At 53.0% G+C, this 57671-nt stretch carries 59 protein-coding genes (2 of these 59 cut by a window edge); 33 read left to right on the top strand and 26 right to left on the bottom strand.

From position 1 onward, the window contains the following. Together HUF18_RS07185 and HUF18_RS07180 are read right to left on the bottom strand one after the other, a co-directional pair. Positions 1-270: the beginning of a hypothetical protein gene (locus HUF18_RS07185; protein WP_225691672.1), read on the bottom strand. It extends 834 nt beyond the left edge of the window; 270 of the gene's 1104 nt are visible here — the first part of the coding sequence; the start codon lies at positions 268-270; its stop codon lies beyond the left edge, outside the window. Beyond that, entirely contained in the window at positions 267-1442 is a 1176-nt protein-coding gene (locus HUF18_RS07180) for a 1-acyl-sn-glycerol-3-phosphate acyltransferase (protein ID WP_145469356.1), read from the bottom strand. Before HUF18_RS07180 ends, HUF18_RS07185 begins: the two co-directional genes overlap by 4 nt. Positions 1443-1596: 154 nt before the next feature. On the opposite strand from HUF18_RS07180, the gene HUF18_RS07175 reads away from it, so the two are divergent. Next, positions 1597-2001, top strand: a complete 405-nt coding sequence (locus HUF18_RS07175) for a hypothetical protein (RefSeq protein ID WP_145469355.1) — start codon at positions 1597-1599, stop codon at positions 1999-2001. On the opposite strand, the gene HUF18_RS07170 is transcribed toward HUF18_RS07175, so the two are convergent. Then, positions 1983-4034 (bottom strand): response regulator, encoded by a 2052-nt coding sequence (locus HUF18_RS07170; protein WP_225691671.1) that lies wholly within the window; start codon positions 4032-4034, stop codon positions 1983-1985. The two genes, HUF18_RS07175 and HUF18_RS07170, sit on opposite strands and share 19 nt — an antisense overlap. Positions 4035-4081: 47 nt before the next feature. Continuing rightward, complete coding sequence (locus HUF18_RS07165; RefSeq protein WP_145469353.1) at positions 4082-4624, bottom strand: helix-turn-helix domain-containing protein; 543 nt, start codon at positions 4622-4624, stop codon at positions 4082-4084. Positions 4625-4817: 193 nt separating this feature from the next. On the opposite strand from HUF18_RS07165, the gene HUF18_RS07160 reads away from it, so the two are divergent. The 4 genes from HUF18_RS07160 to HUF18_RS07145 all read left to right on the top strand — a co-directional run bounded on the left by HUF18_RS07160 (position 4818) and on the right by HUF18_RS07145 (position 10776). Next, complete coding sequence (locus HUF18_RS07160; protein ID WP_225691670.1) at positions 4818-6662, top strand: EAL domain-containing response regulator; 1845 nt, start codon at positions 4818-4820, stop codon at positions 6660-6662. A 92-nt stretch (positions 6663-6754) separates the two neighbouring features. Further along, complete coding sequence (locus tag HUF18_RS07155; RefSeq protein ID WP_145469351.1) at positions 6755-7015, top strand: hypothetical protein; 261 nt, start codon at positions 6755-6757, stop codon at positions 7013-7015. 9 nt (positions 7016-7024) lie between these two features. Then, a complete protein-coding gene (locus tag HUF18_RS07150; protein ID WP_225691669.1) occupies positions 7025-9871 on the top strand; it encodes an insulinase family protein in 2847 nt (948 codons plus the stop codon). A 134-nt stretch (positions 9872-10005) separates the two neighbouring features. Further along, a complete protein-coding gene (locus HUF18_RS07145; protein WP_225691668.1) occupies positions 10006-10776 on the top strand; it encodes an SDR family oxidoreductase in 771 nt (256 codons plus the stop codon). A gap of 63 nt (positions 10777-10839) precedes the next feature. Here the strand turns inward: HUF18_RS07145 and HUF18_RS07140 are convergent, their stop codons facing one another. Then, a complete protein-coding gene (locus tag HUF18_RS07140; RefSeq protein ID WP_225691667.1) occupies positions 10840-11454 on the bottom strand; it encodes a flavin reductase family protein in 615 nt (204 codons plus the stop codon). A gap of 158 nt (positions 11455-11612) precedes the next feature. On the opposite strand from HUF18_RS07140, the gene HUF18_RS07135 reads away from it, so the two are divergent. Together HUF18_RS07135 and HUF18_RS07130 are read left to right on the top strand one after the other, a co-directional pair. Next, entirely contained in the window at positions 11613-12566 is a 954-nt protein-coding gene (locus tag HUF18_RS07135; RefSeq protein WP_145469348.1) for a bile acid:sodium symporter family protein, read from the top strand. Further along, positions 12563-13090, top strand: coding sequence for a DUF1439 domain-containing protein (locus HUF18_RS07130; RefSeq protein ID WP_225691666.1), 528 nt, complete (start codon positions 12563-12565; stop codon positions 13088-13090). Before HUF18_RS07135 ends, HUF18_RS07130 begins: the two co-directional genes overlap by 4 nt. Positions 13091-13163: 73 nt before the next feature. Here the strand turns inward: HUF18_RS07130 and HUF18_RS07125 are convergent, their stop codons facing one another. The 4 genes from HUF18_RS07125 to HUF18_RS07110 form a co-directional block, all read right to left on the bottom strand. Continuing rightward, positions 13164-13697 carry a cytochrome b gene (locus HUF18_RS07125; protein ID WP_225691665.1) on the bottom strand — a complete coding sequence of 178 codons (534 nt, stop codon included), beginning with the start codon at positions 13695-13697 and terminating at the stop codon, positions 13164-13166. 103 nt (positions 13698-13800) lie between these two features. Next, complete coding sequence (locus tag HUF18_RS07120; protein ID WP_145469345.1) at positions 13801-14031, bottom strand: DUF2175 domain-containing protein; 231 nt, start codon at positions 14029-14031, stop codon at positions 13801-13803. Between the two features lie 220 nt (positions 14032-14251). Further along, on the bottom strand, positions 14252-19162 hold the full coding sequence (locus HUF18_RS07115; RefSeq protein ID WP_225691664.1) for a ricin-type beta-trefoil lectin domain protein: 4911 nt from the start codon (positions 19160-19162) through the stop codon (positions 14252-14254). Positions 19163-19369: 207 nt separating this feature from the next. Next, positions 19370-22180, bottom strand: coding sequence for a ricin-type beta-trefoil lectin domain protein (locus HUF18_RS07110; protein ID WP_225691663.1), 2811 nt, complete (start codon positions 22178-22180; stop codon positions 19370-19372). Positions 22181-22379: 199 nt separating this feature from the next. Between HUF18_RS07110 and HUF18_RS07105 the strand changes: the two genes are divergently transcribed. Next, a complete protein-coding gene (locus HUF18_RS07105) occupies positions 22380-24254 on the top strand; it encodes a methyl-accepting chemotaxis protein (RefSeq protein WP_225691662.1) in 1875 nt (624 codons plus the stop codon). 77 nt (positions 24255-24331) lie between these two features. On the opposite strand, the gene HUF18_RS07100 is transcribed toward HUF18_RS07105, so the two are convergent. The 4 genes from HUF18_RS07100 to HUF18_RS07085 all read right to left on the bottom strand — a co-directional run bounded on the left by HUF18_RS07100 (position 24332) and on the right by HUF18_RS07085 (position 28166). Then, positions 24332-25453, bottom strand: coding sequence for an ATP-NAD kinase family protein (locus tag HUF18_RS07100; RefSeq protein ID WP_342453563.1), 1122 nt, complete (start codon positions 25451-25453; stop codon positions 24332-24334). Positions 25454-25509: 56 nt separating this feature from the next. Further along, complete coding sequence (locus HUF18_RS07095; RefSeq protein WP_225691661.1) at positions 25510-26583, bottom strand: phospholipase A; 1074 nt, start codon at positions 26581-26583, stop codon at positions 25510-25512. A 144-nt stretch (positions 26584-26727) separates the two neighbouring features. After that, positions 26728-27177, bottom strand: coding sequence for a hypothetical protein (locus HUF18_RS07090; protein WP_225691660.1), 450 nt, complete (start codon positions 27175-27177; stop codon positions 26728-26730). Positions 27178-27269: 92 nt separating this feature from the next. Continuing rightward, the gene (locus HUF18_RS07085; RefSeq protein ID WP_225691659.1) at positions 27270-28166 is read right to left on the bottom strand and encodes a DMT family transporter; all 897 of its coding nucleotides are present in this window, start codon (positions 28164-28166) and stop codon (positions 27270-27272) included. Positions 28167-28307: 141 nt separating this feature from the next. Between HUF18_RS07085 and HUF18_RS07080 the strand changes: the two genes are divergently transcribed. Next, entirely contained in the window at positions 28308-28808 is a 501-nt protein-coding gene (locus tag HUF18_RS07080; protein WP_225691658.1) for a MarR family winged helix-turn-helix transcriptional regulator, read from the top strand. A gap of 511 nt (positions 28809-29319) precedes the next feature. Here HUF18_RS07080 and HUF18_RS07075 read toward each other — a convergent pair. Next, positions 29320-30093, bottom strand: a complete 774-nt coding sequence (locus HUF18_RS07075) for a ferredoxin--NADP reductase (protein ID WP_145469338.1) — start codon at positions 30091-30093, stop codon at positions 29320-29322. 143 nt (positions 30094-30236) lie between these two features. Here HUF18_RS07075 and HUF18_RS07070 point away from each other — a divergent pair, with 143 nt between their 5' ends. From HUF18_RS07070 to HUF18_RS07060, 3 genes are read left to right on the top strand one after another with little or no spacing between them, the layout of a single operon-like run. Continuing rightward, entirely contained in the window at positions 30237-31139 is a 903-nt protein-coding gene (locus tag HUF18_RS07070; RefSeq protein ID WP_225691657.1) for a LysR family transcriptional regulator, read from the top strand. Positions 31140-31169: 30 nt separating this feature from the next. Beyond that, positions 31170-31679 carry a YgjP-like metallopeptidase domain-containing protein gene (locus HUF18_RS07065; RefSeq protein ID WP_145469336.1) on the top strand — a complete coding sequence of 170 codons (510 nt, stop codon included), beginning with the start codon at positions 31170-31172 and terminating at the stop codon, positions 31677-31679. A 52-nt stretch (positions 31680-31731) separates the two neighbouring features. Continuing rightward, positions 31732-32175, top strand: a complete 444-nt coding sequence (locus HUF18_RS07060) for a nucleoside deaminase (RefSeq protein WP_225691656.1) — start codon at positions 31732-31734, stop codon at positions 32173-32175. A gap of 13 nt (positions 32176-32188) precedes the next feature. Here HUF18_RS07060 and HUF18_RS07055 read toward each other — a convergent pair whose 3' ends face one another. The 3 genes from HUF18_RS07055 to HUF18_RS07045 all read right to left on the bottom strand — a co-directional run bounded on the left by HUF18_RS07055 (position 32189) and on the right by HUF18_RS07045 (position 35071). Beyond that, the gene (locus HUF18_RS07055) at positions 32189-32977 is read right to left on the bottom strand and encodes a sulfite exporter TauE/SafE family protein (RefSeq protein WP_186435933.1); all 789 of its coding nucleotides are present in this window, start codon (positions 32975-32977) and stop codon (positions 32189-32191) included. Next, a complete protein-coding gene (locus tag HUF18_RS07050; RefSeq protein ID WP_225691655.1) occupies positions 32978-34456 on the bottom strand; it encodes an amidase in 1479 nt (492 codons plus the stop codon). 66 nt (positions 34457-34522) lie between these two features. After that, a complete protein-coding gene (locus HUF18_RS07045; RefSeq protein WP_225691654.1) occupies positions 34523-35071 on the bottom strand; it encodes an SLATT domain-containing protein in 549 nt (182 codons plus the stop codon). Positions 35072-35279: 208 nt separating this feature from the next. Between HUF18_RS07045 and HUF18_RS07040 the strand changes: the two genes are divergently transcribed. Then, complete coding sequence (locus HUF18_RS07040; protein ID WP_225691653.1) at positions 35280-36155, top strand: substrate-binding periplasmic protein; 876 nt, start codon at positions 35280-35282, stop codon at positions 36153-36155. On the opposite strand, the gene HUF18_RS19845 is transcribed toward HUF18_RS07040, so the two are convergent. Further along, positions 36080-36358, bottom strand: a complete 279-nt coding sequence (locus tag HUF18_RS19845; protein ID WP_225691652.1) for a cysteine-rich CWC family protein — start codon at positions 36356-36358, stop codon at positions 36080-36082. The two genes, HUF18_RS07040 and HUF18_RS19845, sit on opposite strands and share 76 nt — an antisense overlap. 64 nt (positions 36359-36422) lie before the next feature. On the opposite strand from HUF18_RS19845, the gene HUF18_RS07030 reads away from it, so the two are divergent. After that, complete coding sequence (locus HUF18_RS07030; RefSeq protein ID WP_225691651.1) at positions 36423-37481, top strand: FUSC family protein; 1059 nt, start codon at positions 36423-36425, stop codon at positions 37479-37481. Here HUF18_RS07030 and HUF18_RS07025 read toward each other — a convergent pair. From HUF18_RS07025 to HUF18_RS07015, 3 genes are all read right to left on the bottom strand, one after another. Further along, positions 37472-37672, bottom strand: a complete 201-nt coding sequence (locus HUF18_RS07025; protein ID WP_225691650.1) for a hypothetical protein — start codon at positions 37670-37672, stop codon at positions 37472-37474. The two genes, HUF18_RS07030 and HUF18_RS07025, sit on opposite strands and share 10 nt — an antisense overlap. Positions 37673-37892: 220 nt before the next feature. Next, positions 37893-39113 carry an argininosuccinate synthase gene (locus HUF18_RS07020; RefSeq protein WP_225691649.1) on the bottom strand — a complete coding sequence of 407 codons (1221 nt, stop codon included), beginning with the start codon at positions 39111-39113 and terminating at the stop codon, positions 37893-37895. Positions 39114-39299: 186 nt separating this feature from the next. Beyond that, the gene (locus tag HUF18_RS07015; RefSeq protein WP_225691648.1) at positions 39300-40232 is read right to left on the bottom strand and encodes a flagellar protein MotY; all 933 of its coding nucleotides are present in this window, start codon (positions 40230-40232) and stop codon (positions 39300-39302) included. A 128-nt stretch (positions 40233-40360) separates the two neighbouring features. Between HUF18_RS07015 and pyrC the strand changes: the two genes are divergently transcribed. From pyrC to HUF18_RS06935, 16 genes are all read left to right on the top strand, one after another. Continuing rightward, on the top strand, positions 40361-41398 hold the full coding sequence (gene pyrC, locus HUF18_RS07010) for a dihydroorotase (RefSeq protein WP_225691647.1): 1038 nt from the start codon (positions 40361-40363) through the stop codon (positions 41396-41398). 32 nt (positions 41399-41430) lie between these two features. Further along, a complete protein-coding gene (rnt, locus tag HUF18_RS07005) occupies positions 41431-42063 on the top strand; it encodes a ribonuclease T (RefSeq protein ID WP_222428575.1) in 633 nt (210 codons plus the stop codon). A 17-nt stretch (positions 42064-42080) separates the two neighbouring features. Further along, on the top strand, positions 42081-42452 hold the full coding sequence (locus tag HUF18_RS07000; RefSeq protein ID WP_225691646.1) for a UPF0231 family protein: 372 nt from the start codon (positions 42081-42083) through the stop codon (positions 42450-42452). 365 nt (positions 42453-42817) lie between these two features. Beyond that, positions 42818-45010, top strand: a complete 2193-nt coding sequence (gene katG / locus HUF18_RS06995) for a catalase/peroxidase HPI (RefSeq protein ID WP_225691645.1) — start codon at positions 42818-42820, stop codon at positions 45008-45010. A 1102-nt stretch (positions 45011-46112) separates the two neighbouring features. Beyond that, positions 46113-46403, top strand: coding sequence for a DUF1330 domain-containing protein (locus HUF18_RS06990; RefSeq protein ID WP_225691640.1), 291 nt, complete (start codon positions 46113-46115; stop codon positions 46401-46403). 91 nt (positions 46404-46494) lie between these two features. After that, positions 46495-46806, top strand: a complete 312-nt coding sequence (locus tag HUF18_RS06985; protein WP_225691644.1) for a DUF2695 domain-containing protein — start codon at positions 46495-46497, stop codon at positions 46804-46806. A 91-nt stretch (positions 46807-46897) separates the two neighbouring features. Beyond that, on the top strand, positions 46898-47425 hold the full coding sequence (locus HUF18_RS06980; protein WP_225691643.1) for a hypothetical protein: 528 nt from the start codon (positions 46898-46900) through the stop codon (positions 47423-47425). 20 nt (positions 47426-47445) lie between these two features. Beyond that, complete coding sequence (locus HUF18_RS06975; protein WP_225691642.1) at positions 47446-47853, top strand: hypothetical protein; 408 nt, start codon at positions 47446-47448, stop codon at positions 47851-47853. A gap of 130 nt (positions 47854-47983) precedes the next feature. Next, positions 47984-48382 carry a hypothetical protein gene (locus HUF18_RS06970; RefSeq protein WP_225691641.1) on the top strand — a complete coding sequence of 133 codons (399 nt, stop codon included), beginning with the start codon at positions 47984-47986 and terminating at the stop codon, positions 48380-48382. A 152-nt stretch (positions 48383-48534) separates the two neighbouring features. Beyond that, positions 48535-48825 carry a DUF1330 domain-containing protein gene (locus tag HUF18_RS06965; RefSeq protein ID WP_225691640.1) on the top strand — a complete coding sequence of 97 codons (291 nt, stop codon included), beginning with the start codon at positions 48535-48537 and terminating at the stop codon, positions 48823-48825. 483 nt (positions 48826-49308) lie between these two features. Continuing rightward, entirely contained in the window at positions 49309-49746 is a 438-nt protein-coding gene (locus HUF18_RS06960) for a hypothetical protein (RefSeq protein ID WP_225691639.1), read from the top strand. Between the two features lie 69 nt (positions 49747-49815). Then, positions 49816-50241, top strand: a complete 426-nt coding sequence (locus tag HUF18_RS06955) for a DUF695 domain-containing protein (protein ID WP_225691638.1) — start codon at positions 49816-49818, stop codon at positions 50239-50241. A 51-nt stretch (positions 50242-50292) separates the two neighbouring features. Next, positions 50293-50760 carry a hypothetical protein gene (locus HUF18_RS06950; RefSeq protein WP_225691637.1) on the top strand — a complete coding sequence of 156 codons (468 nt, stop codon included), beginning with the start codon at positions 50293-50295 and terminating at the stop codon, positions 50758-50760. Positions 50761-50847: 87 nt separating this feature from the next. After that, positions 50848-51165, top strand: coding sequence for a hypothetical protein (locus HUF18_RS06945; RefSeq protein WP_225691636.1), 318 nt, complete (start codon positions 50848-50850; stop codon positions 51163-51165). A 53-nt stretch (positions 51166-51218) separates the two neighbouring features. Beyond that, complete coding sequence (locus HUF18_RS06940) at positions 51219-51767, top strand: GNAT family N-acetyltransferase (RefSeq protein WP_225691635.1); 549 nt, start codon at positions 51219-51221, stop codon at positions 51765-51767. A 4-nt stretch (positions 51768-51771) separates the two neighbouring features. Next, the gene (locus tag HUF18_RS06935; protein ID WP_225691634.1) at positions 51772-52080 is read left to right on the top strand and encodes a hypothetical protein; all 309 of its coding nucleotides are present in this window, start codon (positions 51772-51774) and stop codon (positions 52078-52080) included. Between the two features lie 25 nt (positions 52081-52105). Here HUF18_RS06935 and HUF18_RS06930 read toward each other — a convergent pair whose 3' ends face one another. Then, positions 52106-52603: a hypothetical protein gene (locus HUF18_RS06930; protein ID WP_225691633.1), complete on the bottom strand. Its 498-nt coding sequence runs from the start codon at positions 52601-52603 to the stop codon at positions 52106-52108. Positions 52604-52727: 124 nt separating this feature from the next. Between HUF18_RS06930 and HUF18_RS06925 the strand changes: the two genes are divergently transcribed. Further along, positions 52728-53687, top strand: coding sequence for a D-hexose-6-phosphate mutarotase (locus HUF18_RS06925; RefSeq protein ID WP_225691632.1), 960 nt, complete (start codon positions 52728-52730; stop codon positions 53685-53687). Positions 53688-53734: 47 nt separating this feature from the next. Then, on the top strand, positions 53735-54202 hold the full coding sequence (locus HUF18_RS06920) for a hypothetical protein (RefSeq protein ID WP_225691631.1): 468 nt from the start codon (positions 53735-53737) through the stop codon (positions 54200-54202). A 7-nt stretch (positions 54203-54209) separates the two neighbouring features. Here the strand turns inward: HUF18_RS06920 and HUF18_RS06915 are convergent, their stop codons facing one another. The 3 genes from HUF18_RS06915 to HUF18_RS06905 form a co-directional block, all read right to left on the bottom strand. Continuing rightward, positions 54210-54632, bottom strand: a complete 423-nt coding sequence (locus HUF18_RS06915; protein ID WP_145469313.1) for a bacteriohemerythrin — start codon at positions 54630-54632, stop codon at positions 54210-54212. A 98-nt stretch (positions 54633-54730) separates the two neighbouring features. Then, the gene (locus HUF18_RS06910) at positions 54731-55666 is read right to left on the bottom strand and encodes a LysR family transcriptional regulator (RefSeq protein WP_145469312.1); all 936 of its coding nucleotides are present in this window, start codon (positions 55664-55666) and stop codon (positions 54731-54733) included. Positions 55667-55775: 109 nt separating this feature from the next. Further along, positions 55776-56351: a phosphoribosyltransferase gene (locus HUF18_RS06905; protein ID WP_225691630.1), complete on the bottom strand. Its 576-nt coding sequence runs from the start codon at positions 56349-56351 to the stop codon at positions 55776-55778. A gap of 105 nt (positions 56352-56456) precedes the next feature. On the opposite strand from HUF18_RS06905, the gene HUF18_RS06900 reads away from it, so the two are divergent. After that, positions 56457-57023, top strand: coding sequence for a phosphoribosyltransferase (locus tag HUF18_RS06900; protein ID WP_145469310.1), 567 nt, complete (start codon positions 56457-56459; stop codon positions 57021-57023). Positions 57024-57106: 83 nt separating this feature from the next. Here HUF18_RS06900 and HUF18_RS06895 read toward each other — a convergent pair whose 3' ends face one another. Next, positions 57107-57671: the 3' portion of a substrate-binding periplasmic protein gene (locus HUF18_RS06895; RefSeq protein ID WP_225691629.1), read on the bottom strand. Its footprint extends 182 nt past the window's final position; 565 of the gene's 747 nt are visible here — the last part of the coding sequence; its start codon lies beyond the right edge, outside the window — the gene reads right to left on this strand; its stop codon occupies positions 57107-57109.

The following is a 57671-nucleotide window of genomic DNA, read 5'->3' as shown; positions in this document are numbered from 1 at the left end:
ACCGCTGCTGTTAAAACTGGTGTTCACAGTAACGCTGTAGCGGTTGCCCCAGACAAAGCTGCTGAAGCCAGTAAACGGAAGATCGGCGGTTTTCCAGCTGTCGGTAGTTTTTTCACGCACCCGGAAGCACAGCTTGCTGTCATCCTTATCACACTGCACTTTGTAATAATCCACCAGCAGTGTTTCTTCCTTATCTGTCCACTCCCGCCCTAATTCCGGACAACCGGTCAGAGTCAGACAGGCCAGAGCCGGGATCCATAATGTTTTCATTCAATGCTTCCTGATTGCGGTTCACTTGTGCTTACCGCTGCCATTTTCTGTAATAACGGTGCGGCATAGGTCTGCAGAAGGCGTTTACGGACCGGACGGTCCAAGCCCTGCAAGCGCAGCAGCAGCTGTTCATGTGTTGCAGTGACCACATCACCACAGACAAGTTCGGTTGCCAGCGAAAATTCCTGCTGCAACAAATTCAGAGCCGATTGCTGCACCGGAAGGATCTCACACATTTGTTGCAACTGCAGGTCAATAGCAGCAGCCATCGTATCGGCCGAAACCAGTTCTTCAGTGTTCAGCGGCCGGCCAAAATCGACATAAATACGCCCCTTGGCCCCGGTCAGCCCCAGCAGGATGCTGCGCGTATCTTCATCATCGCTTTTTTCATAACGGCCGGTTTCTGCACGGGTAACCAGCTCCTGTGCTTTCTGTACATCACAGGGGTCCCATTCATACTGAATAGACACCGGCACCGGACACATGGCTGTCATCGTCGCGGTAAAATCCTCACCGCGCTCACGGCCATTAAGCGCCAGCATTTTAAGTACCGCAGTATCGGTTCTGTCGATGCCATCTTTGGCGCGCCCTTCGCGCTGAGCAATCCAGACGGAATGACCGCTCTCAAGCGAGCTGCGGATATAGGCAGATAGCTTTTGTAATTCACGCAGTTTTTCACGTTTATTGGCAATGCTGCGCTTAACCACAAAACTTTTGTTAAGACGCATAATATCGGCAACATCCGGGTGCCCCAGCAGATTATCGCCAATCGCAATCCGGCTGGTCGGCCAGCCGGCGTGATGCAGACTGTAATTAATCAGAGTCGGATCCATGGCAATGTCTTTGTGGTTGGAAATCCACAGATAGCTTTTGTCCGCCGATAAATGTTCCAGCCCCCGGACCACAATTTCATCGGTTGATTTTTCCAACAGCCCCGCAATCCACGGAGCCAGCCAACGCTGAAAGGCTTCAACGGTCTGAATATGTGCAGTACGACGGCGCAGATACCAGCCAGCCAGAGGCAACAATGCCTGTCTGAGCCAGGAAGGCAACGCGGGAAAACGATATTTAACCAATGCGTGCTGCAGAGTTCTGGCGTGAGTCAGACGCTGAATAACACGCCTGACTTCATCGTCATGATAAGGGCGGATATCGGAATATAGATCCTGCATGTAGTCTCACTGTTATCGGGGCAAAAATAAAACCAATCCACCCGCTGATCGTGGCTGGCACACCAGATCGCCAACCCATTGGCTTGTTAAGAATTCGGGCGGATTAGTATATCCTATCGTCCCCTGCTTAAGATAACGACCAAGGTTAAAGCAAATGATTGATGAATGGGTGCCATCGACCGAAGGTTCGGCCAAGATCAGCGCGTCAGAGTTACAACAATGTCTGGCTGTAACAGCGCTCATGGCCGGCGACAGCTCCCAGGCTGAGCAACAGCTGGGTGAAGATACCGTTAAAACGCTGCGTTCCCATATACAACTCACCGAGGAGCAGTGGCAGCCGGCTCTGGAAACCTTCAGTGCAGATGAGCTGTTTCAGCTGGCAACCTTTTTTACGCTGGCAGAAATGAAGTTCAGTGGCTGGCAGTGCGGCGCTAAGAACCCGGCAATCTGGATTTTCCGCACCCTGAAAAGGAATGGTCAGCTGCCGGAAAAAGACGCAATCCGTCATCTGAAGAGCCTGACCGATAACCGCTACATACCTTATGGCAGCGCACTCTGATCCGGATAGAGAAAACCACATAACGCCTGACGCAACTCCTCCAGGCGGATGGGTTTTGATAAATAACCATTCATCCCGGCTTGTTTACAGGCCGCTTTCTGTTCAGCCATAACATCCGCCGATAATGCAATAACAGGAATCTGCCGGCGTTGCGTCAGGCTGCGTATCTGTCTCGTTGCCTCCAGCCCATCCATAACCGGCATATGGCAATCCATCAGCACCAGATCGAACTCTTTTTGGCGGTACAGTTCAACCGCCTCCTGCCCATTAGCCGCAAGCGTAACCTCACAACCCAGCCGGACCAGCATCTGGGTAGCGACTTTCTGATTCACAATATTATCTTCGGCCAGCAGTATACGGATGCCCTGCAACTGCCCCGGGTCGGGTGAATGTTCCTGTAACTGACGGCCGAAGCGGGTAATCAATTGATGGTTATTGTTTTCATCAAACAAGCGCAACAAGAGCTGCTGTAAGTGCTCCTGGCTGATCGGCCAGTCCCAGAATGCATTGATCCCCTGTGCCAGCAAATCCGCTTCCGGCACCGGCACGTTGTCTGCAGCCGTTACCGCAAGGCGGGTGCCCCCCTCGCTCAGACTGGCGGTAACTCCGTCCCGATAAAGGCTAAACAAACGATAAGGCAGAACCAGAATATCGGGCCTGGCATCTTTCAGTGCATCAAGCAGATCTTCGGCAACAGAAAACTCTCTGACCGTTATACCCAGCCGGCGTACGACCGATACCAGTAGTGCGCGATTAATCCGGGCCTCATCACAGACCCAGAGCGTGCCGCTATGAACATTAGTATCCGGCTGATGCTGGCCTGATGGCAGATCACTGGCCGCAATCGTCAGATTGAGATCAAGCCAGAAGTTTGACCCCAGCCCGGGCGAGCTGATTACCCCGACCTTGCCATGCATCAGCGTCGCCAGACGACGGCAAATGCTTAAACCAAGCCCGGTACCACCGACCAGCGTTGACAGACGCCCATGCGCGACACTGTATTCATCAAACAACTGCAGAGCCCGGTCTGCGGCGATGCCAATACCGGAGTCCTCTACCGAGAAACGCAGCAACACCTGGCTGAACTGGCGCCGGACCACAACCAGCCGCAGCAGAACATGGCCCCGCTCGGTAAACTTCAGTGCATTAGTGAGGTAATTCATCAGAATCTGGCGGATTCTGATGGCATCACCAATGACATAGTGCGGCACCGAATCCTCTACAAAGAACTGCAAACTCAGGTTTTTTTCCCGCGCTCTGGCGCTCATCATGGCAATCAGGCTGTCGATCATTTCACGGATATTGAAACTTTCCTCTTCAATCGTGAGCTTATCGGCGTCAATTTTGGAAATGTCGAGAATATCGTTAACGATAGTCAGCAGGTGTTCTGAAGATGATTGAATAATACGCACAAAGCCCATTTGCTCAGATGACAAAGGTGTTTGCTCAAGTAAGGAAACCATCCCCAGCAACCCGGTCATCGGCGTACGGATTTCATGACTCATACTGGCCAGAAAGCGGCTTTTGGCCACATTCGCTTCTTCTGCCTGTTCTTTTTCTGCAGTCAGAATATCCCGCGCCAGCTTCTGCTCGGTAACATCGGTACTGATCACCAGCAAACTCTGCAAATCGCGGTATAAACTCAGCGGAATCAGCTGATTATGGAGATAGTTAATGCGGCCCTGCGGATCGCGCAGAGTAATATCAAAGGATTGAGGGGAGTGGCTCCTGATCGCAGCTTCCAGACTCTGAGTAAACCGGATAGCCTGATCCTGCGGCAGAAAATCGACCGATGATTTGCCGGCAACATCTTCCAGAGTAAAGCCATCAAACAAATGGTTAACATCCAGAATACGGCCTTCACGGTCAATTTCGGTGATAACGTCAGGCAGGTGTTGCCAGAGAATGCGGAAGCGCTGAGCCGAGGCAAGGTTTTCTTTTAACTCCCGCCGCAGACGCCAGCACCAGCTGGCCAGCCAGAGAACCAGTAAAACCAGCAGAAGCGTTAATCCCAGTAACGCAGAAAAAGTCATAGCTCCCTCTCCGGACAGGTCTCAGTCCTTTGTGACCCAGAGCTTCACTATGCAGCAGCGTCACCCGTCAGAAATGCCAACAGAGCTTGCTGATCCCTGGGCCACTGGTAGCTCAGCCAGCCATCCTTTGCCGGTTTCTCCGGTTCGTGGCGACTGATCAGCAGATACAGGGTTTCACGGGATTCACTGTCGCGCATAAGGCGGGCAACCGAATCCTGAGCAGCTGCAGAATTTACAGCAATGGCTCCCGGCTGATGTTCGGCAATCAGGAAACCAAACTGAATCGGGTCGGTGGTCACCAACGGCTCCCAGCCTGCACGCCGGACAAAAGAAGCCACATCGGCGGAAAAATCCTCTGCATCAGCCAATAACACCAGCGTTCTTACTCCCAGCGATAAATCACCGGGCACCGGCATATTATTGTCCTGCAGAAACGTAATAAAACTGCTCACCGGAATACGGTTATCTCCGCGCCCCGGCAGCTTGTAGGCATCCAGGTGACCGCGTTCGATCCAGCGAATAACGGTACGGAAATTCACGCCGCAGTATTTCGCCACTTCTCCGGTTGTTAAGGCCTGTTTTTCCCTCACAGCATTATCTCAAGTCAGCAACTACACTGGTTTCAGTATAGATAGCCTTTCGCCAATGCAAGGAGAAATGAGCAAATTGCGACATTCCCCTGCCTCACCCCGGGCAGAGCCATACATAAAGCAGAAGCAGGATGCTACAGTAGCTTTGGCTCAGGACAGACTCAGGCCATGTTAAACCGCCAGGAGAAAAAGAATGCAAAGGAACGTCTTACTCGTCGATGATGAGGCCGGCATTATTCAGGCCATCCGCCGTATGCTGCGTGCAGAGCCCTTTCATATCCACGAGGCCAGCAGTGGCGATGAAGCCCTTGCCATCCTGCAGCGCTATGACATTGAATTGCTGATCACCGATTACAAAATGCCGGGAATGGATGGCCTGACCCTGTGCCGGAAAGCACGTGAAATTTCTCCCGCCACCTATCGCCTGCTGCTGTCTGGCCAGGTTGATTACAGCGCCCTGCGCAGCGCCTGGCAGCAAGGCGATGTTCACCGTTTTGTCGCCAAACCCTGGGACAACCTGTTACTCGGTATCGATATCAAAGAAGGTCTGAAGCAGCACGATTTACTGAAAAACCTGCAACAGGTCAGTCAGGCGGTACAGACAGAACAGGCAATGCTGCTGACTGACAACAACTGGATTGTACGCATGGCCAGCCCGTTACTGTGCGAGGCCCTGCAATGCGAAGAAAGCGATCTGCTGGGTATTAATCTCTTTGCCCATGCGCTGTCCTCGATGCCCGTGACACTGGAAACCGACGTAACCCGTCAGGTAGAACAGCAGCAGACCTGGCTTGGCCACTTCAACCTTACCGGCCCACGGCAGCTGAACCTGCCAGCCTGGATGGCAATCACCCCGTTAGGCAGCCAGTACCGGTTGTGCTCCTGCAACTTTGTGACGTCCGACCAGTCTCCGCAACGCGATCTTAAAGACGAGCTGCAGCGCTACTCCGGCGAGCACCACCTGCAACGCCTGCAACAGGCGGCAGACGATGCCCGTACCGAGCCACAGCTGATGGTGGTCGCGCTGCCAGAAGAAGTAAGCCATAAAGATCTGTCATCCATCTGCTACGAGCGCCTGCAAGCCGCAACAGATGACCTTTACGAGATTTACTCACCACAACCACATACCTTTCTGATTCTGCTGCCGGCGTCGGTATCTGCGGAACAGATTGAACGGCTGAGCCAGAATATTCAGCAGGATTTTAATGAGAGCGTCAGCTTTCAGGGACAACCAATTCTGCTGCAACCACAGATCAGCATCGAACAGAAACCCGCAGGCATCGCTCACTGGGATGACTGGCTGCGCCGCCGCCTGGGCCTGCCGGCGACCAGCGGAAAAGAACAACCGCGTACGACCACAACCACACCGGTTGCGGATCAACATCACGCCAGCAGCCAATTCCGGGCTCTGCCGGTCTTTAACCAGCAGGGAACACTGACTGCACTGCAGGCTCCGGAAGCCAGTACCTACAATGAATCCGGCTGGGTTGCCTGGTTCAGAGCCATCGGCAATATCTGGCAGCAACACTTTGATCATGAACTGCACATTATTATGCCTGCAGCTGAGCAACCGCCAGCCAGTGTCAGGGCCTTTGTCAAAGCCCTTGCTGAAGCCCGTCAGCGGCTGCCCCTGCAATGCCATATCATCCTCGGCGAAGACTGCATTCTCAGCCAGGATGAAGCCGATCTTAACTGGCGTGACGAACTGCGCACCCAGCAGTGTCAGCTGTTTATTGCCAACTTCGGCCGCAGCTTCCTCAACTCCCGCCAGATACTGTCATTGCCGATTCAGGGCGTCAGTCTGGCTCCGGAATTCCTCATTCATATGCGCAACAGTAAGTCGCTGCCACAGAGCCGCCGTCTGTTGCAGCGCATTCACGATCATGAGCTGATCATTTACGCTCCCGGAATGGATAATACCGAAGCCCTGGCTTCGGCCCATCAGAGTAATGTCGACTGGTTATCCGGATCGGTATTATCGCGCGAGCTGAGCGCCGACCAGCTGCAATGGTTCTCGCCCAGCGCCGAACTGGGCTGAATGATGCAGAACTTTTCTGCAATCCCGTGTGGGTAGCGGGTTATTCAGAGGCTCCTTGGGTTATGATAGGCTCCTGTTAAAAGGAGCCCGTTGTGAATAAAGATCAAGCCTACCACCAGATTGCCCTCGCCTGCCTGAAAGCCCTGCGTACCCCAGCCGGTGCCAGCGCCGAAGACCCGGTCAAAGAGCTGTATTCTGTTATCGATAACGCCTTCGAAAGTCAGTTTGCCCTGTTGGTTGCGGAACTCGAAGACAGCAAGCACCGTCTCAACCAGATTCAACAGCTGGATCCGCAACGCCATACTCTGGCGGATGCGCAGGCCATCATTCATTACAACGGAACTGCACACTAGGGAGCAGGCATGTTATCGCCACGTTATTGGACGTTTTTATTCATCGTACTGGGCGCAATCGTATTTTCTATGATTAAGTTTTCCGCCGGACCCGAACTGATCGTCAGCCCGGCTGACACTTTTAATTACCGTTATCTGACTCTGGATAACGGTATGAAAGTGCTGCTGGTCAATACCCCCAATGCCGACAAAGCCGCTGCCGCCGTCAGCGTCGATGCCGGCAGTGGCGATGACCCCAAAGGCCGTGAAGGCCTGGCTCACTTCCTTGAGCACATGCTGTTCCTCGGTACCGAGCCTTACCCGGAAGCCGGTGAATATCAGGCTTATATCAGCCGTCATGGCGGCAGCCATAACGCCTTTACTGCCCACAGCCAGACCACGTATTTTTTCGATATCGATAACAAAGCCTTAAGCGGTGCACTGGATCGTTTCGCGCCGTTTTTTATCTCGCCAACCTTCGATGAAGCCTACGTTGAGCGTGAGAAAAACGCCGTTCATGCCGAATACAGCTCCAAGCTGAAAGACGATTTCCGCCGTATTTATTCCGCCGAAAAACAGGCGATGAATCCGGATCACCCATACGCATCCTTTGCCACCGGTAATCTCGATACCCTGTCCGACCATCCTGACAGCAAAACCCGCGACGAGTTACTGGCCTTCTACAACAGCCACTACTCTGCCGATCGCATGACTCTGGTACTGGCTGGTAAATACGAGCTGGATCAGCTGGAAGCCTGGGCAAAAAGTCATTTTTCTGCAGTGCCAAAGCGTCAGACCGTAGCTCATGTTGCTAATCCGCCCCTGTTTATTCAGGGCCAGTTGCCACTGGATATGAACATTGAGCCGGTGAAAGAAATCCGCCGCCTGCAGTTCACCTTCCCGATGCCGGAAACCCAGTCGCTGTATGCCTATAAACCGGTACAGATTCTGTCAAACCTGATCGGCCACGAAGGTGAAGGCAGCCTGCTGGCGTTCCTGAAAGAGAAAGGCTGGGCCGAAGGTCTGAGCGCCGGTCGCTCACTCAGCACTCAGGACGAAACCACACTGGTGGTGCAGATTCAGCTGACCAAACTGGGCCTGCTGTATACCGAAAACATTACCCAGGCGCTGATGCATTACATCGACCTGCTGAAGCAACAGCCGCTGCCGCAATACCTGCTTACCGAGCAGCAGCAACTGAGCGACCTGTCATTCCGCTTCCAGGAACAGAGCCGCATCAGTGATTACGTGGTACGCCTGAGCAGCAATATGCTGGTGTATCCGGCGGAAGACATTATCTACGGCGATTACCGCTGGCAGCCAATCAGCCAGCAACAGCTGCAGCCTTATCTGGATGCGTTATCCGCCAGCAACATGCTGCGCACCCTGATCGCCCCACAGATTGCCACCGAAACCATCGACCCATGGTACGGCACCGCAATCCGCATCCGTCCCGGCGATTATCGCGCCGATGCGGTGACCACCGAGGGTCTGGCAAGCCTGACCCTGCCGGCACCGAATCCGTTTATTCCGACCGACTTTACCCTGCACGCAGACAGCACTCAGGCGACTCCGGAAAAACTGATCAGCGAACCCGGCCGTCTGCTGTGGTATTACCCGGAGCATGAATTCGCCATGCCGAAAGCCCGGGTGATGGTGCAGCTGCAACAGGCCAGCGTACAGAATTCCGCGCGTCAGCGGGTACTGGCGCAGCTGTACAGCCGCACCGTTAACGAAGCGCTGAACACCTACAGCTATCCGGCCTATCTGGCTGGTCTGAATTACAGCCTCAATGCCTCCGGCCGAGGTCTGGAACTGGCACTGGGTGGTTATCAGCACAAGCTGCCGGAACTGCTGAAGCGCGTTCTCAGCGAAATGAACAGCATCAACCTGGGTGAAGAAGACTTCGGCCGCTACAAAGCCTCGCTGCAGCGTACCCTGGAAAATCAGCTGAAGAACAAGCCGTTTGAACGTGAACTGGCGGTGCTGAAAAACTGGCTGTACGAACCAAGCTTCGATCAGGCCGATCTGCTGCAGGCACTGGCCGCAGTCAGCCGTGAAGACGTTATGCAATACGCCACCACCTTCAGCAACGAACTGGCCGTGCAGATGTATGTTCATGGTCAGCTGAGCAAAGCTCAGGCACAGGAGCTGGCCGCCATTGTTGACGCTCAGTATCCGGCCAAAGCCGCTCAGGTCGCTCTGCCACAACTGCTGCAGATTCCGGCCGGCCAGTACCAGAAAAACCTGACACTGGATCACCAGGACACCGCCATCGTGCTCTACGTGCAGGGCCAGGAAGGCAGCGACCGCAACCGTGCACGCTACGCGCTGCTGGGTCAGATTCTCAGTGCGCCTTACTACCAGACCATGCGCACCGAACAGCAGCTGGGTTATATCGTGTTTGCCACGCCATTCCCGCAGCAGACCATTCCGGGCCTGGCCTTTATCGTGCAGTCACCGGAAGCGTCTCCACAGGCAATTCTCGACAGCAGCCTGAGCTTTTTCAGCAACTTCGAACAGCAGCTGGGCAGCATGTCGGAGGAAGAATTTAACTCCTACCGTCAGGGCCTGAGCACACTGTTGCTGGAGAAGCCGAAAAATATGGCGGAAAAAGTCGCCCGCTTCTGGCGTGATATTGAAGTACAGCGCTACAGCTTCGATACCAACGAAGCCATTGCCGCCGAGGTGAAAACCCTGAGCCAGGACGAAGTCCGTGCTCTCTACCAGAATGCCATTCTGGAACGCGGCAAGCCCTGGCTGCTGCTGACCCAGGGCGGTGCAGTACAGGACTGGCCAGCGCTCGACAGCCTGCAACGCGAACAGCTGTCACGCTTTACGCTGCAGCCTGCCGGTCTGGCAGACAGCGCTCAGTAAGCCTTTACTGATTTAAAAGCCCGCCATGATCTGTGACATTGCGGGCTTTTTTATGTCTGGCGTACTTTACCCTTTACCTGTCGGACGATAATCGCGAGTCTGACACTCTGGTTCTTTTTACCGAGTAAAGCCACATGATGAAAAATGCCTTTATCACCGGTGCCGCCTCCGGCATTGGCCGCGCCACAGCCGAAACCCTGTACGCTCAGGGCTGGAGTCTGGGTCTGGCGGATATTAACGAACAGGCATTAAAGGAAATGACCCTGGGCTGGGATGAGCAGCGCGTACGCTGCTACGCCCTCGATGTGACCAAACCAGAGCAGTGTGCCGCGGTGATCGGTGAGTTTGCCGCGCAGCATGACAAACAGCTGCGCCTGCTGTTCAACTCCGCCGGCATTCTGCAGATTGACCGTTTTGAAGACGTCAGCAGCCAGCGCCACCAGCAGATTTTCGATATCAACGTGATGGGCACTATCCACTGCTGTCAGGCCGCCTTCCCTTACCTGCGTCATACCAGCGGCGCTCAGGTGATCAATATGAGTTCTGCCTCGGCGACCTATGGCATTCCGCGGCTGGCCAGTTATTCCGCCTCCAAATTTGCCATCAGCGGCCTGACCGAAGCGCTGGAGCTGGAATGGGAAGAGTACGGCATCCGTGTCTGCGATGTGATGCCGCCTTTTGTCAGCACACCGATGCTGAATGAACAGGCCTCCGGCGCCCCGGTGCTGGATAAACTCGGTGTGCATCTGAACGCCGAGGATGTCGCCCGGACCATTCTGCAGCAGATAGAACAGCCTAAGACCCACCGCGCCGTCAGTCTGCAATTTGCCCTGACCTACGCCGCCAGCCAGCTGCTGCCACGGGCGGTTACCCGCGCCATTATCCGCTTTCTGAATAAAGGCTGAGTCGCCGCTGCGCCCGGAATTTCCGGGCGTTTTTTATTACGACGCTGTTTTGTGCCAGCGTATTTATTCCGGCCGCGGCAGATTAAACAACTCACCCAGCGCGGCATATTCACTGCCGCCCAGACGCGCCAGCGGGTTCAGCTCCGCAGCCCCTATCTGCAGGCGCGGCTCTTTGCTGAGCACAATATCGTCCGCCAGATACGCCGCCTCGGCCTGTAAAAACAGCACATGCTGCCCACCCGGTCCGACATCCACCTGCTGTTGCAGAGTGCAGGCAAAAGCAACCGGCGCCTGACTGAGGCGCGGCAGGGCTGATCCGGAAAAAGCTTCCAGTGCCAGAGCAGAACGCTCGACCTCACTGTCGCCATAGGCCAGCGTTGCCGAGCTGGCGTTCAGTGCCTGTAATTGTTCAACCGATGCGATGTGCAGCACACAACGACCATCACGGGCCAGATTGGTAAAGGTATCTTTTTCGCCGCCGCCGGGCTTTTTACCCACAGAAACCACAAAGGTGGGCGGGTTGGCACAGACCGGCGCGAAGAACGAAAACGGTGCCAGGTTATAGGATGAGCCATCGTCATTTGCGCTCAGAATCCAGGCGATCGGACGCGGCAAAACGGTCTGAATCAGCAGGTGATAACTCTCAACAGGGTTAAGGTCGGCAAAACGTAATTCCATGATGACTCCGTTATTGATCGAATTTACAACCGGGTGAATTATTCCCGCCAGCGGCGTGAAATACCAGACAACGGATAAGCGATGACGATACACCAACGCTCAGCACTGCGCCGCAGGCGTCACTGAGGTAACATAGCGCTCTGCTTCCGGAGGCTTCTATGTTTTCTGTTAACCGTTATTTCCCCCTGCTGGCCATCGCCGTCAGCGCCCTCGCCTGGTATGAACCGCAGCCATTGCTGGGGCTGAAAGACGCCATTGTGCCGCTGCTGACCATCGTTATGTTCTGTATGGGCCTGACCCTGCGCTGGGCGGATTTTCGCCGCGTCTGGAATAAACCACAGCCTATCGCTCTGGGAGTGTTGCTGCAGTTTACCTTAATGCCATTGATCGCCTGGCTGTTGGTACAGCTGCTGCAACTGCCGCCAGAGCTGGCGATTGGCCTGATCATTGTCGGCGCCTGTGCCGGCGGCACCGCCTCCAACGTGATGACCTATCTGGCCGGCGGCGATGTGGCGCTGTCGGTCAGCATGACGCTGATCTCCACCCTGTGGGGCGTGGTGCTGACGCCATGGCTGGTTGCCTTTTATTCGTCCGCTGAAATTGCCGTGGATACCCAGGCGATGATCATCAGCATCGCTCAGATTGTGCTGCTACCGATTGCCGGTGGCCTGTTGTGCAACCGTTTTCTTCCCCAGGTCGGACGCAGCCTGAACAGCCACCTGCCGGATATTGCCAGTGCCTTTATTCTCGCCATTATTGCCATCATCGTTGCCCTGAATGCTGACGAGATTGCCACCATGGGAGCACTCGCCGTTGTGGCGGTGATGCTGCATAACCTGCTGGGTCTGGCCGCGGCATATGGCATCGCGCGCTGGAATGGTCATACCGAAGTGGAAGCACGCACCATTGCGCTGGAAGTCGGGATGCAGAATTCCGGTCTGGGCGTCGCGCTCGCACTGAAATTTTACGGCCCGATGGCCGCACTGCCCGGCGCACTGTTCAGCGTCTGGCACAACATCAGCGGTTCTCTGCTGGCCGCTTTCTGGAAGTGGCAGACCAACAAAAAAATCCGCAATCTGAGCCAGCAGAAGGCGGTTAAGGAGCATCTGTGAAATTATTAACCACACTCTGCACCAGCAGCCTGCTGCTGTTCAGTCTTGCCGCACAGGCCTATGAAGTACGCCTCACGGAACAGCAACTGCAGCAGCAGTTAGACAGCCAGATGCCCCTGACACAAAGTCAGGGCATGGTGACGTTAACGCTGAGTAATCCAAAGCTTGATCTGCTGCCCAGCGGTAACCGCCTGAGCCTGCAGACCAACGCCGTTATTGCCACCAGCATTGGTTTGCAAAGCAATGGCCAGCTGACCGTGGAAGGCAAAATCCGCTACGACAAAGCCAGCTACAGCTTTTTTATTGAAGAACCGGTCATCCGCCAGCTTGATATTGATGGCCTGGCCCCGGCGCTGCAGCCACAGCTGATATCACTGGCGCAGAAGGCGCTGACCCCGGCGCTGACCAAGCAGCCGGTCTACACCCTGAGCGATCAGGATATGACGGAAGCCATGGCGCGGATGATGCTGAAATCCCTGACCATCAGCGATGCCGATGTGGTTCTGGTGATGAGCCCGTTCTGAGCTGGCTCGGTCTGATCGTAACGGACAAAAAAACCGGCGTATTGCCGGTTTTTTTTATGCTGAGCTGGTTTGGTTATTTTTTCAGACTCATGCGTTTCAGCGTGTCGTCTTTCAGCTTGACGTGGTGATACAGCGCCGCTCCGATATGAGCTACCAGTAAGATCAGCAGAGCCCAGGCTGTCAGGCCGTGTACACCTTCAGAGAATTCATGCATATCGTGACTCTTACCTATCAGAGTGGGTAACTCCAGACCAAACAGCGCAACCGGATATCCGGCACTCTGACTCATCAGAATGCCACTGACAGGCATCAGCAGCATGCACAGATAAAGCAGTCCCTGTACGGCTTTGGCTTTAATCACATCCGCCCTTGGTATACCAGCCAACGGGGCAACCGGATTATTAAGGCGTACCGGTATGCGGATAATCAGCAGAATAAGCACCACTACGCCAAAGGATTTATGCAGGCCAACGAGCTGCAGTTTTTCCGGCCCGCGGGGTAATTCCTCCAGCAATATACCAATCGCCAGGAGAGCAAAAATCAGCAGGGCAGACCCCCAGTGCAGCAGTTTGGTGGGCAGATTAAAATGAGCCGATGGTTGTGCCATGACAGTATCCCTATCTTTAGTAATGGCATCAGTATACGCCGAATAAAACATTGCCCAAGAGGCATAGAGGTCGTTGCTTTTTATCCGGCAAATTGCTGGGCGGCTACCAGAGTTCGATTTCGGTATGAATCGACTGACGGGAATTAACTTCAATCTGCACCAGATCCTGCAGCTCATTCAATTCCGTTGCATTCAGCTGACGCAGATTCAGAGATTTAAACACACGTTGTTCAATCAGATGACGCTCATAACAGGACTGGTGTGCAATACCGATTCCGGAAACCGTGATGGGTTTTCCGGCTAATGCCGACTGATGGCAAAACTCGCACTTCATAAACCATGCATTCCACAAAAATAAAAAAGAATTTTATACCCCTATATAAAAAAAGGATTAATAACAATGTTATCAATCCTCTTAGAATTTGTAACTTTTATGTAATAGAAACGTACAGCGTGCTGTTCCTCAATTTTTATTCAACACAGCCTTGCTTAAACCCGCAGTCAGCCCGGTAATTTACCAGACTGACTGCAAATTTTACTCAGCGCAGTATTGCTTATTCACTGACCCATTGCTGCTGCGGTAAATGATCACGCGACCAGATACGCACAGAGGCACCGCTGACATTTTCGGCTGATTCAACAGCAAAGGCCGTATTACGGCGGGTCGTCAGCTGTGCTCCGTCACGGATAAACTGCTGATTCCAGTCACCGTTACAGGCCCAGAGAACCAGCGCACCGTTGTCCTGCGTCTGCCCTTTATAATCCAGACACAGATTCGGATTAGCGAGCAGATGGAAACGACCGGCGCTGTCTTCACGCCATTGCTGTTTCTCATCCACACGGCACTCACTGAGTACCAGACCACTGTCCTGCTGCACCGCAACAGCCGTCAGACACAAACCACTGCCATGGCGTAAATGCCGGAAGTCAGACGGGTTCTTCTGCCAGAACTGGTTGTTGTTGCCGTTTTCACTCCACATATTTACTTCACGCAACTGACCCTGATGAGCATCAACCACTTTACCCGGATCAGCTTTAAGGCGGATCAGGTAACCGTCGGTCTGCCATTGCTGATCGGCGTTGTTATTACACTTCCACAGCGAGAACCAGCCACCGTCAGCGGCCTGACCTTTGGCACAATAGTGTTCGGCCCGTTTCGGATGGAAGCGACCGAGCAGATCCTGATACCACCACTGATCGTTCCAGTCACCGCACTGGTAACGGCCAATGTTGGCATCATCACCCACACCTTCGGCCACCCAGCATTCATCCCAGTCACGCATCTGCATGCGGAAGTACTGTTTCTCAGCACCATCGAGCGAGCGTACATAAGCCAGCAACTGGGTCTGCTCAGCACTGTTCAGGCTGCGGTTGGCACCGTGTCCGGATGCCAGCACGGCTTCCAGGGTCGGCAGCTGACCATTATGGAAGTACGGCGCGGTACGCCAGACGCCGTGCAACGTTGGGGTATCAAAGCCGACTCCCGCCAGCGGTTGATTCTGGCCCAGACCGGAGTCCGGCAGAATGGTACCGACATCGTGACGCTGTCCGTCACGCTTGGTATCGCCGCTGTGACAGCCGGCACAACCAACCTCACCGAACAGGGCTTCACCACTCTGTGCTGCCGCCGTCAGTTTGCCGTTTTCGCTGCGGTACGGGCTGCGTTCGTAGTTTTCGAGCGAGGCGACATAAGCGGCCAGCGCATCGAGATCAGTGCTTTTGCCAGCCTTGGCCGCACCCAGTGGCGCCTGCGTTGCGTTAAAGTCAGCATCCGCGAGGAAGCCGGTACCGCCAAAGGCGTAGCGGATATCATTTTCGAAATCCTGAATTTCATCGAAATTCGCCGTCCAGTGCACCCGGCCATGGCCCAGACCCATACGTCCTTTCAGGCTGATGGTATTACGCAGACCTTCACCACGGTCGGTAAAGTCCCATACCACACCGTCATCCAGACCTTCGATATGGCAGCTGGCACAGGCCATGTAACCATCGCGGCTCATACGCAGATCACGGGCGTTATAGAAAATCTGCTTGCCGCGCAGCACCGAATCTTCCAGTTTTTCGTTGGCTACCACCATGATATCGGCAACCTTTGCCGGCGCAAAGCTGACCGATGCCAGCACATCCTTCAGATCAAACACACTGACCGAGCGGCTGGTGAAGTTGTAAATAAAGGCGCGCTGACGCTCAGCATCGATATACACGCCCTGAGGCGCCAGACCACTCTGATTCAGCGCACCACGCACTGCACCGCTGTAGGCATCGACAATTTCAACGGTGTTCGAGCCCTGCAGCGCCACCAGCACGTAATCCCCCTGCGGTGAGAACGCCAGCGCATGAGCGGAATCGCGGTCGTTAAAGTCGATCTGTTCGGCAAACAGCTCGCTGCCGCTGCTCAGGTCAATCTGGTTTACCACCGTGCGTACGGTACTGTCATGGCTCAGCGGCCGGCCATCACGCACCGGCCCACGCTCGATATTCACCTTGGTTGACGGCACCCAGGCCCGGCGGCCGTCCGGCGAAATCACCACCTGATGCAGATAGTTCGGCACACCACGGCCACGGTCTTCGGCGTCGGTGGTGCTGGTGTCGTTGGCCAGCAGAATGCTGTTTTCTGCCGTCATACTGCCCAGGTTCACCACACTGATTTCAGCACCACCGGTGCCGTTATTACTGATCGCTGTGCGCATACGGGTCACGTAGGCCCGTTCACTGTCGGCATCCACCGCCAGACCACGGGCATCCGGATTCACCGCAACGCGGTTCAGTTCGGCACCGCTATAAGGGTCAAAGCTGAGTAACTGACCACGGTTCTGCAGTGTTACCAGACCCAGACTCTGATCCGGAGTAAAGACAATGCCGTAAGGGCCGTCGCCATAAGGTAAGGCAACACGCTTGCGGACTTGCCCGGCGCTGTCCAGTGCCAGCAGCAGATCGTCAGCCTGCACCGCTACCCAGATCCAGCCGTTCGGACCGATGGCCAGGGTTTTCGGATCGCGCCCCACAGCCACTTCCCAGACTTTATTGAGGGAGCTGGCATTAATGGCGGTCACAGTGCCGTTATCCGGATTGACGTTATACACCTGCTGGCCATCGCCAGTGACCGGGGTTGAATTCGCCGGAGCCTGAGGTGTCAGCGGATAAGTCACCGTATGCTCGAAGCTTTGGGTTTGTTCGCCCTCCGGCGTCTGAATAGTCACAATCACCCGGTAGTGACCCGGCGTACTGTACTGGTGACTGACCGGGTTGGCGCTGCTGAACGGCGTCACCGTACCATCGCCAAAATTCCAGCTGATTAACGCGTTTTCACTGCCACGGATATCCACCCGGAAGCTGCCAGCGGTGTTCACCTGCTGCTGCATCTCGCGGGTATCGGCGTTGATACTGAGTACCGGGGTGGCGGCCAGCGTCTGGATTTCGTTATCGGATAACACCCGGTTGTACACCCGTACATCGTCAATAACGCCCTGCAGCGCCTGTCCCTGCTGCAGAATGCGGCCTAAGGTCTGATAGCTGTTATACCAGGCGCCGCCAAGAATACCGGCGCGGGCACTGCCACTGGCAACACGCTCACCGTTCAGCCAGATACTCAGTGCACCGTCGGCGGAATTACGGCTGAGCACAACATGCCGCCATTCACCGTTATTAACAGCCTGTGGTGTGCTGATACCGCTGTCGTTACCGGCACTCAGACGCAAGCGGCCGTTGCTGTCGAGCCAGCCCCAGAATACGTCTTCGGTACCGTTCTCATTATCACGGCCAAATAATCCCGGCGCCTGCCAGGCGTTATTGCTGCCGCTTTGCGTGGTTTTTAAATAAAACGACACCGTGGCCGAACCGCCCAGAATGCCCGAAACATCGTCATCGAGACTGAGCTGACCCGCCGCATTCAGCGCCAGACCACCTTCGCTGAACTGACCGCTGCTGAGCTCGCCGTGGTTGCCACCGGCCTCATCACGGCCATTACCATCCAGCGGCCAGTGGTAAGCCAGGCTGGCATTGGTCGCGCTGCCGGTGGTAAAGCGGCTGATATACAGACTGCTCAGGGCATTACCGGCATAGTCTTTTACGCCGCTGACCCGCAGTTCATATTCGGTGTTGGGCGCCAAAGGCTGTGCCGGGGTGAAATTCACCAGTCCCAGCCAGGCACTGTACGTACCGGCCAGCGGTGCCGAACCGGGCTCAGTGACAGGACGCAGCTGAATGGTCGCGGCACTGATGCTTTCAAAATCGACGGAGTCGGCAAAGGCAATACCAATACGGCTGGTCAGCGCCTGATTCAGTGCTCCCGGACGTGGCGACACCTGCTTCACCCAGGGAGCCGTCGTATCCGGGTGAATATCGTGCACCATAAAGGCATTACCGGTGCCGTGATCGTTACCGATAAACACCAGGTTACCAAAGGGCGCGACCTGACCATGATCGGCATTGGCGACCGGTAAGGAGCCATGACCAATATCGGTGTAATTAAACGGGTTACTGATATCCACTTTATGCACCGCGTGTTCTATCCCCTGAAACACGTGGTTGTCCTGAACGCCGCAATACAGCTGCTCATCAATCTGCAGGCTGTTGCTTTCCAGTACAAATTTACCCGGATTACTCAGGTCATAACTGACCATATAAGCGCCGGCGCCACGCACCGAGGCATGCACTTTATTGCCATCGAAACAGGTGGCGTAATAGCCCTGCGGTAAATCCGGGGTGCGGTCGAGTAAACGCGGATTGAGCGGATCGGAAATATCCAGGCTGGCAAAGCCATCGCGCTGATCCATGCTGGTGACCACCATCTGGTTGCCCAGCGTAAAGATCGGCCCGACGCGCGAACCTCCCAGCTCAGCCGGCGGTACCGGGTTCGGCCGGCCGTTGCCACGGTTAGCAATAACAGGGTTGGCCGGATCGCTGGCATCAACAATAAAAACACCCTGATCCGAAGCGGCAACATAGAGGTAAGGTGCCTGCCACCACTGCTGCCAGGCAACGGCGGTATAGTCACCGGAATTCACTCCTGGCAGAACCAGCTTGCTGACCTGCTGCGGGTCGTTAAGGTCGGTGAAATCCCATATTTCGATGCCTTTAATGGTCTGCACGCTGACATAACGGCGGTCATTAATTTTAGTCAGACCAAAGGCATGGGCTTCGCGGAATTCGCCGGTACGCCCTTCCGGTTCATAAATACGTTTTACCAGCTGGATATTGCGCGGATCGGACACGTCGTACAGCAGGAAGCCACCCGGTCCCCAGCCGCTGTCCGGCGCAAATAACGTCAGAAAATACCCGTCCACCATCATGCCGACGTTAGCACCATAAGCTTTGCGGAAGGCGTAGGTCGGCGGAACACCACTGTCCTGATTAATCCAGGATACCGGCGTGAATAATTCACTGCTGCTGTAACTCAGATTTCCGAGTCCGGGACCGGGCTGAGCTAATCCGGCAGGCGATTCCGCTGGCGGAGTATCACTCATAGCCAGCAGCGGCTGTGTCAGTGCACTGCCAAGCAGCAAGGTTGTAACGGGAAACAAAGCTTTAAGCAGCGGCTTTCGCCGCCTCCCGGAGCCATGCGGCATCCGGGATCTGTGTAACGCAGAAGTCATGATGAGTTATTCCATTTTTGTGGTTTTTATTTATAAGTTTATTTTTTAATTATTATTTATGGCCCCACAAAAAAGAGTTCAGAACTGCATTTTCCAGCGTTGTTGTGCCCCCTGATGACGTGACCAGAGACCCACATTAGAGCTGTCCTCAGTGCCATAGGCATCCAGAGCATAAGCATCCGATGAGCGCGGAATCAGCTGATAACCCTGAGCATCCGGCTGAAGGTTCCAGCGCAGGTTATCGCTGTTTACACAGTCCCAGATCACAGCTTTACCGTTATCACGTAACTGGCCTCCATGATCTAAACATTTATTGCCGAGTGCCGATTTCAGATAGCCACTGTTGGCATCGTAAAACCAGCGCTGGGCATTGCTGCCATTACATGGATAGGACTGCACATTTGTGCCGTTCCAACTGCGTGCCCCGGCAACATCCAGACATAAGCCTGAACGGGCATTAATCAGCGAAAAACCATTGGCCGCAGTTCCTTTGTCGGCGCTATAGCCGGAATGCGTCATGCTGCCGGTGAGATACACCGGGCTTTTTCCCTGCGCTAACTGATAGCGGATACCCGCCTGTAAATCCGCCAGTTCTTCGCCACTGAGCCCGGCATCCCCATGAATTAACAGGGCAAAATGCAGACTGTCAGAATTTTCTCCTTCCGTGACATCATCCCAGATGAATACCCGCTGGCCAGTGCCAGCCCCGCGATCAGAAATCATAACCACTTCATCCGCTTGCTGTGTTACCGCAGCCGATAATGTCGCGGCCGGAAAAATACCGGCATCGGTAATTACAGTAAGTTGTTCTTTTGCCAAATGCCGTGGCCAGTAAATTTCCGTCGGCGCATCGCTTAAACGTCCGCGCCAGGCAGCAAAAGAAAATTCGGTATTGCGCAGAAATTCACGTTCAGAAAATAACGGCGGTAAAGAAACACGGATACTGTGGTAGTTCATCCGGTCGCCGGCACGATCCGGTACCCGGCCTTCGTAACTGAAATGCAGAAGATCCCCCTGCAATGCACGCGGATAAGCACGCTGTACCAGTTCGGCATTAATATTGTAGTTCTGGCCATAATCACGGATGACGGAAAAATTCTCGCCATTCCAGGCATCATCGTCGGTCATTACGCGCTGAGGATTACCGTTCTGTAATTCCTGATGGTTGTCGTAATAATAGTCCCACTGCCATTGAGTACCGCTGATCAGAGGCGTATAAAAATCCACATACCGGTCTTTACCGGAAACGCGATCTGAGCTTTCCATTCCCTGATAGGTGGCATTCACCACCCGCTCGGTATCGGTATGTCCCCAACCGTCCAGCCACATACCGAACTCCGATAAAAACGGCGTAATATTCAGATAACGGGTTTCGTCACGGATCTGGTCAATATTGGAAAAATAGCTGCCATTACGCGCCACGGTTAAATCATTAACGCCCATACGGGCCTGATCATAAAAATGGCTGTTAAAAACAAAGCCATCACCGGGCTGATAGGTTAAGTGATGGCCACCAGTTGCCGGTGCAACGGCTCCGGCAATAGAACTCCAGAACACCATCGGCTCGGCAAACACCGGGGTATTACTCCAGCCGCGCTGATCCATTTCTGCACGCACACGCTGATAAAATGGCCACAGCACCTCATTATCCCAGTCGGCATAGCTCATATTGCCGATGCCACCGTCAAAGGGCTCATTAACCGGATCAACGCCAATAATCATCGCCCGCTGTGCGGCTGTTAGATGTGTCTGCAGATAATTCAGCATTTCCCCCAGCTGCCAGACAAACTGGCTCTGGACAAAATCCAGTTGCGGCATAAGAGAGAGGCCGGTGGCGGCATCACGCAGCTGAAACTGCTGATGGCTGTCTGTAACCTGACTGGCTGCCACACACTCATCCAGCTGCACATTACCGTTATTCAGGCTCAGGCATTTATTCAGGTCCAGCACAGCGTGTACGCGGCCATAAGCATCCGCCATAAATTGCTGCGCGCTGCTGCCGTTGCATTGATACACCTGAATATCGGTACCCGCTGCGGTTTTGGCACCGGCTACATCCAGACACTGGCCCGTGTCCGCAAGGCTGCGTAAGGTGCCATCCTGCCGATAATGCCAGCGCTGATTAGCACCGCCATGACAGCTCCAGCCGCCAACGGTGACCGAATTCCCGGCCTGACCACCAGCAATATCCACACACTGATCCAACGCAGGCAGATAGAGTTCAATATCGGCCAGATCCTGATTCAGCGCCCAGTGGTCAGCCCAGAAACCACGCATGGCATTACGTACCGCCGAATCGGATTGCTTGTGCGCAGCCCAGGTCAGCTGACAGGGCAGACCACAATCATCCTTGCCGTAAACATCGCTTACCGCCCAGCGCGGCGCACCATTACCGGTATCGCCGGAATCGGCCGTAAAGGTATGGCGGCTGTATAAATCCGAGTGATAATCCAACAGCACATACAGTCCGAGGTCCGCTGCGATGGCAATCTGCTGGCTGACCGCCGCCAGATAATCTTCATCCACCTGCCCCGGCTGCGGTTGCACACCTTCCCATGCCAGGGTGTAGCGAATCAGATTGGCACCGGTTTTGTCCTTCAGTAAGCCCAGACTGACCTGCGCATCTTCACTGTTTTTAAAGGCTTTAAAGCCCGATTCTGCCAGCTTCACTTCACCGGATACGTTGAAGCCACGGAATCCAAGCTCGCGGCCAGAGGCAGCGGCAAAGACCTTATCCTGTTGACCGGCAACGACTTTTTCTCTGATAAGCACCTCATCTGCAGCAGGAATGCTGTGCAAAGCAACAGCCTGCAGGGGGAGCAGTGTCAAAGCAGAAAGAATACAAAAACCGGTGCGCCGGTAGCGGCTGGCGTGAGTAATAATCGACATGGTAAGGCCCTGTTATTTTTTATTATGGTACTTACGTATTAAATTAGCAGGGATATATCCGTACTCCCTAGGACTTGCCATGCCAATGGCTACACCGGAAACAGCGATACGCAGCCAAAACCTGCCATATACCGCATACAACTGGCGCCCTACGGCAGTTGTTCTAGTCTTCTGTCATAGCTACATAAAGGTTAACCCCATGGTTATTGACAATTTCAGCATTAAAAGTAAACACAGCATGATTCTGGTGCTGGTTGTTCTTGGCCTGATAATTACATCAGCACTGAGCGTACAGCAGTTTTCCCGCCTTGGTGCTTTATCTGATGTGCTGTATCAACAGCAAACGGTGAGTGGCGATATTCTGCTGCTGCGCCGTAATGAAAAGGACTTTCTGGCACGCAAGGATATGAAGTATGTCCAGCAGTTCGGCACCGTCGCAGACAAAACTCAGGATGACATCACGAAACTGAACAGCCACATGCGGGGACTGGGTCTGAATACCACTCAGGTCCAGCAACTGAGCACCCAGGTGAATGGTTACCGCAAGATATTTGATACCCTTGCCGCTGCTCAGCAGGAAATCGGTCTGGACCCTAAAAGCGGTCTGTATGGCGGCCTGCGCAAAGCCGTACATGATATCGAAACCTCGGCAAAATCTTCCGAAGACTATGAGCTGCTTTATTACATGCTGATGCTGCGCCGCCATGAAAAAGATTTTATGTTGCGTAGCGACCCATCCTATATGGATAAATTCAAAGCGGGTATTAACGATTTCAGTCAAGCGCTGGAACGCAGCAGTCTGGCCGGTAACAGTCAGGTTCAGCAGGAACTCAGGAGTTACCAGGATCAGTTCACCACACTGTTCAATAAAGAGCAGCTGATGGGATTAAACGAAAAAGAAGGTCTGCGCGGCGAGATGCGCAGCACCATCCATAAAACCGAAACCATTTTTGATGAGCTGACGGTCTACATCACCGGTGAAATGGAAACCATGACTCAGCGGGTATATACAACCCTCACGCTGAGCATCCTGTTAACCTTCGCCGTGGTTGCAACCCTGACCTTTCTGGTATCCCGTGCGATTTACCAGCCTGTGCAGAATATTACCGGCAAAATTCAGCGCATTGCCCGCGACCTCGACCTGACCCAATTAATCGGTCACCGCTCTGGTGATGAGATTGGTATTTTATCTCATGCCTTTGACGCTTTAATTGCCACACTGCGCGAAACCGTTGAGCAGGTAAAATCCGGTGCAACCGAAGTAGCCTCCGCATCGGAAGAGATGTCAGCCATTACCCGTGAAGTCGGCGATGCCAGCAATCAGCAACAGGAAGAAGTTGCCCAGGCGGTTACTGCCATGACCGAAATGACCTCAACTATTCAGAACATTGCCGGCAATGCTAATCAGGCAGCCAGTGCCGTCAACGAAGTACATCGCGAGGTCAGTCGCGGAAAAAGTATTTCGGATGAAGCCCGCCACGAAATTGAAACCCTCAACAGTGAAATTCTGGAGGCCACTAAGGCCATCGAAAAACTGCAGAAAGACAGTGAAAGTATCGGCGCGATTCTGGGTGAAATCAGTGCCATTGCCGAACAAACAAATCTGCTGGCTCTGAACGCTGCCATTGAGGCCGCACGTGCCGGCGAGCAGGGACGTGGCTTTGCCGTGGTTGCCGATGAAGTGCGGACATTGGCCAGCCGAACTCAGGAATCCACTGAGTCTATTCGGGCAACCATCAACGAATTTAATAAAGGAACCGCTGAAGTGGTCAACACCGTGCTGAAATCCCGTGACCGCGCCGAAACCGGTATCGCCCGCGTAAGTGAAGCCAGTGAAGCTCTGCAGGTGATTTACAGCAACATCAGCAGCATCAACGACCTGAACACCCAGATCGCCACTGCAGCCGAAGAGCAAAGCTATGCCGCCGAAGAGATTAACCGCAACGTCGTACGTGTTAATGAGTTGGCCAGTACCAGCCATGAGCAGGCGTCTCAGGCGGCCTTGGCCAGTGCAGCACTGGCAGAACTGGCAGCGCGTCTGAATCAGACAGTGGAGAAATTTGTCGTCAACTGATGATTCAATCCTCCCCCAGGAGAACAATAAAAAAACCGGTCAACGCCGGTTTTTTTTATGTCTTCATAGTATTCAGATTAAATCAAGGTATGAACAATCTGATCACGATAACCGGTGGTAATTTCAACGGTCCCGGCCCAGTCTTTATCCAGTTGAGGGTCGCCACTGTCCATAATTAATGGCCGGCCATTCAGTGCACTGATTTTTGTTTTGGTTGAAATCAGACGGATATTCTTCTTACCCAGTAAACGCAAAATCTCCGGGCTGAACTGCTGATTACCCCGGCCGAAAATATGTCCCTGACCGCCCATCACACTGACAATCGCCTGAGCCTGCGGATATTCTGCCAACAGCCCAAGTATTTCTGCCGCGGTTAAATCCTTACCAATCTGTTCCCGGTTATAAACAGCATCCACACCCAGCAAAGTATTCTCTAGCCCCAGTTCATCCATCACCGCTTGCGTGGTTTTGCCTGAGCCAACCAGATACAACACATCATCATCCATATCGGCACAGATAAAGGCCGCAATATCAGCCAGCACCAGCTCTTCCACCTCAACGCCGCCCTGCTTTACCGCCTGCACAAAATGCCCGGCCTGAGGCACACGCATTTCACCGTAATGCCGTGCACGTACCTGATTATTGCGGAAAGCTTCTTCATCCAGATCACGCACTTCAGCTTCTTTAATATCCACTAGCCCGCCTTCCAGCAGACTGCGCACCACCTCACCGGAAGCCGCCGGAGTAATACCATAAACAGCCGAATGAATTTTCACGCCAGCCGGAATACCGAGTACAGGTAAGGTATCACCAATAACCGCACAGATATCGCGGGCGGTGCCATCGCCACCGGCGAATAACAGTAAATCGACGTTATTCTCCAGCATTGCGGCCGCCGCCAGGCGGGTATGTTCGGCACTGGTATTTGCGTCCGGAATATCTGCATCGATTAAACGGTAAGAAAATCCGAGTTCTGTCAGCAGATCGGCCCCCATTTCTCCGGGACAAGTCAGAAAATGGCAGCGCTCTTTTAATGCCGTCAAAACATCCAGCGCCTGACGGGCACGTAATACAGCTTTACGCTCAGCGCCACGGGCCAGAGCTTCGGCAACGATGTCCGCGCCGTCACTGCCCTTAAGGCCAACGGCGCCACCGATACCGGCATAAGGATTAATAATAAGTCCGAGGGTTAACATCATAGAAATTCCGGCCTGAATGCGCGGCGATTATACCGCGCTATTGTTATACAGCCAGCTCAGAACCAGTCGCTGAGTTTAATGCCGACGCCAATACGCTCCTGATAGCGGTTGTAATCAATCAGGCTTTCACCGTAACCATTAAAATACTGCACAAATCCTTTGATTTTACGGTTGAGCGGAAAGGTCCAGCCGATTTCAATCGCGCCACGGTTTTTATCCGGATTCAGATTATTGCGCAACATAGTGCTGATATTGTGGTTGCCCATGACATAGATATAGGTGAATTCACCGTTACCCATATAATCGTCGATATCCGGGTTATCATTATCGGCGGGGTCAAAAGGATCAGCCTTACTTTCTTCCGGCAGGCGCCACCAGATCCGGGTGGAATAGATCCCTGTAGACGATACCGATGCGACCTGGGCAATAACCCGGTTCCAGCTGCGCGACATCGAGCTGGTCTGGCCGTTGGACTGGTGATTAATGGCCAGAGAAAAATAATCAACCCACTTATTTTGTGGCTGCCAGGAAAATATCAGCTCGGGTTCGTGGTTGGTTTCACGGAATGGCCGGGAAATATCGCCGTTGTACGCCTGCCAGAAGGAACGGTTGGTATAAGCCACATCAATGCTGCTGAATTTTCCCAGCAGACCTTCGGACAAACGGTATTTGATACTGAGCTGAAATACCGCCTCCAGATGATCATTGCCAGCTTCGCGTTCAGCGTCAGGATCTCCGGTGTAATGTTGCAAAACCCGGTTCTGTTCACGATCACTGGGACGGCCCTGATAAGACAGAGGCAACACATAATTAGGCCGGTGCGGGAGCATCACATAAGGACTGTCGGATGCCAGGCGCTCAACCTGAATTTTTTCAACCAATTGCGGCAGGTTGTCACGCAATGCTGGTTTGAACTCATCATCCGCAATCATATCAACCGGTTGCTGCTTGGTTTTCAGCGGCCCGGTGGCGGGTAATAATTCTTCCAGCACCGTCGGTTCTCTACCGGCTCCGGCATCAGCCTCAGTGTCTTCAGCATTGGCCACAAAAACAGGACACAGCATTGAGACCATAACCGGGACCAGTAACGATACCTTTAAAATCAGAACAGCAGGGTTAAGCAGCTTCATACGGATTCCATCGCCAGACATTGCGCGGCCAATATAGCCGTGCCCTGACCGAAGTGCGAGAGCAGCCTCTGCCTGTCCGGCCATTTTCCCGCCAAACAGCGCAGACACTCTGTCTCCCAGCTGCAACGATCGGCGTGCGCTGGCTTAAACCGTCATGCCGTCCGCTTCAAGATACGGTGTGCGGATGGCCTGATATTCATTTTTGCAGCCCGGACAAATGCGAATGTCTTTACTCAGAATCCGGCTGTGAAGATGCAGTAATTGCTGCTTACTCTCCCAGCAATAAGAGCAGTGAGGCTGACCATAAGGACGGCCATCCAACGTTTTGTAATAGCCATCACCGCGACGGCGCAGATTGCCTTTGTACACCAGTGCTTCATGTAAGCGGATCAGTTCTTCGTCACGGGCTTCACACACGCCCTGCAGCAAAGCCAGCTCCATTTTACTGGAGGCAACCGCCGAGGTAAGTTCAGCCAGCAGACGCTTCAGCTCTGTCTTATCCAGCACATAACCGGCGTCGCGTATCTGCTTACCGACATCCTGAGCAAAGTTCAGGCTGCGCAGTACATCTTCTACGGTACCTTGTCCGGGCATTGTCATTCTCCTGTCACACGATCATTCAAATAACGCCGGAAAACCGACGATTTATTTAACTAACCGGAGACATTGCAGCTTCAGTGCCAGTTTTAACTGACCCTGGCTGCAGACAAATGCCGCTGCGCCGCCGGATGCTGAGCCAGCAACACACAGAACAGCACCAGTGCAATGGCAAAAGCCTGACTGATATTCATCAGTTCCCCCATCACCAGAACACCGGCCAATACTGCCACCACCGGATTAATCAGCCCCATAAAGGCCAGCTTATCAACGGCAATCAGGGTAATAGCACGGAACCACAGGTAATAACCCAGTCCCATACCCACCGGTCCGAGCCAGACCAGCGCCAGCACGCCCTGAGTATCCAGTGCCGGAAACGGCCGTCCCCAGAGCAGCATCAGCAGCAATAACACAACACCGGCACTGAACAACTGCGCACTGGCCAGTACCAGCGGTTTGATACCGCGCCCCAGAACCGGCATCAGCAACACGCCCAGCGCCATGCAGAATGCCGCCGCCAAAGCCAGCGCCACTCCCGTCCAGTCAGGTTCAGCCGGAGCCTGCCAGACCAGCAGCCCAACCCCCGCCATCCCGCCCACCGCAGCCAGCAACTGCAAAGGGGCCGGCAGCCTGCCCTGCAACGCGCGCAACAGCAGTAACTGCAGCGGCATACTGGCCGTCAGTGTCGCTGCCATGCCGCCCGGTAAGCGCTGAATAGCACCAAACAACAACACCGTGAAGATGCCGATATTCAGCGCACTGAGCACCACAATGTTCAGCCAATGCCGGCGCCACACCGCCAGCGGCACCAGCCATACCATCATCACGCCGGGCACCACGATGCGCAGCGTCGCCAGCCAGAATGGATCAACTCCGGCGAGAAAAGCCTGCGTCACTGCGTAGGTTGTTCCCCACAACAAAGGAGCTGCCACGGCCATCAGCCATAGCGGCAAACCAACGGGTATATCTTTACTGCTCGCTGTCATTTCTGCCCACCAGTTATCTTCATGTTAAGATATTTCAAGCAAAGATATCCCTAACGACGATCCCGGTCAAATATCTTTACGTTAAGATATTTCCCGGGCACACTGAACAGATTCCGTTTTACACAGGAAAAGCGACACCTTATGACTCAGGATCATGTGGATTTTATTGCTGACCAATGGCAGCAGGAGCGGCCAGACCTGGATATCTGGCCGATGCAGGCGGTGGGCCGGCTATCACGTCTGGCAAACTATACCCGTCAGGAAATCAGCGAACTGCATAAGCAGCTGGGGCTCGCCAGTGGTGAGTTTGATGTGCTGGCCACCCTGCTGCGCAGCGGCCCGCCCTACCGCTTAACTCCGACGGTTCTGTTTAAATCGGCCATGCTGACCTCCGGTGCCATGACCAACCGTCTGAACCGGCTGGAACAACGCGGCCTGATTGAGCGCCTGCCCGATCCCGATGACCGCCGCAGCCTGCTGGTACAGCTGAGCGACAGTGGCCGCGAACTGATTAACCGTGCAGTTGAGCACCATCTGCAATTGCAGGCACGTCTGCTCAACGCATTGCAGCCTGAACAACAACGGCAACTGAACGATCTGCTGCGTCAGTTGCTGCTCAGTTTTGAGCACGCACAGGAATAACACTAGGGCCTGTCGACACTCATTGAAGAGGTCCTGCTGAGAGCCGGTTTTTCTCAGAACAAGGAGAGAGGAGTGATATTGTCAGGAACATCCATGTTCCTGACCCTACGGGCTTCGCGCCCATCTGCTCCTGCAGATTGGTAGCGGGCTAAATGAATGACGAACGACGATGTTTATGGGGAAAACCGGCCTCAGCCCGAAGGGTTATGGCTAAAAATCCCTCATCCTGCGTTGCTGTTCGCTCGCTTAAGCCGTTACCAATCTGCCTGGAACAGATTGGCGTGCCAACCCCGAAGGGGTGAAGCACAGGGATGTGCTGAACATCCCACACTCTCAGCGCCTTGTTTGAAAAATTTTTAGTCAATAACAGGCCTGTTTAATGAGTGTCGACAGGCCCTAATAAAAAAGCCCACCCGTTCTCTGTTCTGACGGGCCAAGATTCCGGCAGAACAGAGAACGGGCGGGCTTACCCGCTTGCCGCTATAACGGCGAATTCATTGGCAACAGCGCCTTACTTTTCGACGAAGGCGCGCTCAATCACATAATGCCCCGGCTTACCGCCACGCGCTTCTTCAAAGCCCATGTCATCGAGAATTCTGGTCAAATCATCCAGCATCGCCGGGCTGCCGCACAGCATAAAACGGTCGGTTTCCGGATTCAGATCGGCCAGGCCGATATCACGGGTCAGCTTGCCACTGGTCAGCGCATCGGTCAGGCGACCGTTATTACGGAACGGCTCGCGGGTAACCGTTGGGTAATAAATCAGTTTTTCGCGCACCACATCACCAAAATATTCGTTATTCGGCAGTTCATGCTCAATACGTTGCTGATACGCCAGCTCGGATACCCAACGCACGCCGTGGGTCAGAATCACTTTGTCGTACTGTTCGTACACATCCAGATCTTTGATGATGCTCATAAAAGGCGCCAACCCCGTGCCGGTGCTCAGCAGATAGAGGTTTTTGCCGGGCAACAGGTTATCGGTAATCAGTGTGCCCACCGGTTTGGTACCCACCAGAATTTCATCGCCAACCTGCAGCTTTTGCAGGTGAGAGGTCAGCGGGCCGTCCTGCACTTTGATGGAGAAAAATTCCATCTCTTCTTCATAGTTAGCGCTGGCAATGCTGTAAGCACGCAGCAGTGGCTTATCTTCCACTTCCAGACCAATCATCGTGAAATGACCATTCTTGAAACGCAGCCCCTGATTACGGGTGGTGGTAAAGCTGAACAGGGTTTCATTCCAGTGATGCACACTGGTAACAGTTTCGCGGATCAGATTGCTCATAATGGCTGGTTCCTGGCGGCCAATTTAACTTGTCAGGCAGAGTAACCCACGGCAGACTATCGGCAAATCAAGTTATCTGAATAACTTTATTCGGTTTTACCGAATAACAACCCGATGCCGGCTCCGGCATCTCCGAGGCCGCCATGCGTTACACCCTGCGTCAGCTGCAAGTGTTTATTGCCATTGCCCACCACCAGAACCTGACCCGCGCCGCCGATGAACTGGCGATGTCGCAGAGTGCGGCCAGCAGCGCGTTAAAAGACTTTGAGCATCAGTTTGCCGTGCAGCTGTTTGACCGTGTCGGCAAACGCCTGCAGCTGAACGAACAGGGCCGGCTGGTACGCCCACGGGCCGAAGCCTTGCTGGCTCAGGCGCAGGATTTCGAACAGATACTGCTGCGCCATGCCGAAGCCGGGCCGCTGAATGTTGGTGCGACCCTGTCCATCGGTAATTATCTGGCGGTGGGTTTAATGGCGAAATATATGGCCGAACACCCGGATGCACCGGTGCGGCTGGATGTGGCCAACACCCGCCAGATTGCCGACAAAGTGCTGAACTACGAGCTGGACATCGGCCTGATTGAAGGAGAGCTGAATCATCCGGAACTGGAAATGATTCCCTGGCATAACGACGAACTGGCGGTGTTCTGCCACCCCGACGATGAGCTGGCGTACAAGCAACAGCAGCAGGGCCATATCGATGACAGCGACTTACTCGCCGCCCGCTGGATTCTGCGCGAAAGCGGCTCCGGCACCCGTCAGGCCTTTGACCGCGCCCTGCACGGCCTGCTGCCCGACCTCAACATAACCCTTGAGCTACAGCACACCGAAGCCATTAAGCGTGCGGTGGAAGCGCGGCTCGGTATCGGCTGTCTGTCGCAGATTACCCTTACCGATGCTTTCCGCCGTGGCAGCCTGGTGCATTTAACAGTCCCGCAACGCGACTTCAGCCGCCAGTTGTATATGATTGTGCACCGCCAGAAATACCGCAGCGCCGGTATTCAGGCCTGGATTGAGCTGTGCCGTAACCATGCTCTGAATCCCTGAAACATCGTTAACCATGCGTAAACCAAACCAATGAAACAACGCCAGATAAACTATCTCAACGGCTACAGCCCCGATCTGCAACGCCAGGCCGCCGAGTTACTGGAGGCCGGTAAACTCGGTCCGTTGCTGCAGAAAAAATATCCGCACAGTCACAGCCTGAATAACGAACGTGCGCTGTACGATTACACCATGGCGTTAAAAAACGACCACCTGCGCAGTTCTCCACCGCTGAGCAAAGTAATTTATGACGACAAAATTCATGTGATTAATCACGCCCTCGGACTGCACACCTTTGTCTCGCGGGTGCAGGGCAGCAAGCTTAAAGCCAAGCACGAAATCCGCGTGTCCACCCTGTTCCGTCAGGTGCCGGAGGCTTTTTTACGCATGATCCTGGTACACGAACTGGCGCACCTGCGCGAGAAAGAACACAACAAAGCCTTCTACAAACTGTGCTGCTATATGGAACCGGATTACCACCAGCTGGAATTCGACCTGCGCTTATACTTAAGCCACCGCGAACGTTTCGGCGATCTCTGGTAGCCCCATAAAAACGGCAACCGGCCAAAGCAAAAACAGGCAAAAGGACAAACCTATGAACGATCAGCAAGCGATGCAGGCCGCACTGGAAGAAGCACGTAAAGGACTGGCCGAAGGCGGCATTCCCATCGGCTCGGTTCTGGTTAAAGGCGGGCAGATTATCGGTCGCGGCCATAACCGCCGGGTACAACAGAACAGCGTGGTGTTACACGCCGAGATGGATTGTCTGGAAAACGCCGGACGCTTAACCGCCGCCGACTACCGCGAATGCACGCTCTACTCCACCCTATCCCCCTGCGATATGTGCAGTGGCGCCGCGTTGCTGTATGGCATCCCGCGGGTGGTGATCGGCGAAAACATTACCTTTATGGGCGCCGAGGCCCATATGCGCGAGCGCGGTGTCAGCCTGACCGTACTCAACGATGCGGAATGCATTGAACTGATGCGCGGCTTTATTGCAGATCAGCCAACGTTATGGAACGAAGATATCGGCGTCTGAGTGCAGCGGCTTGTCAGCCCTGATACCAGACCCAGATCAGCCGTAACGCCAACAGCGTCAGCACCCAACGGAACAAGGTGCGGAACAAGGCTTCCGGAATCCTGCCCATCAGTTTCAGACCGGCACGGGTACCCAGATAACCGGCCAGCACCATCAGCAGCAGTAATGGCAGCCACTGGCTGAAGGCGAAACCGGCAAAGCCAAATACCACGACTTTTAATAGATGCTGCACGCTCATGCTGGTCGAAAAATTGGCTGTGTACTGCCAGCGGTCACCATCGCTGCGTCCCAGCCAGGCCGACACCAAAGGCCCCGTGGCCCCGACCAGCATGGTCGCCAGCGTCGTCAGCCAGCCTCCTGCAAACAACCCCAGAGGATGTTCCCCCAGCCCAACCGGCGGCACTTTGCCCCAACTCAGCCAGAGAATAAACAGACCGATAAACAGCGGAATAACACCAGGGTCCAGGCGCCCGCTCAGCCAGTGCAGAGCCAGTACGGATAACACCACGGCCAGTAAAGCACCGGCTAAAAACCAACCGACCTTAGGCCATTGAGTATGCCGCCGGGCCAGCCAGGCGCGGGAACCGTTAGAGCCCAGCTGCACCATGCCATGCAGCGGAATCAGTGCCAGCGGCGGCACAATACCGGCCATTACCGTAATCAGAAATGCCCCGCCGCCAACACCCAGTGCCGCTGTCAGCAACGAACCGAGAAAGCTGCACAGCAATAAGGTCAGCAACGCCGGTACCGACAACCCGGCAAAAAGTACAGTCAGCAGGCTGCCATCCTCCCCTGCCGGCATTCAGCTCAGCCCCGGCGGCGCACGGAAATCCATACCCGCCTGTTCCAGCAGCCGGGCAAACTCAATGGTCGTGCGGTCATCGTAGCGGCGCCCCAGAATCTGAATGCCAACCGGCAGGCCGGTGGCGGTCTGCCCGACCGGTGCGCTGGTCGCAGGCAGCCCCATCAGGGTGGCCGGAGCAATCCACATAAACATATCGGAGTAGTTACGCTGCCCGCCATTCACATCCAGTTTGCGCACCTGAATCGGGACATCCTGTAAATGGCGGAAGGCCGCCGTCATCGCCACCGGCGTCAGCACCACATCGTATTGGTCAAACAGCTTGCTGAACGACTCGGTCAGGCGATAACGCTCTTCGCTGCGCTTTACCCAGTCAGCATGGCTCTGCCCCATGCCCAGCAAAAATTCATCACCGTATGCCCCGCTTTTCATCCAGCGGCCAAAGCGTTTGGCCATGCCGCCCATCAGACGCATCATGCGCCGCTGGCCGGGCTTCATGCCGGACCCCAGCACCGAGCCCAGCAGGCTCATATACACCGGAAAGAAGCGGCTCAGTGAGATTCCTTCAGGAGCGCCGTACGTCACTTTCGCGCCCGCTTGCTGCAGTTGCTGATACAGACCGTCATACACCGGCTTCAGGGTTTCATCCAGCGGACAGAGCGGATCATCCAGCCACAGCAACACGCGGAAATCCTGCAGCTGCTTAGCCCGTGGCGCCGGCAGATTGAGTGACCAGTGCTCCGACATCAGAGGGCCGGGGGCGGCCACCACCTGCAGTGCCAGATCCAGATCTTCGGCACTGCGAGCCAGCGGACCGGGAACCGCCAGATCCGGTTCACTCAGCATGCCCGGCGGCCCAGGAATATGGCCACGGCTGGAAACAATGCCGTAGGTAACTTTATGGCCGAACACACCACAGAAATGCGCCGGTGTACGGATCGAGCCACCAATATCCGAGCCCAGCTCCAGTGCGGTAAAGCCCGCGGCCAGCGCTGCTGCGGCACCGCCGGACGAGCCACCTGGCGTACGGCTTTCATCCCAGGGGTTATTGGTCGAGCCGTACACCTTGTTGTAACTCTGAATATCGCCGGCATAGAGCGGCACATTGGTTTTACCGAAAATAATGGCGCCGGCATCCAGCAGGCGCTGCACCGCAAAGGCGTTACTGCCCGGCCGATGTCCGGCCAGTGCCGGTGCGCCGGCCACACAGGGCATGCCCTGCACTTCGAAGGTATCTTTGATGGTGATCGGCAGACCGTGCAGTGGTCCCCAGGACACACCTTCACGGCGCGCATTATCAGCCTCATCGGCACGGCGGAACGCAGCGTCAAAAGCGGTGGCGACCACCGCATTAAGCTGCGGGTTATAGCGTTCGATCCGCTGGCGGTAATATTCGAGCAGATCGCGGCTGCTCAGTTGTCCGGCGGCCATTGCCGCCAGTAAGCGGGTCGCACTCTGATAAGCCCATTCAGTTGGCATGCTGTCGTCCTTATTATTATGTGGATTCCGATTCCGGCAACAGAGCGGCAGCCGGGATGACTAGCGCTATTTTGCCCGTGTCAGCAAACGCTGGCGGGCATATTCATACTCACGTGGTGACACAATAAACATCTCGGCCCGCTCGTTAATCTCGGCATATTCCTTATTCAGCCGGCGCAGTTCCACAGCCAGTTGCTGCAGATTCATCAGTTCATCATCGTACAGTGCCAGCAGACGCTCACACTCACGCGCCAGCTCCAGATAATCGTTACCAACTTCACGATGACCGGCGCAGTTTTTCTTAAAATCAAAAAAAGTCTGCACACCGCCCAGAGCAGCCGCCAGTAATGCCAGACCGGCACTGAGCCATTTGCCCCAGTCCGGTAACTCGGCCTGTAACAGAGCAAAAAATACCGACCCCAGAATCAGATTAATAATCACCACCGGGACACCACAGAGAATGTGCAGGTTACGGCGCTTCAGCGATGCGTAAAAGTGACTGTTCTTACCCAGCTGGGCGTTAAGGCGCAAACTGTCAATCAACTTCAAGGTTGACGGGATTTCAGCCACCGGGCTGGCGTCCGGATATAAAGTCTGGGGAGATGAATTGGTCATACCAGGCATCCTGCGTGGACATCAGAACAAAGAATCTGAGCAATAAATTGCAACAATAAGGCCGGACTATAACAGCGCGCAGAGCCGCTCCCAAGCCGGGCCCGTTAAATTAGTGTGAACCGTTCCAGAGCTTGATGAGTAAAATCTTTTCAAGCCCCGGACACAGGACTATTCTGTATACAATGCTTATACAAAAGAGGCCAAGGACTTGGTTAAGCAATCTTACAAAGTAACATCCCCCTTCCGACAGATCAGTGCCAGCCGCCGTATCATGCTTTGTCTGGCCCTGTATTTACTGTCTCCGCAGCTGCTTGCCTCAGCACAGCCGGAAGCCCAGGTTAAAGTCGGGATCTATCCCTATCCTCCCTATGTTGAACAGAATGAGCAGGGAGAATATGAGGGCATCGCCATCAGCCTTATTCAGCTGCTTAATGAGCACCAGAGTCATTATCAGTTTGTACCTGTGCCCATCTCACCCAAGCGCCGTTATCAGGCCTTTACCATGGGCGATTATGACGTCATCTTTTTTGAGAACCCGGCCTGGGGCTGGCAGGGTATTCCCATAGAAATTTCCCGCCCCTATCAGACTGACGGTGAAGTCTATGTGGCACTGGCCGAACAAGGCCGCGACCAGCAATATTTTGCCGACCTCTCAGATAAGCGCATGATCGGCATTCTCGGTTTTCATTACGGCTTCGCCGCCTTTAATGCCGACGAACAGTTTCTGCGGCAGAATTTTCAGATGATTTTGTCCTGGACCAACGAAAAAAATCTGTCATTGCTGCGTGAGCGGCATGGCGATATTGCAGTCATGAGCAAAGCATTTCTGCATCGTTTTTTTAAAGATAACCCCGGCGCGCGTGAAGAATTTCTGGTATCGGATCGTTATGACCAGCGCTATCAGCACTCCGCTCTGATCCGTCCTGGTTTTATGCCCGGCGCAAAAGAAATCAACCAACTGATGGATGAACTGAAAAGCAACGGTAAGCTGCTGGAATTATTCCGCCCTTATGGTATCCGCGAGTGTTCTGAAATCAGTCTCGATGCACAATCCGGACAAATGCAGGACGTCTGCCTGGAATAATTTTCTGGCAGATCAGCCTGCTGGTGCAGCAATTTACTGAGACTGACTTCCGTCTGAAAACACCAGCAAGCCGATGGCTCTGTTTGTGCTGCAACCGCACACTGGTTAAGCCCGCCGCAGAGCGGACAACGCTGCTCATCTGCACCCTCTGAACAGTTTTCCGCCTGCTGAACGCTGGTATGATTGTCCCCTGAAGACGACATAAAACCTCTGTAAGCCAATACCTCATCGCCGTATCATAGTCCTTTGCATGCTCAGGTTGAATCTATGCCGCCCTCGCCACAGCGTTCCTCACGCTGGTCCATCATAAAACAGGAAATGCGTGCCCTGCTGCACCTTAATCCGACCACCCGTCCGTGGCATTTACCCTTGCTGGTCGCGTGTTGTTCGGCACTGCCTGCATTAGCGGGTGTACTGTATGGCGATATAAAATCCGGCATTCTCGGCTGTGTTGGTGCGCTGGTGATTCTGTATCTGCCCGCCGCCGGATTGCGTCGCCGTCTGCTGACACTGCTGGCCTGCAGCCTTGGTTTTCAGCTCAGTTTTTTACTCGCCAGCATCAGCTCAGGTCCTCTGAGTGCTGCCCTGATGCTGCTGTTGATAACCATGGCCAGTACCTTTCTGACACGCTGGCTAAGCATGCCACCACCAGGAAGTTTCTTTTTTATTCTGGTTGCCGCGTTGGCAAGCGTTCTGCCTCATGAAACGGAACAGATTTCACATAGACTGTTGCTGGTTGGCCTCGGCAGCGCGGGAGCCTGTATTCTTGCCCTGCTGTACAGTCTGCTGTTGCCAGCAGAAACAACACCACCAGTCAGCACCGTTGCCCCGGCACGCCGGATACTGGCCGAAGCCACGGTTATCGCCGTCTTTGTTGCAGCGTCATCGTTATTAGCCAACGCGCTACAGCTGCATAATCCGTACTGGGTACCCATTTCCTGCGCCGCGATTATTCAGGGCGCCAACTTTCGTTTGGTATGGCAACGGAAAATACACCGCGTCGTCGGCACCGCACTGGGATTGGGCATCGCCTGGCTGATTTTTGCCCTGCAGCCCAACGGCTGGATGCTGGTGCTGATTATTGGTTTGCTGAGTTTTTCGATTGAAGTTCTGGTGGTGCGTAATTACGGCATTGCTATGCTCTTTATTACGCCATTAACACTGCTTTTTGCCGAAATAACGGCGCTGCAAAGTCCGCTGGATACCCTTATGCTGGCGCGTTTCAGCGATATTTTACTGGGCAGTCTGATCGGTCTTATTGGTGGCTGGCTGATTCACCACCCACGTTATCTGGGTCGTATCAGCGCACAGCATAATCAGGATTGATGATCCTTTTTCACCGCCATTTCCGGTTGAACTAAGTACATTTCTTCCGGCGGATGAAAATACACATTCGCCGTGCAGCCGCTCAGCCATCCCAGCATGACCGCCAGAAATATCCGCCGCTGAAAATTATAAATAACCGGTTGAGAAAAATACGTCCGTAACTGTGCTATTCCGCTGAAAAATACCGACATCGTTATCCCTAACAAGCAGTCATTTCATGATATGCAGGCCATCATCAATAAGGCGCTACGCTAAAAATAAACTTATCAGTCTGACCATCAGCAAACAAGGGATTTATTGCGACATAAAATCACCAGCAGCATGCAGAAGTGTTCTGAAAACAGCTTCAAAAAGCCCATAAAAAAACCCGCCGTAGCGGGTTCTTTTTTGCGAAAAGCAACAGCGCCGGAATTAATCCAGGAAGCTACGGCCTTTTTTCGCAGCCGTGCGCAGACGCAGAGCGTTCAGCTTAATAAAGCCGGCCGCATCTTTCTGGTCGTAAGCACCGGCATCGTCTTCGAAAGTGGCGATTTTTTCATCGAACAGAGTGTCTTCTGAACGACGGCCAACCACAATCACGTTGCCTTTATACAGTTTTACGCGCACATCGCCGTTAACAACTTTCTGGGTTTCGTCGATAGCCGCCTGCAGCATTTTACGCTCAGGGCTCCACCAGTAACCGTTGTAGATCAGCTTGGCGTAACGTGGCATCAGTTCGTCTTTCAGGTGCGCCGCTTCACGATCCAGAGTGATGGATTCGATCGCACGGTGTGCTTTCAGCAGTACAGTACCGGCCGGAGTTTCGTAACAACCACGGGCTTTCATGCCCACGTAACGGTTTTCTACGATATCCACACGACCCACACCGTAAGCACCGGCCAGTTTGTTCAGCTCTTCCATAATGGTGGCCGGAGATTTTTCCACGCCATCGATGGCAACCGGGTCACCGTTTTTGAAGCTGATGGTGATGTAAGCCGCTTCGTCCGGAGCATTTTCCGGAGACACAGACCACAGCCACATATCTTCTTCCGGCTCATTCCATGGGTCTTCCAGGATGTCACCTTCGTAAGAGATGTGCAGCAGGTTAGCGTCCATAGAATACGGAGATTTCTTACCGGCTTTTTTCTCAACTTTAATGTCGTGCTTGTCGCAGTACGCCATCAGGGTTTCACGGGAAGTCAGATCCCATTCACGCCATGGAGCAATCACTTTTACGCCTGGTTTCAGGGCGTAGGCACCCAGTTCGAAACGCACCTGATCATTACCTTTACCGGTTGCACCGTGGGCAATGGCATCAGCGCCGGTGGCGTTGGCAATTTCGATCAGACGCTTGGCGATCAGCGGACGGGCAATCGAGGTACCCAGCAGGTATTCACCTTCGTAAATGGTGTTGGCGCGGAACATCGGGAATACGAAGTCACGGGCAAACTCTTCACGCAGGTCGTCGATGAAGATTTCTTTGATACCCAGAGCTTCAGCCTTGGCGCGTGCCGGTTCAACTTCTTCGCCCTGGCCCAGGTCAGCAGTAAAGGTTACGACTTCACACTTGTATTCTTCTTGCAGCCATTTGGCGATCACGGACGTATCCAGACCACCGGAATAGGCCAGCACCACTTTCTTGATGTCTGACATGGGTATTCTCCAGGATGATGATTGGCCGCACAGGGGGCAAACAGCCCGTACCGGCGGATAGCAATAACGAAAGGGGCGGTATTGTACTGATTGTGCACGGGATAGCCAACAGGCGTACCCAAAGGACAAAGAAAGAGCAGTAAAGAAAGAGGACTAAAAAGAGCAATAAAGAAAGCGCGGCGGGTATCAGTCGCCGCTGGCGGTAGTCTGGGTGCGGACCTTCGGTTTAAACAGCAGATTATCCGGTATCGGCATATCTTCCCGCTGTTCGATGCGGATGGTTACACGGCGGTTTTCGGCGCGTCCGGCGGCGGTTTTGTTGCTGGCCACCGGATAACGGTCACCATGAAAACGGGTGGTCACCATTTCCGGATCGATGCCCTGCTTTATAAAGTAACGTTCCACATCCTCAACCCGCGCCTTGGACGTCTGGCGGTTATCGTAACGGCGGCCAACGTTGTCAGAATGACCGTCCAGATACACGGCAAAAATGCGCGGATCATGCTTTATGTAAAAAATAATGCGGTCGAGAATTTTCATATCGGGGGCATCGATCTGCTCTTCACCACTGGCAAACAGCACCTTCGAGCGCGCCACCTGCCGGTAATTAACCGGCAGCAGCTGTTTTACACACTCCAGATAATCCAGATAAAACTGTGGAAACGACACCGCCGACAGGTGCACTTTTACAAAGCGGTTCTGATCGTAATAGGTTTTGTGGCTGATGGCAGGCCATTTGCCTTCCAGCAAGGCATGCAGAAACTGATTGGTGCGGGTGGCGTCCAGACTCAGATTCGGCGTGTCTTTTACAATCCGCGCCACACCCAGATCTTCGCTTTTTACTCCCGGCTGCCAGGGCGGTGGCAGGATACTGACCCGTGCCTGGCTGTACGACATCAGGTTCTTCAGGGTTTCGAGCTGAAAAGTAACGTCCTCGCCGGCCTCGTGATAGAACACCGCGCGGCCATACCCGGCCAGCGTCTGCTCAAAACGGCACTCAAATACCGAACCACTGACCGACCAGTCGGTAGTTTCAATGTCACCGCCGTAGTCCAGCGCCGCATCCGCCTGGCAGAAAGCGCTGAGCAACATGCAGCTTAAGGCAATTAGTTTGTGCATAGACATCCGGTTGAGGCTGTTAAATTCGGGGCTGTTCCTGAGTTATCGGCCAATTCCGAGAAAAATTAAGCGGTTAAAGGCTGCTTTCGGTACAATGCCCCATCAATTTTAGCTGAAGGTTGAAGAGCATGACTGACCGTTTGACCATTACCCGCCCCGACGACTGGCACCTGCACGTACGCGATGGCGCCGTGCTGCAACATACCGTGCCTGCCACCGCCCGGGTGATGGGCCGCGCCATCATCATGCCAAACCTGCAGCCACCGGTGATGAATGCCGAACAGGCACTGGAATACCGCGACCGCATCCTGTCGCGCGTACCGCAGGGCCTGACCTTTAACCCGTTAATGGTGCTGTACTTAACCGACAATACCACCCCGGAAATGATTACTGAAGCCAAGGCAGCCGGTAACATTGTAGCCGTTAAGCTGTATCCGGCCGGAGCGACCACTAACTCCGCTTCCGGTGTTACCGATCTCGGCAAGCTCGATGATATCGCCGCTGCGCTGGCCGAAAACGGCATGCCGCTGCTGGTGCACGGTGAAGTCACCCAGAACCACATCGACATATTCGACCGCGAAAAAGAATTCCTCGACACCATTCTGGCACCGCTGGTCAGCCGTCATCCGACCTTAAAAGTGGTGGTTGAACACATCACCACCAAAGACGCTGCCGAGTTTGTACAAAGCCAGGGCAGCAACGTTGCCGCCACCATCACCGTGCAGCATCTGGCCTACAACCGTAATCACATGCTGGTTGGCGGAATTAAGCCGCACTTCTACTGCCTGCCGATTCTGAAGCGCAACATTCACCAGCAGGCGCTGCAGGATGTGGTCGCCAGCGGCAACAGCAAATTCTTCCTCGGCACCGACAGTGCGCCACACGCCAAAGGCGCCAAAGAAAACGCCTGTGGTTGTGCCGGCTGTTTTACCGCCTACGCCGCCATTGAGCTGTATGCCGAAATCTTCGAAGACCTCGGTGCGCTGGATAAGCTGGAAGGCTTTGCCAGCCATTACGGCCCGGACTTCTACGGTCTGGCGCGTAACAGCGACGAAATTACCCTGATCAAACAAGACTGGCAGGCGCCGGCCGAACTGCCGTTTGGCAAAGATGTTATTGTGCCGCTGCGTGCCGGCGAAACCCTGCGCTGGAAACTGGAGTACTGAGGGTGAGTGAAGAGAAACAGGAAAAAACCATGATGGCACAGCGCTTCCGCGGATTTTTACCCGTGGTTGTCGATGTTGAAACCGGCGGCTTCGATGCCGAAACCGACGCCCTGTTGGAAATCGCCATGGTCACACTGCGCATGGATGAGGATGGCTATCTGCATCCGAATGAAACCCTGAGCGCCAATATTCATCCCTTTGATGGTGCCAACCTGCAGCAGGAAGCCCTCGATTTTACCGGCATCGATCCGTTCGACCCCGAACGCGATGCCGAATTTGAGATCGACGCCCTGACCGCCATGTTCCAGACCGTACGCCGCGAGATCAAAGCCAACGGCTGTAACCGCGCCGTACTGGTCGGCCATAACGCCCACTTCGATCATGGTTTCCTGCGTGCCGCCGTCGCCCGCAACGATATCAAGCGCGATCCGTTCCACCCGTTTTCGTCCTTCGATACCGCCTCCATTGCCGCACTGGCCCTCGGTCATACCGTGCTGGCCAAGTCGTGCAAAATGGCCGGCATCGATTTTGACAACAGCGCTGCGCACAGTGCCGCTTACGACACCTACAAAACCGCCGAACTGTTCTGCTTTATTATCAATCGCTACAAAGATCTGGGCGGCTGGCCACTGGCTGGCGCCGACCTGAGTGACGACAACGACTGACCACACGAAGACCCTTTATGGATTACCGTTTTTTCTACAATGAACGCCAGCTGCCCTGCGCACGCCTGTCGATGGACCACGAAGCCTTTGGCCTCTGGCTCACCGACGAACTGGGTGCCGATACCGAGCAGCTGAGCCGTCTGTTGCAGGCTGTCAGCAGTCTGGAACAAGGCCAACAGAGTGAATTTCAGTGGCAGGGGCGCGATTTCTTACTGCGTCTGACCCGTGACGATGCCGAAGTCATTGCCCTGGTACTGCTGCAGGATCATTCACTGGAGGAGCTGGAAGGCGAAGATCTGGAGTTTTACGACGCCGAATCCTTTGCCGCCTGTGGCCTCGACGACTTTAAAGAACTGCTCAGCGAATGGCAGGAGTTCCTGCTCGACTGAGCGTTATCGGCCTGCCCCATCCGGGGCAGGTGTTTTATCTGCGGCTGTCGCTGTTGTGTTTGCCTGACCCGGCACATTGCCAACCCCGTAACAGATTTCAGCAACCCCTACCGACAAACCAGCCTGACTCACCAACCTGACTCCCTCAACCTGCTGCCCTCATCTCCTTCGACGGCTTAACGATAGTCAGTAATCCTTTCTTTTAAAAAGTTCGATAGCTTTTGACTAAGGAACGTATTGCCACAACTAATTCGGCAAGCGTGCGCTTCTCCCCTAGTCTGTATCTGTACAGTCACTACCGGCACAGACTTCCACAACCTTCCACAATGGGAGCGCCGGCCAACCGGTCAATCAAGGAGATACTTATGAGTAACAGTAATCAGGGAAAGCCAGCAGGCACCTGCCCGGTCATGCATGGTGGTAACACCACGTCCGGCAACGACAATATGGCCTGGTGGCCCAACGCACTGAATCTGGACATCCTCCATCAGCACGACAGCAAGACCAATCCTCTGGGCGACGATTTCAACTACGCCGAAGAATTCAAAAAGCTCGATCTCGAAGCCCTGAAAAGCGACCTGAAAGCCCTGATGACCGACAGCCAGGACTGGTGGCCAGCCGACTGGGGCCATTACGGCGGCCTGATGATCCGTATGGCCTGGCACAGCGCCGGCTCTTACCGCACAACCGATGGCCGTGGTGGTTCCAACACCGGTAACCAGCGTTTTGCACCGCTGAACAGCTGGCCGGATAACGGCAACCTCGACAAAGCCCGTCGTCTGTTATGGCCACTGAAAAAGAAATACGGCAACAAGATTTCCTGGGCCGACCTGATGATTCTTGCCGGTAATATGGCCTATGAATCCATGGGCTTTAAAACCTTCGGTTTCGCCGGTGGCCGTGAAGACATCTGGCATCCGGAAAAAGACACCTACTGGGGTTCAGAAAAAGAATGGCTGGCGCCAAGCGGCAGCGAAGGAACAAGGTACAGCGGTCAGCGCGATCTAGAGAACCCATTAGCCGCCGTGATGATGGGCCTGATCTATGTAAACCCGGAAGGCGTGGATGGTAACCCCGATCCGCTGAAAACCGCTCAGGATATGCGCGTCACCTTCGAGCGTATGGCCATGAACGACGAAGAAACCGTTGCCTTAACCGCCGGTGGCCACACCGTGGGTAAAGCACACGGCAATGGCGATGCCGCCAACCTTGGGCCTGCCCCGGAAGGCGCCGACGTTGACGAACAGGGCCTCGGCTGGAACAACCACAAAGGCCGCGGTATTGGCCGCGATACCGTCACCAGCGGTATCGAAGGTGCCTGGACCAGCAAGCCAACACAATGGGATAACGGCTACTTCGACCTGCTGTTTAAATACGACTGGGAACTGACCAAAAGCCCGGCCGGTGCCCACCAGTATCAGCCGGTGAACATTGCCGAAGAAGATATGCCCGTGGATGTCGAAGATCCGTCCATCCGCTGCATCCCGATGATGACCGACGCCGATATGGCACTGAAGATCGACCCGGAATACCGCAAAATAGCCGAGCGTTTCCGTAACGATCAGGCCTACTTCGAAGACGTGTTTGCCCGCGCCTGGTTCAAACTGACCCACCGCGATTTAGGTCCGAAAAGCCGTTACCTCGGTGCCGACGTACCGGCCGAAGACCTGATCTGGCAAGACCCGGTGCCGGCGGTGAACTACACCCTGAGCGACGCCGAAGTAGCCGACATTAAAGCCAGAATTCTGGCCTCTGGTCTGAGCGTATCAGAGCTGGTTGCCACCGCCTGGGACAGCGCCCGCACCTTCCGTGGTTCCGATTACCGTGGTGGGGCCAACGGCGGCCGCATCCGTCTGGCGCCGCAAAAGGACTGGGAAGGCAACGAACCTGCGCGCCTGCAGAAAGTACTCAAAGTACTGGAAGGCATTCAGGCCGGTTTAAGCAAACCCGTCAGCATGGCCGACCTGATTGTACTGGGCGGCAGCGCCGCGGTTGAAAAAGCCGCCAAAGACGGTGGCGTGGATATTGTTGTGCCGTTCGCACCGGGCCGTGGTGATGCCACCGACGAGATGACCGACGCAGCATCCTTTGAACCGCTGGAACCGATCCACGATGGTTTCCGCAACTGGGTGAAAAAAGACTACACAGTAATGCCGGAAGAGCTGCTGCTCGACCGCGCGCAACTGATGGGTCTTACCGCCGTAGAAATGACCGCACTGGTCGGCGGTATGCGCGTACTCGGCACCAACCACGGCGGCAGCAAACACGGTGTGTTCACCGCTAAAGAAGGCGTATTAAGCAACGACTTCTTTGTGAACCTCACCGACATGGCCTACAGCTGGAAGCCAACAGGTAAAAACTCCTACAACATCGTTGAGCGTAAAAGCGGCGATGTGAAATGGACAGCGACCCGTGTCGACCTGGTGTTTGGTTCCAACTCCATCCTGCGTTCTTACGCCGAGGTGTACGCACAGGACGATAATAAAGAGAAGTTTGTAAAAGACTTTGTTAAAGCCTGGGTGAAGGTTATGAATGCGGATCGTTATGATCTGAAATAATGACCCCAGCCTTTGCTGGCAGCTGATGCTGAAATCAGGTGGTACTGAAGTCAGGCGCAGTCAGCTGCTGGCGATTAAAAAAACTCCGGGTTTTGCCCGGAGTTTTTTTATGGCTGTTTATTGTGATGGAGAATACGGCGGCTGTAGGGTCGACGGCTGTGGGAGCTACTTTCAGTCGCAATATCCGGTTTGTTTGTGGCCGCTGCGCGGGCTGGCTTTTTTAGTCTCTTTGAGGCCTTTGCGGGGCTGCCTGACCGCCATGGATGGCGGAAATGCCGATTGTGCAGGAGCACACAATCGGCCCTGCACCCAATCCGTGGAACTTATCCCCGGCCACGTGCGCATAAAACCATGATGCAAAGCCGCATATCAGTTCAGGAACAGTACTGTAGGAGCGGATCTTATCCGCGACGGAAGCTGCCATGCGTTCACATTGATATGTAGGGTGGGCACTGCCCACCAGATCACAGCTTTCATTATCAAGAAGAGCCAAAGCAATACCTGTCGTCATTTGCCACTTGTAACCATTTTTATCAATTATTGAACCCGCCCCCGAACTTCAGTACTCTCAAACCAACGCAGGGATGCCGCCATATCGTACGAACACACCGTCCGGACACACGCCCTCCCCGCTTACAATCCCGAATGATAAAGCCACGCGATTCCTGCCCTGCGTATACAAGGACGGGCGGTAGCGTGTCTGGTATACAAGCATCACCTGAACGATTTTCACTTCCGGAAAAGCACCGAAAATTACCAGAGAAAAACCATGTACAAACAACCAGTATATTTTGCTGTTTGCGGAATCTGATGCGCGTTTACGCTCAGGTAGCAAAACGCGCATGCGCAGATTGACACCTTCGGACCAGAAAGAATAGAAGAAAATCAATCACTTAAGATTCTGCGAAAAGTGATAACGCGCAAAATGTAAAGAACGCTTCAGGGTAAAAGTGCGTGTGCGCATTTATATCCTGACAAGAAAAAGAATAACGATGGTTTTTACAGCCCGGACAATGGGTTAGGCTGGAAATCTGAATAAGGGCTTAGGTGTGTTAATGAGCATGCCTACTAAGAAACTGTTAGGTGAACAAAAGGACTAAACATGACCGTATACGTAATTCTTAGAATAACTGTTCACGATCCTGATAAACTAAAAGCCTATCAAAAAGTAGCCCCAGCAATCATTGAACAGTATGAGGGGACACTATTGGCGCGAGGCGGAGAGGTTGTCTCACTGGAAGGGTCTACCGATAATCGAAGAACTGTCATAATCGAGTTTCCAACGATGGAAAAGGCGAAGTCCTTTTATCGGTCTCCAGAGTACACTGATGCAATACTGCTTCGCAAAGGTGCGGCGGAGTTCGAAGTGATGGTTGTGGAAGGTCTTGCCTAAGATAGCCAAATCACCTAACACGGCGCTCCACCCGACTAAAAACCGCTACGCGGTTTTCGTCGGGTGAGCTAGGCGTTATGAGTAATTGAGCATGGACAAAGAGCAGAAGAAGAAACTTAAAGCTCAATTTAAGCAGAATGAGCAAGATGAGATTCGAGCATCAATTCCTATGAGTATTGATGACCTAAAAGATCTCTTATCCTACTTAAACAGGGATTCTGCTCCAGAGTGTGATCACTCACTGAAGGAGTCCATTGAATTCATTAAGTCGCGGAAGCTTGATCCAGAAGTGGTTGTTCCTTGGCTTGGAGAGCACGGTGGTTTCTGTGACTGCGAGGTAATCTATAACGTCTATGACGATGTGGGTGACATCGTAGGATGGCACCTTGATGAAAACTCATAACAAGCGGCCGTTTAGGCCACTGAAAAGCGTGGCGGGACGCGCAAAAAGCGCGCGCCCAAAGGCCGGGCGTTATGTTTATTGAGAGATCGTTGTGCCAAATCAGTTGATCTACAAAATAATTGAGTTTGAGTTATTGTGCTCAATTGTTAGCCCTGAACAAGTTGTCCTCTGGGCAGATGAGCAGATTCTTGATTATGACGAAACAGAAGAAGCTCTTCTTGAACTTTGTGTGGCCAACTCTGAAGAGAAGCAACTTAAAATTCTAGGTAACATTGATACCAACTTAGAAAATGAAGCATTCGAGTTGGTGGCAATTGAGCTTCTAAAGCGTTACGAATTAGGTCTATTGGACTTCTTTGAATTGACCAATAAGCTTCTGGTAATCCATTATCATTCTTCAAAGCTTTCACCTGTTTCAATAGATTTCATAATTTGGCTCGATGATGAGGTTTGCCTTATCACTGAGGGTATTAAAGAGCTTGAACCGGCTAAGAAAATTTTACAGAAATTCTTAGCCGGTATCGTAGAAAAACATAACAAGCCAAAGCACGCGGACTTGGTAAAGCTGTCACCTTTTTTGTTTCAAAAAAGCCGCCAACTTCACCAATCCGGTGTTTGAGGCGTTATGCGTAAAAGAGTATGAATCAAGTTATCGAAGATGAAATGAAAATTCTTTGGTCTGATTTCGAAGAATATGACGTCGATCAAAAGCTTCAGGCATTTGAAAGATTAAAGAAGTCAACGACTGAGGAAGACCTACCGAGATTGGTTGAGCTTTTGAAATCTGAGAATAATTATTTCTGGGTTCGCGAGCTACTTTCAGAGCCTATTTCAGATCTCGGTGGCACGAAATACTTGCCTGAGTTGTTTGATGCTCTTGATCTTAATGAACAAGAAGGCCACGATAATGACGGTTTGAACCACTTCCTCACAGAAATTGCTTGGTCAGATCCTGAGGGGTGTAAAGAGAAATTGTCCAGCCTATTGGCACTGCCTGCTTTTCGTCATCGAGAAGCCGCCAAATGGTTGCTGACATTCTGCGAGTAACTACGCACAACAAGGCGCTGCAGGCCGACGTCCAACTTTCTGCGCGGTCGCTGTCGCTCCCATTTTCGCGCATAAAGCGCCCAAAGTTGGCCGCGGCTAAGCGCGGCGTTATGTTTCATCAGAGTAAGCAATGGAACTTGATTTAACAAAAGAAGAAATAATTGTTCTCACTGGATTGCTGAGGCGGTATTCGGAAAATGATGTGTTCGCTGTAGAAGATCAAGCGGAGCAGCGTGCTCTATGGAATCTTGAATGTGTCCTAGAAAAGATAGTTGGTAACCTCTACGAAGGAGACTGGAGCGAAGCACTTGATTCGGCCTCTGAGAGTTTACGAGACGAAGCTGGAACAAGCTCAGCGTTTGAGAAAGAAAATGGTCGCATTGCACTATGGCTAGAACCAAGCGATATACATTTTATATTGTCAGAGTGGCGTAAAGTTCCTGAGAATGAAACTGTGTCAGCAAAAGAAAGTTGGGGTAAATTATCGTTTAGGTGTAATTCTGCTCTTCACAAAGCAGGTTTAAAGTAAAGTGGCCGCAGTAAAACATAACAAGCCGCTGCACTCTGACACATACTGCTACGCTCGTTTTTGTGTCTGTCGCTGCGCTCCATTTTCACACAAAAACGCTCTCTGCAGTATGTGCAGGTTAGCGGGGCGTTAGGTGAACAAAAGGACTAAACATGACCGTATACGTAATTCTTAGAATAACTGTTCACGATCCTGATAAACTAAAAGCCTATCAAAAAGTAGCCCCAGCAATCATTGAACAGTATGAGGGGACACTATTGGCGCGAGGCGGAGAGGTTGTCTCACTGGAAGGGTCTACCGATAATCGAAGAACTGTCATAATCGAGTTTCCAACGATGGAAAAGGCGAAGTCCTTTTATCGGTCTCCAGAGTACACTGATGCAATACTGCTTCGCAAAGGTGCGGCGGAGTTCGAAGTGATGGTTGTGGAAGGTCTTGCCTAAGATAGCCAAATCACCTAACACGGCGCTCCACCCGACTAAAAACCGCTACGCGGTTTTCGTCGGGTGAGCTAGGCGTTAGGTTGTATATGAATTCGGATGTCGAGCCAATGTATGTGGATTGCGGTGTTCATGGGGAGCGCGTGGCAGCAGTGGTCTGTTGTCATCTAGTGCGTGAATCCGGCAGTAAGGCAGGATTCATTGAAAACTCAACTGACCCCAATGACCTCCAGGCTTGGTGCTATGAGTGCGAAGCAAAATTCGATACCGAAGGTGAAATGACAGATAGCTTTAAAGAATTCTGCGACATAAAAATCGTATGTGTTAACTGCTATCAGAGCTTTAAAAGCTATCATTACAAAACAAATTAACAAGAATATGGCGCGGCAACCTAACAAACGGCGGCAGTCGGACCCAGTTCCGCTCGTGCCTCGCTACACTGGCCCGCTGCGCCGGGCGTTAGCTTACAAAAATAAGGACAAGTAGTTGCCTGAAAAGGAAATTTTAATAGAGGCCCCAAAACCAGATAAAAACGATTTAGCCCCAATGTATTTTTATGTGGGCTTATTATCTATTTTTGGTATCCCGATGCTCTTCGTGAACTTTCTCGCTTCTTTTATGTTGTTATTTGGGGCCTTAATTGTATTTCTATATCATTACACTCGCATTTCGGCTGTAAATGAGGCATTTCGATTAAGTCATGGCAATATAGAAATAATTAAAGGGAAGAGAGTGATCTGGAAGGGGAAAATCAATAGTATTCGTTCTGTTGATATTGATACTTTTTCAGAATGCCGCGCTGAAAAGGGATTAACTATGGTTGTTCTCTATTTCAAAGACGATTCATCTTGGTCATTCAGTTATGTGAATTACAAACATTCACAGCTTGAAAAAATTAAATCATTGATCGAATCAATAAACTAACAAGGCGCTCAAGCTTTGGACGTGCTACGCACGCCGCTTAGATTGGCGTTACATATCAAGGAGCTCGCAGTGACAGAAATATCCGAGGGAGAATGGGCCATTGCCAAAGGGGAGCGCGAAGGCTTTCCGATAATATATAGATACCGTCCATCCATTGATCCAAGAGTATGCAAGTCTGATTATGCAACGATGGTCGTCATATCTTGGCAATTTGAGGGTAGAGAAAATGGCTTTCCCGATCAACCGACTAATGAGCAGCAGCAAGAACTAGAGGATCTATTGGACTGGCTCGATACACCTGAAAATTCTTATTTAACACAGGTAGTCACTTGCAATGGTTCAAAGGAATGGCTTTGGTATGTCAAAGACTGCAATGATTGGATGGGTAAACTAAACCAATCGCTATCAGATAAGTCCGCTTTTCCCATTGGCATTAATTTCTATGACGATCCTGAATGGAATACATACAACGGTTTTATTAAATGGGTAAGCTAAATGTCACAAGGCTGAGCACGCGACAAGCCTTTGTCAGCGGCGTTAAGTGGTATGACTAAGTCCAAGATTATCTCAAATTTCTATAGTGCCTTTGCTTTGAGAAGTAGGCCTGATCACTTCACGAAGTTCGATCATTGCCCAGAATGTGCTGAGCACGATGAATCACTAAGAGCTGTCGAGTTGAGTGCGATTGGCGCGACACAGGTCGGATACATTGGATATGGACCTATCAGTTTTCTAACCGCTGAAGCGTTAGCTTATTGCATGCCCCGATTTCTTGAAATGGTCTTATTGGATGGGCAAAACGATCAGGGTGATGATTTTATTGGTGATTTCATATTACAGCTGGTGCCGAGAGAGAATTTCGATCGTTTTTCTGGGTATACAAACAAAGAGCGTACCGTTGTGCTAGATACGTTGGACTATATCTATGAAAGCATGCATGAAGTCGTAAAACGTAATAGCATAGAAAAGGAATTAGAGGATGCTATTTTGTATTGGTCTAAGAAGACCACTTAACAAACTGCTGAAATACGTTGCGGCCACAAAAAGCGTGACCTTCACTAGGACTCGCTTCGCTCGCCTTCTAGCGGGATGTTAACACACATGGGTATTTCCGGTATTCGCTCAAAAGAAGTTAAACTCCTTACAGCACTTCTGATGTGTTCTTCATCTGTACACGCAACGAGTCAGTGTCCGCCAGAATTCGGCCAGAAAGATCCGCTTATCGATACGCTTGGCTGGCTTATTGTTGCCGCAGGTATCATCGTTGGCGCACGGCTTTTCACTTACATCATCCGACGCTCACGTGGCACAAGCTGGCTATCGCGCACTATTGTTATCATCGCCGGATTTTCTGGGATGATACTCGTATGGGTCGGCGGATTTTCCCTGGCGTTTGTAAATTTTTTCTTCAAATGCTAAGACTGCGTTCTTGCAACGTCTTCAAGCATTAGCCCTTATGGAGAAATATCAGAGTGAATCTTAGGCAAGCAAGCATTTTAGAATTCGACCTTGTATATAACATACTCTATGAGAATGCTATCTGGATTCAATCAAAAGGAGTTTTTCAATGGCCACTTGACTGGCTTGATTCAATCCGACCCGAAATAAAAGCTTCAATTGATTCCGGTTTATTTTATGTAATTGAACTCGATAGAAAATTAGTCGCTACGGTTGAACTCAGATCCAATCCTGAAGAAATATGGAAAAACGACCAAGCGAAAGCGCTTTACATTCATAAGTTAGCCATTTGTCGTAAATACTCTGACAAAGGCTTAGGACGAGAAATCCTTGCTCTAATTAAGTCTAAAGCCAAAGATAATAATATTAATTACCTGCGATTGGATTGTGTAGCACACAACCATAGACTCCGAGAGTACTACGAATCATGCGAGTTTGAATTAAAGGGTATAGTCGAGACAACAGAGGTCAACTTAGCCTTGTATGAGCATCAAATCCAAAGCCAAAAAGATGCTGTTAAAGATCATAATCCACCTATAAAAACGGGACTAAAGCCAAGCTGACGCCATGCCACTAAAAGAATTTATATCCGCCATTCTGCTCTTTGCTTATATATTATCGGCGTTATTTATTACTGCTACTACTTCCCGGCCTGCAGGTGTTGCTCTGCTGCTTCCTGTTTTTGGAGCTGCGCTGTTTCTCGCCTTCCGTGAGTATCGGGCCGAAGATGTAAGTGCCGAATATCTAAGTGACGAATTAAATACAGAAGGTAATGCAAAAGAGAACAGGGCAAATAAGCGTCTTCATTTTTTTGTTCGGGTTATTTGGGTTGTTATTCTTTTCGCAGTGGTTATCTGCGCAATGTCGTACCTATAGCACTTTTTTTATGCCCGCCCTGCCCTTACCAGACCCCGCCGATTTCCCAACGCTCCTTCCCCATAACCACTTCGTCGCCAATACTCAAACGCATCAGTGTTTGCGCCAGCGGTGCCTGGGTACTTAGCACGGCGATTGTGCGTCCTTCTGCCACGAGCTGGCGGCCGCCAACCGGCGCTATCCACAACCAGCGCTGATTTTGCTGCGCACTTTTACTCTGAGTATCCAGTAATTGAATCAATGCGCCGGAGGCGATGGTGTCGTCTTCACTGAAGTCCGGCACCGGCCATTGGCCGATAAGGATGCGGGTTTCCTGCAGTTCGCGGATACGCTCCGACTGGCCGTGTGCCAGATAGGCAGCTTCCAACGCCAGAGTGTCGTACTGATTTTCCGGTTTATTGCCTTCGTGGGAGGCAGTTTCCTGCGCCTGGCGGGCGGCATTGAGTGCGGACGCAATTTCGCCATCAAGGGCAGCCAGCAAGGCTTCTTTTAAGGTGCTTTTGGCAAACGGAACTGTGTTCAAATGGATAACCGAAAAATAAAGAATTATGCGATTATAGGCCTATTCGTCGTTTATATTAATGCTTTGTCTGTGCCCTGAGTTCAGGGCTGCGTCTCAGCGAATACCCTAAGGAATAGCGCTAACCATGCCGTCTCTGTCCTCTCACCCGGTTACCACTGCAGCCTCTGTTTCCTCCGCGGCCTCACGGTTACTGGCTCACAGCCCTTTTGTTAAAGCGGTGCAGCGTGATGAGCTGACCTGTCTGGAAATCCGCCATCCGCAGTTCAGCGCCGATCTGTTATTACAGGGTGCGCAGTTAATTCATTACGCGCCTGAAGGTGAGAACAACTGGCTGTGGCTGAGCGAGCAGGCGGAATACAAACAGGGCCAATCGCTGCGCGGCGGCATTCCGCTTTGCTGGCCGTGGTTTGGCAGTGCGGCGATGAACCCGGCGGCGGTAAAAGCCACCATTACTAATCCGGAGCAGGCACCGGCCCATGGTTTTGCCCGTGCACGGCAATGGCAGCTGAGCAATTTGTACGAGGCCTGCGACCGGGTAGAAATTACGCTGACATTAAATGATCACCAGCATCCGCAATGGGCAGCACAGCTGAACGCTGAGGCGCAGTTTATTTTCCGCGCCGACAGTCTGGCGGTTAATTTAATCAGCCAGAATAACGGAACCGAACCGGTATGTTTCAGCCAGGCATTGCATACCTATTTCCCCACCGACGATGTACGTGCCACTCAGGTATTGGGCTTTGAAGGTGAGCGTTATATCGAAACCTTAGAAGGCTGGTGCGAGAAAACTCAGCAGGGGCCGGTACGTTTTAACGGTGAAACCGACCGTATTTACGATGCCACGCGTCCCTTACGTTTAATCAGCCCGCAACAACGTTTATTACTGCAATCCTGTGGCAGCGCCAGTGCCGTGGTATGGAACCCGTATATTGAAAAAAGCCTGCGTCTGAGCCAGTTTGCAGCGGATGCCTGGGTGCGGATGTTTTGTGTAGAAACCGCCAATGCCTTTGCCGATGTAATTACCCTCGCGGCAGGCGAAAAGCATTGCCTGGGACTGCAATTAAGCTCGCTGGGTCAGGGTTAAGCTCGCAGGATTAACACGGCATTCTGCCAACATTAGCGAGGAGGTTTATGGTGTCTTACGAATTAACCGTCAGCGCCCCACGTCAGGTACGGATGTTACAAATGCTGCTGTTTTACAGCATCGCTTTCCTCGTTGCCTGGCTGGTCAGCAGCGATCAGCCACCGGCCGTTCTCTGGCCGGTTACTGCGCTGGCTCTGCCATTACTGTTGTGGTTGCAGTGGTGGGAACATAAACACCATCATCAGCAGCAACGGGTTAAAACCCTGCTGCGCTATGACGATGGGCAACTGTTTATTGCCCCGCATGCTAACCACCCGGCATTGACACTGGCCGCTGCTGATATCCGTAAGGTATTTATCGGCCCTGGCTATATTGCCGTAGAAGGTGATTACCCCATTGCCCGCTCGCTAAATCTGCCTATGCAGGCCGATACCCGGGAACGGGATAAAACGATAGAAGATATTATTGCCGCGTTATTGCAGGACAATCCGGCGCTGGCGGTTATTCGTGAATAATCGCCTATTAATGCGCCCGCTTTTGATCCTGCTTTTGTTCCTGCTGCACTAAAAACTGCGATAGCGCCCGGTCGTAATCGTTCATATGCCGGCCAAACCAGTCTGGAATTACATCCATTAAAAATTCGAGTACACCGGTCATATCGCCACTGCTTTCATAGCCTGCCAGAGCGTCGGCAAACTGCTGCAATATACGCTGGTGTTCATGGCGGTGGGATGCAAGGGCGGGAAAGCGCAGGTATTCCATATCACGCTCTTCCTGTGCAAAGTGCTGCTGACAATGCTCATACACGCGGCGTAAATACGGCAGCCCTGCGCGCCCCATCAACAACGCCTGTTCGGCCTCGTTCAGCAGGTTGGCAAATTCTTCGTGTTCACGGTTCATTTGCGCTAACGCCAGCGGGCGGTAATCGCGGAATTCGATGGTCATGACAGCAGATCCGCAGCAACAATCAGTAGTGGCAGTCTAACCCGCCACTACTGATTACGATGTTGATTATCGTCAAGCGAAGGCCGATCGAACGGCAATCAGCAGTACTGCGCCACATCGACAATAGTGCGACGCAACCAGCGATGTGCCTGATGGTGCTGCAACAGCGGCGACCAGGCCATTTTCAGCTCGAACGGCGGGATTTTGAACGGCGGCTCTTTCACCACCAGCGAGGCCGATTCAGCCTGCATATCGGCCACCTTACGCGGCAATGTCGCCACCAGATCGTTATTCAGCGCCAGCAGCGCCGGCATCTGATAATGGCGGGTAAACACCGAAATTTTGCGTTTATGCCCCAGCTTCGACAGGGCGTTATCCACCCAGCCCAGACGGATGACCTTCTCCGGGTCGATACCTACACCAGCCCCCATACCGGTTTTGCTTACCCAGATATGTTTGGAAGCCAGATAGGCATTGAGATCAAAATTGAGAATCCCCGGATGATCGGGGTTAATCAGACAGACAAAGTCGTCCTGCCACAGAGTCATCTGGTGGAAAGACTGCGGCATCTCGTCAAAGCGGTTAATGGCCATATCGACCTTACCGGCTTCTACGTCTTTAAAGGTCACATCCGAGGGGGTCAGTACGTCGAGGATAATATCCGGTGCTTCGGTACGCAGGCGCTTAACCAGCTCCGGCACCAGCGTGGATTCGGCGTAGTCGCTGACCATAATGCGGAACACGCGGTGGCTGCTCAGGGCGTCAAACTCTTCCAGTGGCTGTAACGCCATCTCCAGTTCGCCCAGCGCCTTACGGATCACCGGCTGCAGCTCCTGTGCCCGTTCAGTCGGTGTCATACCGTCTGAGGTGCGTACCAGCAGCGGGTCACCAAACAGTTCGCGCAGCCGGCGCAGGCCATTACTCATCGCCGGCTGGGTAATACCCAATTGCTGTGCTGCTTTGGTAACACTGCCTTCGCGCAGCAGGACATCGAGGTAGACCAGCAGGTTAAGATCGATACGATCGAGGTTCACAGACATCACCCTTCAGTGTTGAAGGGCGCATTGTCGCAGGAATTCCGGCATTCACCAAGACTATACAACTGCCTTGGTGCATAACTTTTATTAATACTGAGTATAAGCCTCAGTGGTCTGCCTTACGCAGGAATGGCTCAACCCAGGGTTTATTGGCAGCGATTTCTTCCTCGCTCAGGCCTTTCAGCTCGTACGGAAACACCAGCCAGTCGTCGGTTTCACGCAGACAGAAATCGGGCTTGAAATCGACCCGGTTATACGCCGGACGCTGCCACAGCGTCGCAACCTTAACCTGGCTGGGCATATTACGCTTGAGCTTGCCCTGCAGGCGGTTGATCACCGCGCTGATGTTGTAGCCGGTGCTGAATACGTCATCGACAATCAGCAGGCCATCATCAACATTAAGGTTTTCCACCAGATACTGAGTGCCGTGTACGCGAATATCTTCCGGTGACTGCACCATGCTCTGGTAGGCCGGCAGACCACGATACGAGGTGCGCAACGCGATATGATCGGTTTTCACACCCAGCGTCTGCAGACATTCCTGCACATAGATGCCCACCGAGCTGCCACCACGCCAGAGACCAACGATAAAGGTCGGGCGGAAACCGCTCTCAAAAATCTGCACGCCGAGGCGGAACGCATCCTGAATGACCGTTTCTTCGTCCAAAAATCGTTTCTGCATGAGGTACTCTTATGTGACAGGCATAGGAACAGAGCGTTATGATAGCACCTGACCAATTGGTCAGGTAAAGAGTTGTTTCGAAACACGACGGGAGCCGGAATCATTATGAGTGCCAAATTGTACCTAACCGCCCAGGGATTGCTGGAAGATTCTTATCATCTTGCGGCCAAGGTGCTCGACAGCGGCTTCCGCCCGACCTTTATGATTGCCGTATGGCGCGGCGGCGCACCGATTGGCATTGCGGTGCAGGAATACCTCGATTACCACGGCGTAGAGACCGACAACATTGCCATCCGCACCTCGTCCTATCAGGGCATCGACCAGCAGGCCAAAGAGGTCAAAGTGCATGGCCTGAACTATCTGGTGAAGAACGTTAAGCACAGCGACAGCCTGCTGATTGTCGATGATGTATTCGACAGCGGCCGTTCCATTGAAGCCATTATTAACGAGCTGAGCCGCCGCGCACGCCTGAATACCCCACACGATATCCGCGTTGCCGTGCCCTACTATAAGCCGCACCGCAACCAGACCGACCGTGTACCGGATTACTATATCCACGAAACCAGCGCCTGGCTGAAGTATCCGCATTCGCTGGAAGGCCTGAGCAACGAAGAAATCGCTCAGGGCCGTCCGGAGCTGTACGAGATTATCAAAGATCACCTGCCAGCCTGAGAAGCAGGCAGAACTGGTATCAATAAAAACGGGCCTTAATCAGGCCCGTTTTTATTGAAAGAAACACTCATTGTATGAACGATTTATTTTAATCCGGCCAGATAATCTGCCTGAATTTTTGCAGCATCGATCTTTTTCAGACCTTCATTAAAAATATCGGCGATTGCCTGCTGGTTCTTCTTAAAACAAATAAAGAGTTTTTTATCTTCCAGAAGCTTGTCATTGAAACTGATTTTATCCTTCAGCTTGATAAGATCAGGGTCGGTCTTAACACTGTATTCCAGCACGTTTTTATCAATCACGGCGAGATCGATACGGCTGAAGGCTGCTTTCTGAATATTGCTTTTATCGCTGATCACTTCACTGACTTTCAGCTGACCCGCCGCCACCATGGCATCAAAATCGGCCGTGTTTACATAGTCTTTAACCACGCCAACCTGATATTTTTTCAAATCATCCAGCGATGACCATGCAACCGGCTTACCCGCTGGCTGCACGAAGCCCAACGGACCACTCCCCATGCTATCTGAGAAGATAAACTCAGCTGCAATATCTTCACTGTAATATTCCGGGAAGTATCCGGCGTATTTACTGCTCTCATCTTTCGCCAGATGAACTGCCCGGCTCCATGGGTAAAACTCAACCACT

Source organism: Thalassolituus sp. ST750PaO-4, from assembly GCF_020320405.1.
Taxonomy (GTDB): Bacteria; Pseudomonadota; Gammaproteobacteria; order Pseudomonadales; family Oceanobacteraceae; genus Venatoribacter; species Venatoribacter alkanivorans.
This window is presented reverse-complemented; position numbering and strand designations above follow the sequence as displayed.

What these genes read in the sequence shown, in the direction of transcription:
- HUF18_RS07025 (WP_225691650.1), bottom strand. Translation starts at nt 37,672, where the DNA reads ATGTCGGTATTTTTCAGCGGAATAGCACAGTTACGGACGTATTTTTCT.
- HUF18_RS07140 (WP_225691667.1), bottom strand. Translation starts at nt 11,454, where the DNA reads ATGGAATTACGTTTTGCCGACCTTAACCCTGTTGAGAGTTATCACCTG.
- HUF18_RS06920 (WP_225691631.1), top strand. Translation starts at nt 53,735, where the DNA reads ATGGTGTCTTACGAATTAACCGTCAGCGCCCCACGTCAGGTACGGATG.
- HUF18_RS07030 (WP_225691651.1), top strand. Translation starts at nt 36,423, where the DNA reads ATGCCGCCCTCGCCACAGCGTTCCTCACGCTGGTCCATCATAAAACAG.
- HUF18_RS07120 (WP_145469345.1), bottom strand. Translation starts at nt 14,031, where the DNA reads ATGAAGTGCGAGTTTTGCCATCAGTCGGCATTAGCCGGAAAACCCATC.
- HUF18_RS06935 (WP_225691634.1), top strand. Translation starts at nt 51,772, where the DNA reads ATGCCACTAAAAGAATTTATATCCGCCATTCTGCTCTTTGCTTATATA.
- HUF18_RS07080 (WP_225691658.1), top strand. Translation starts at nt 28,308, where the DNA reads ATGACTCAGGATCATGTGGATTTTATTGCTGACCAATGGCAGCAGGAG.
- HUF18_RS19845 (WP_225691652.1), bottom strand. Translation starts at nt 36,358, where the DNA reads ATGTCGTCTTCAGGGGACAATCATACCAGCGTTCAGCAGGCGGAAAAC.
- rnt (WP_222428575.1), top strand. Translation starts at nt 41,431, where the DNA reads ATGGCACAGCGCTTCCGCGGATTTTTACCCGTGGTTGTCGATGTTGAA.
- HUF18_RS07105 (WP_225691662.1), top strand. Translation starts at nt 22,380, where the DNA reads ATGGTTATTGACAATTTCAGCATTAAAAGTAAACACAGCATGATTCTG.
- HUF18_RS07065 (WP_145469336.1), top strand. Translation starts at nt 31,170, where the DNA reads ATGAAACAACGCCAGATAAACTATCTCAACGGCTACAGCCCCGATCTG.
- HUF18_RS07145 (WP_225691668.1), top strand. Translation starts at nt 10,006, where the DNA reads ATGATGAAAAATGCCTTTATCACCGGTGCCGCCTCCGGCATTGGCCGC.
- pyrC (WP_225691647.1), top strand. Translation starts at nt 40,361, where the DNA reads ATGACTGACCGTTTGACCATTACCCGCCCCGACGACTGGCACCTGCAC.
- HUF18_RS07075 (WP_145469338.1), bottom strand. Translation starts at nt 30,093, where the DNA reads ATGAGCAATCTGATCCGCGAAACTGTTACCAGTGTGCATCACTGGAAT.
- HUF18_RS07060 (WP_225691656.1), top strand. Translation starts at nt 31,732, where the DNA reads ATGAACGATCAGCAAGCGATGCAGGCCGCACTGGAAGAAGCACGTAAA.
- HUF18_RS07055 (WP_186435933.1), bottom strand. Translation starts at nt 32,977, where the DNA reads ATGCCGGCAGGGGAGGATGGCAGCCTGCTGACTGTACTTTTTGCCGGG.
- HUF18_RS06985 (WP_225691644.1), top strand. Translation starts at nt 46,495, where the DNA reads ATGGACAAAGAGCAGAAGAAGAAACTTAAAGCTCAATTTAAGCAGAAT.
- HUF18_RS06900 (WP_145469310.1), top strand. Translation starts at nt 56,457, where the DNA reads ATGAGTGCCAAATTGTACCTAACCGCCCAGGGATTGCTGGAAGATTCT.
- HUF18_RS07015 (WP_225691648.1), bottom strand. Translation starts at nt 40,232, where the DNA reads ATGCACAAACTAATTGCCTTAAGCTGCATGTTGCTCAGCGCTTTCTGC.
- HUF18_RS07020 (WP_225691649.1), bottom strand. Translation starts at nt 39,113, where the DNA reads ATGTCAGACATCAAGAAAGTGGTGCTGGCCTATTCCGGTGGTCTGGAT.
- HUF18_RS06970 (WP_225691641.1), top strand. Translation starts at nt 47,984, where the DNA reads ATGGAACTTGATTTAACAAAAGAAGAAATAATTGTTCTCACTGGATTG.
- HUF18_RS07045 (WP_225691654.1), bottom strand. Translation starts at nt 35,071, where the DNA reads ATGACCAATTCATCTCCCCAGACTTTATATCCGGACGCCAGCCCGGTG.
- HUF18_RS07175 (WP_145469355.1), top strand. Translation starts at nt 1,597, where the DNA reads ATGATTGATGAATGGGTGCCATCGACCGAAGGTTCGGCCAAGATCAGC.
- HUF18_RS07110 (WP_225691663.1), bottom strand. Translation starts at nt 22,180, where the DNA reads ATGTCGATTATTACTCACGCCAGCCGCTACCGGCGCACCGGTTTTTGT.
- HUF18_RS06925 (WP_225691632.1), top strand. Translation starts at nt 52,728, where the DNA reads ATGCCGTCTCTGTCCTCTCACCCGGTTACCACTGCAGCCTCTGTTTCC.
- HUF18_RS07070 (WP_225691657.1), top strand. Translation starts at nt 30,237, where the DNA reads ATGCGTTACACCCTGCGTCAGCTGCAAGTGTTTATTGCCATTGCCCAC.
- HUF18_RS07170 (WP_225691671.1), bottom strand. Translation starts at nt 4,034, where the DNA reads ATGACTTTTTCTGCGTTACTGGGATTAACGCTTCTGCTGGTTTTACTG.
- HUF18_RS07150 (WP_225691669.1), top strand. Translation starts at nt 7,025, where the DNA reads ATGTTATCGCCACGTTATTGGACGTTTTTATTCATCGTACTGGGCGCA.
- HUF18_RS06975 (WP_225691642.1), top strand. Translation starts at nt 47,446, where the DNA reads ATGAATCAAGTTATCGAAGATGAAATGAAAATTCTTTGGTCTGATTTC.
- HUF18_RS07100 (WP_342453563.1), bottom strand. Translation starts at nt 25,453, where the DNA reads ATGATGTTAACCCTCGGACTTATTATTAATCCTTATGCCGGTATCGGT.
- katG (WP_225691645.1), top strand. Translation starts at nt 42,818, where the DNA reads ATGAGTAACAGTAATCAGGGAAAGCCAGCAGGCACCTGCCCGGTCATG.
- HUF18_RS07115 (WP_225691664.1), bottom strand. Translation starts at nt 19,162, where the DNA reads ATGAGTGATACTCCGCCAGCGGAATCGCCTGCCGGATTAGCTCAGCCC.
- HUF18_RS06965 (WP_225691640.1), top strand. Translation starts at nt 48,535, where the DNA reads ATGACCGTATACGTAATTCTTAGAATAACTGTTCACGATCCTGATAAA.
- HUF18_RS07000 (WP_225691646.1), top strand. Translation starts at nt 42,081, where the DNA reads ATGGATTACCGTTTTTTCTACAATGAACGCCAGCTGCCCTGCGCACGC.
- HUF18_RS06905 (WP_225691630.1), bottom strand. Translation starts at nt 56,351, where the DNA reads ATGCAGAAACGATTTTTGGACGAAGAAACGGTCATTCAGGATGCGTTC.
- HUF18_RS07050 (WP_225691655.1), bottom strand. Translation starts at nt 34,456, where the DNA reads ATGCCAACTGAATGGGCTTATCAGAGTGCGACCCGCTTACTGGCGGCA.
- HUF18_RS07090 (WP_225691660.1), bottom strand. Translation starts at nt 27,177, where the DNA reads ATGCCCGGACAAGGTACCGTAGAAGATGTACTGCGCAGCCTGAACTTT.
- HUF18_RS07180 (WP_145469356.1), bottom strand. Translation starts at nt 1,442, where the DNA reads ATGCAGGATCTATATTCCGATATCCGCCCTTATCATGACGATGAAGTC.
- HUF18_RS06915 (WP_145469313.1), bottom strand. Translation starts at nt 54,632, where the DNA reads ATGACCATCGAATTCCGCGATTACCGCCCGCTGGCGTTAGCGCAAATG.
- HUF18_RS07135 (WP_145469348.1), top strand. Translation starts at nt 11,613, where the DNA reads ATGTTTTCTGTTAACCGTTATTTCCCCCTGCTGGCCATCGCCGTCAGC.
- HUF18_RS07125 (WP_225691665.1), bottom strand. Translation starts at nt 13,697, where the DNA reads ATGGCACAACCATCGGCTCATTTTAATCTGCCCACCAAACTGCTGCAC.
- HUF18_RS06990 (WP_225691640.1), top strand. Translation starts at nt 46,113, where the DNA reads ATGACCGTATACGTAATTCTTAGAATAACTGTTCACGATCCTGATAAA.
- HUF18_RS06950 (WP_225691637.1), top strand. Translation starts at nt 50,293, where the DNA reads ATGACTAAGTCCAAGATTATCTCAAATTTCTATAGTGCCTTTGCTTTG.
- HUF18_RS07085 (WP_225691659.1), bottom strand. Translation starts at nt 28,166, where the DNA reads ATGACAGCGAGCAGTAAAGATATACCCGTTGGTTTGCCGCTATGGCTG.
- HUF18_RS07160 (WP_225691670.1), top strand. Translation starts at nt 4,818, where the DNA reads ATGCAAAGGAACGTCTTACTCGTCGATGATGAGGCCGGCATTATTCAG.
- HUF18_RS06945 (WP_225691636.1), top strand. Translation starts at nt 50,848, where the DNA reads ATGGGTATTTCCGGTATTCGCTCAAAAGAAGTTAAACTCCTTACAGCA.
- HUF18_RS07095 (WP_225691661.1), bottom strand. Translation starts at nt 26,583, where the DNA reads ATGAAGCTGCTTAACCCTGCTGTTCTGATTTTAAAGGTATCGTTACTG.